The sequence below is a fragment of the Marinobacter sp. G11 genome (assembly GCF_021282325.1).
Classification (GTDB): Bacteria; Pseudomonadota; Gammaproteobacteria; order Pseudomonadales; family Oleiphilaceae; genus Marinobacter; species Marinobacter vinifirmus.
Genome location: NZ_JAJSPB010000023.1, coordinates 1 through 57,671, shown reverse-complemented (window position 1 = coordinate 57,671; position 57,671 = coordinate 1). Strand labels below are relative to the sequence as shown.

The 57,671-nt window shown below is 55.8% G+C and carries 50 protein-coding genes and 2 pseudogenes (1 of these 52 running past the window's edge); 26 read left to right on the top strand and 26 right to left on the bottom strand.

Annotated elements, in window-relative coordinates; translation table 11 throughout:
• Together LWH94_RS14030 and LWH94_RS14025 are read right to left on the bottom strand one after the other, a co-directional pair.
• Window positions 1-240: the start of a Tn3 family transposase gene (locus tag LWH94_RS14030; protein ID WP_092034118.1), read on the bottom strand. 2,790 nt of this gene lie to the left of the window's left edge; only the first 240 of its 3,030 coding nucleotides appear in the window; it begins with the start codon at window positions 238-240; its stop codon lies beyond the left edge, outside the window.
• A gap of 7 nt (window positions 241-247) precedes the next feature.
• Complete coding sequence (locus tag LWH94_RS14025; RefSeq protein WP_232902600.1) at window positions 248-1,507, bottom strand: site-specific integrase; 1,260 nt, start codon at window positions 1,505-1,507, stop codon at window positions 248-250.
• A 225-nt stretch (window positions 1,508-1,732) separates the two neighbouring features.
• On the opposite strand from LWH94_RS14025, the gene LWH94_RS14020 reads away from it, so the two are divergent.
• Window positions 1,733-2,818, top strand: coding sequence for a DNA-binding protein (locus LWH94_RS14020; protein WP_092034123.1), 1,086 nt, complete (start codon window positions 1,733-1,735; stop codon window positions 2,816-2,818).
• 209 nt (window positions 2,819-3,027) lie between these two features.
• On the opposite strand, the gene LWH94_RS19640 is transcribed toward LWH94_RS14020, so the two are convergent.
• From LWH94_RS19640 to LWH94_RS14010, 3 genes and pseudogenes are all read right to left on the bottom strand, one after another.
• Window positions 3,028-3,243, bottom strand: coding sequence for a diguanylate cyclase domain-containing protein (locus LWH94_RS19640; protein ID WP_367187246.1), 216 nt, complete (start codon window positions 3,241-3,243; stop codon window positions 3,028-3,030).
• Window positions 3,244-3,279: 36 nt separating this feature from the next.
• Window positions 3,280-4,095: a DODA-type extradiol aromatic ring-opening family dioxygenase gene (locus LWH94_RS14015; RefSeq protein ID WP_092034130.1), complete on the bottom strand. Its 816-nt coding sequence runs from the start codon at window positions 4,093-4,095 to the stop codon at window positions 3,280-3,282.
• A gap of 372 nt (window positions 4,096-4,467) precedes the next feature.
• Window positions 4,468-5,030, bottom strand: a pseudogene (locus LWH94_RS14010) (Tn3 family transposase); the annotation flags it as partial.
• Window positions 5,031-5,032: 2 nt separating this feature from the next.
• Between LWH94_RS14010 and LWH94_RS14005 the strand changes: the two are divergent.
• From LWH94_RS14005 to LWH94_RS13995, 3 genes are all read left to right on the top strand, one after another.
• The gene (locus LWH94_RS14005; RefSeq protein ID WP_442914995.1) at window positions 5,033-5,377 is read left to right on the top strand and encodes a helix-turn-helix domain-containing protein; all 345 of its coding nucleotides are present in this window, start codon (window positions 5,033-5,035) and stop codon (window positions 5,375-5,377) included.
• Between the two features lie 79 nt (window positions 5,378-5,456).
• Window positions 5,457-5,750 (top strand): type II toxin-antitoxin system RelB/DinJ family antitoxin, encoded by a 294-nt coding sequence (locus LWH94_RS14000; RefSeq protein WP_011784162.1) that lies wholly within the window; start codon window positions 5,457-5,459, stop codon window positions 5,748-5,750.
• Window positions 5,743-6,027, top strand: coding sequence for a type II toxin-antitoxin system RelE/ParE family toxin (locus LWH94_RS13995; protein WP_011784161.1), 285 nt, complete (start codon window positions 5,743-5,745; stop codon window positions 6,025-6,027). The genes LWH94_RS14000 and LWH94_RS13995 overlap by 8 nt, the downstream gene beginning before the upstream one ends.
• Window positions 6,028-6,104: 77 nt before the next feature.
• On the opposite strand, the gene LWH94_RS13990 is transcribed toward LWH94_RS13995, so the two are convergent.
• Entirely contained in the window at window positions 6,105-6,539 is a 435-nt protein-coding gene (locus tag LWH94_RS13990) for a universal stress protein (RefSeq protein ID WP_011784160.1), read from the bottom strand.
• A 147-nt stretch (window positions 6,540-6,686) separates the two neighbouring features.
• On the opposite strand from LWH94_RS13990, the gene slyA reads away from it, so the two are divergent.
• The 4 genes from slyA to LWH94_RS13970 all read left to right on the top strand — a co-directional run bounded on the left by slyA (window position 6,687) and on the right by LWH94_RS13970 (window position 10,600).
• Window positions 6,687-7,157 carry a transcriptional regulator SlyA gene (slyA, locus tag LWH94_RS13985; protein WP_011784159.1) on the top strand — a complete coding sequence of 157 codons (471 nt, stop codon included), beginning with the start codon at window positions 6,687-6,689 and terminating at the stop codon, window positions 7,155-7,157.
• A 13-nt stretch (window positions 7,158-7,170) separates the two neighbouring features.
• The gene (locus LWH94_RS13980) at window positions 7,171-8,361 is read left to right on the top strand and encodes an HlyD family secretion protein (protein ID WP_198324799.1); all 1,191 of its coding nucleotides are present in this window, start codon (window positions 7,171-7,173) and stop codon (window positions 8,359-8,361) included.
• Window positions 8,354-9,985: a DHA2 family efflux MFS transporter permease subunit gene (locus LWH94_RS13975; protein WP_011784157.1), complete on the top strand. Its 1,632-nt coding sequence runs from the start codon at window positions 8,354-8,356 to the stop codon at window positions 9,983-9,985. The genes LWH94_RS13980 and LWH94_RS13975 overlap by 8 nt, the downstream gene beginning before the upstream one ends.
• Window positions 9,986-10,204: 219 nt before the next feature.
• Window positions 10,205-10,600, top strand: coding sequence for an ectoine synthase (locus tag LWH94_RS13970; protein WP_091703156.1), 396 nt, complete (start codon window positions 10,205-10,207; stop codon window positions 10,598-10,600).
• A 107-nt stretch (window positions 10,601-10,707) separates the two neighbouring features.
• Here the strand turns inward: LWH94_RS13970 and LWH94_RS13965 are convergent, their stop codons facing one another.
• Window positions 10,708-11,130 carry a TetR/AcrR family transcriptional regulator C-terminal domain-containing protein gene (locus LWH94_RS13965; protein ID WP_232902599.1) on the bottom strand — a complete coding sequence of 141 codons (423 nt, stop codon included), beginning with the start codon at window positions 11,128-11,130 and terminating at the stop codon, window positions 10,708-10,710.
• A 221-nt stretch (window positions 11,131-11,351) separates the two neighbouring features.
• Between LWH94_RS13965 and aupA the strand changes: the two genes are divergently transcribed.
• Window positions 11,352-12,692, top strand: coding sequence for an alkane uptake protein AupA (gene aupA / locus LWH94_RS13960; RefSeq protein WP_232902598.1), 1,341 nt, complete (start codon window positions 11,352-11,354; stop codon window positions 12,690-12,692).
• An 11-nt stretch (window positions 12,693-12,703) separates the two neighbouring features.
• Complete coding sequence (locus LWH94_RS13955; protein WP_232902597.1) at window positions 12,704-15,919, top strand: Ig-like domain-containing protein; 3,216 nt, start codon at window positions 12,704-12,706, stop codon at window positions 15,917-15,919.
• Window positions 15,920-16,084: 165 nt separating this feature from the next.
• Here the strand turns inward: LWH94_RS13955 and LWH94_RS13950 are convergent, their stop codons facing one another.
• Complete coding sequence (locus tag LWH94_RS13950; protein WP_232902596.1) at window positions 16,085-18,712, bottom strand: helix-turn-helix transcriptional regulator; 2,628 nt, start codon at window positions 18,710-18,712, stop codon at window positions 16,085-16,087.
• Window positions 18,713-18,941: 229 nt separating this feature from the next.
• Here LWH94_RS13950 and LWH94_RS13945 point away from each other — a divergent pair, with 229 nt between their 5' ends.
• From LWH94_RS13945 to LWH94_RS13895, 10 genes are all read left to right on the top strand, one after another.
• Window positions 18,942-20,162 (top strand): alkane 1-monooxygenase, encoded by a 1,221-nt coding sequence (locus tag LWH94_RS13945; RefSeq protein ID WP_011784150.1) that lies wholly within the window; start codon window positions 18,942-18,944, stop codon window positions 20,160-20,162.
• Window positions 20,163-20,299: 137 nt separating this feature from the next.
• Complete coding sequence (locus tag LWH94_RS19635) at window positions 20,300-20,818, top strand: rubredoxin (RefSeq protein WP_011784149.1); 519 nt, start codon at window positions 20,300-20,302, stop codon at window positions 20,816-20,818.
• Between the two features lie 51 nt (window positions 20,819-20,869).
• On the top strand, window positions 20,870-22,324 hold the full coding sequence (locus LWH94_RS13930; protein WP_232902595.1) for an aldehyde dehydrogenase family protein: 1,455 nt from the start codon (window positions 20,870-20,872) through the stop codon (window positions 22,322-22,324).
• Window positions 22,325-22,351: 27 nt separating this feature from the next.
• A complete protein-coding gene (locus tag LWH94_RS13925) occupies window positions 22,352-23,950 on the top strand; it encodes a GMC family oxidoreductase (protein ID WP_232902594.1) in 1,599 nt (532 codons plus the stop codon).
• Between the two features lie 100 nt (window positions 23,951-24,050).
• A complete protein-coding gene (locus LWH94_RS13920; RefSeq protein ID WP_269802602.1) occupies window positions 24,051-25,673 on the top strand; it encodes a long-chain fatty acid--CoA ligase in 1,623 nt (540 codons plus the stop codon).
• An 85-nt stretch (window positions 25,674-25,758) separates the two neighbouring features.
• Window positions 25,759-26,430 carry an OmpW/AlkL family protein gene (locus LWH94_RS13915; protein ID WP_023008031.1) on the top strand — a complete coding sequence of 224 codons (672 nt, stop codon included), beginning with the start codon at window positions 25,759-25,761 and terminating at the stop codon, window positions 26,428-26,430.
• Between the two features lie 136 nt (window positions 26,431-26,566).
• Window positions 26,567-28,276, top strand: coding sequence for a methyl-accepting chemotaxis protein (locus LWH94_RS13910; protein ID WP_023008032.1), 1,710 nt, complete (start codon window positions 26,567-26,569; stop codon window positions 28,274-28,276).
• Between the two features lie 176 nt (window positions 28,277-28,452).
• Complete coding sequence (locus LWH94_RS13905; protein WP_023008033.1) at window positions 28,453-28,803, top strand: aldehyde dehydrogenase family protein; 351 nt, start codon at window positions 28,453-28,455, stop codon at window positions 28,801-28,803.
• A gap of 264 nt (window positions 28,804-29,067) precedes the next feature.
• Window positions 29,068-29,874, top strand: coding sequence for a hypothetical protein (locus tag LWH94_RS13900; RefSeq protein WP_023008034.1), 807 nt, complete (start codon window positions 29,068-29,070; stop codon window positions 29,872-29,874).
• A 111-nt stretch (window positions 29,875-29,985) separates the two neighbouring features.
• Entirely contained in the window at window positions 29,986-30,129 is a 144-nt protein-coding gene (locus LWH94_RS13895; RefSeq protein ID WP_023008035.1) for a hypothetical protein, read from the top strand.
• On the opposite strand, the pseudogene LWH94_RS13890 reads toward LWH94_RS13895, so the two are convergent.
• The 8 genes and pseudogenes from LWH94_RS13890 to LWH94_RS13855 all read right to left on the bottom strand — a co-directional run bounded on the left by LWH94_RS13890 (window position 30,102) and on the right by LWH94_RS13855 (window position 38,765).
• Window positions 30,102-31,187, bottom strand: a pseudogene (locus tag LWH94_RS13890) (IS3 family transposase). The gene LWH94_RS13895 and the pseudogene LWH94_RS13890 sit on opposite strands and share 28 nt — an antisense overlap.
• Window positions 31,188-31,231: 44 nt before the next feature.
• Complete coding sequence (locus LWH94_RS13885; RefSeq protein ID WP_023008039.1) at window positions 31,232-32,455, bottom strand: GGDEF domain-containing protein; 1,224 nt, start codon at window positions 32,453-32,455, stop codon at window positions 31,232-31,234.
• 179 nt (window positions 32,456-32,634) lie between these two features.
• Window positions 32,635-33,579, bottom strand: a complete 945-nt coding sequence (locus LWH94_RS13880) for an IS5 family transposase (RefSeq protein WP_011784145.1) — start codon at window positions 33,577-33,579, stop codon at window positions 32,635-32,637.
• A 454-nt stretch (window positions 33,580-34,033) separates the two neighbouring features.
• On the bottom strand, window positions 34,034-34,978 hold the full coding sequence (locus LWH94_RS13875; protein WP_011784144.1) for an IS5 family transposase: 945 nt from the start codon (window positions 34,976-34,978) through the stop codon (window positions 34,034-34,036).
• Between the two features lie 185 nt (window positions 34,979-35,163).
• Entirely contained in the window at window positions 35,164-35,601 is a 438-nt protein-coding gene (locus LWH94_RS13870) for a hypothetical protein (RefSeq protein WP_232902592.1), read from the bottom strand.
• Between the two features lie 14 nt (window positions 35,602-35,615).
• Window positions 35,616-36,866: an NAD(P)/FAD-dependent oxidoreductase gene (locus tag LWH94_RS13865; RefSeq protein ID WP_011784143.1), complete on the bottom strand. Its 1,251-nt coding sequence runs from the start codon at window positions 36,864-36,866 to the stop codon at window positions 35,616-35,618.
• A 73-nt stretch (window positions 36,867-36,939) separates the two neighbouring features.
• Window positions 36,940-38,352, bottom strand: a complete 1,413-nt coding sequence (locus tag LWH94_RS13860) for a cytochrome P450 (protein WP_011784142.1) — start codon at window positions 38,350-38,352, stop codon at window positions 36,940-36,942.
• 14 nt (window positions 38,353-38,366) lie between these two features.
• Entirely contained in the window at window positions 38,367-38,765 is a 399-nt protein-coding gene (locus LWH94_RS13855; RefSeq protein WP_319802629.1) for a 2Fe-2S iron-sulfur cluster-binding protein, read from the bottom strand.
• A 51-nt stretch (window positions 38,766-38,816) separates the two neighbouring features.
• Between LWH94_RS13855 and LWH94_RS13850 the strand changes: the two genes are divergently transcribed.
• The gene (locus LWH94_RS13850; RefSeq protein ID WP_232902591.1) at window positions 38,817-39,887 is read left to right on the top strand and encodes an AraC family transcriptional regulator; all 1,071 of its coding nucleotides are present in this window, start codon (window positions 38,817-38,819) and stop codon (window positions 39,885-39,887) included.
• Window positions 39,888-39,928: 41 nt separating this feature from the next.
• Here LWH94_RS13850 and LWH94_RS13845 read toward each other — a convergent pair whose 3' ends face one another.
• Window positions 39,929-40,543, bottom strand: a complete 615-nt coding sequence (locus LWH94_RS13845; protein WP_011784139.1) for a TetR/AcrR family transcriptional regulator — start codon at window positions 40,541-40,543, stop codon at window positions 39,929-39,931.
• A gap of 258 nt (window positions 40,544-40,801) precedes the next feature.
• Here LWH94_RS13845 and LWH94_RS13840 point away from each other — a divergent pair, with 258 nt between their 5' ends.
• The 5 genes from LWH94_RS13840 to LWH94_RS13820 are packed head-to-tail and all read left to right on the top strand — an operon-like array spanning window position 40,802 to window position 46,789.
• Window positions 40,802-41,287 carry a PaaI family thioesterase gene (locus tag LWH94_RS13840; protein ID WP_031209883.1) on the top strand — a complete coding sequence of 162 codons (486 nt, stop codon included), beginning with the start codon at window positions 40,802-40,804 and terminating at the stop codon, window positions 41,285-41,287.
• Window positions 41,284-41,775 carry a PaaI family thioesterase gene (locus tag LWH94_RS13835; protein ID WP_011784137.1) on the top strand — a complete coding sequence of 164 codons (492 nt, stop codon included), beginning with the start codon at window positions 41,284-41,286 and terminating at the stop codon, window positions 41,773-41,775. Before LWH94_RS13840 ends, LWH94_RS13835 begins: the two co-directional genes overlap by 4 nt.
• Window positions 41,765-42,667 carry an alpha/beta fold hydrolase gene (locus LWH94_RS13830; RefSeq protein ID WP_011784136.1) on the top strand — a complete coding sequence of 301 codons (903 nt, stop codon included), beginning with the start codon at window positions 41,765-41,767 and terminating at the stop codon, window positions 42,665-42,667. Before LWH94_RS13835 ends, LWH94_RS13830 begins: the two co-directional genes overlap by 11 nt.
• Before the next feature lie 37 nt (window positions 42,668-42,704).
• Window positions 42,705-43,757 carry an efflux RND transporter periplasmic adaptor subunit gene (locus LWH94_RS13825; protein WP_011784135.1) on the top strand — a complete coding sequence of 351 codons (1,053 nt, stop codon included), beginning with the start codon at window positions 42,705-42,707 and terminating at the stop codon, window positions 43,755-43,757.
• Window positions 43,754-46,789 carry an efflux RND transporter permease subunit gene (locus tag LWH94_RS13820; RefSeq protein ID WP_011784134.1) on the top strand — a complete coding sequence of 1,012 codons (3,036 nt, stop codon included), beginning with the start codon at window positions 43,754-43,756 and terminating at the stop codon, window positions 46,787-46,789. Before LWH94_RS13825 ends, LWH94_RS13820 begins: the two co-directional genes overlap by 4 nt.
• 115 nt (window positions 46,790-46,904) lie before the next feature.
• Here LWH94_RS13820 and LWH94_RS13815 read toward each other — a convergent pair whose 3' ends face one another.
• The 9 genes from LWH94_RS13815 to LWH94_RS13775 form a co-directional block, all read right to left on the bottom strand.
• Entirely contained in the window at window positions 46,905-47,672 is a 768-nt protein-coding gene (locus LWH94_RS13815) for a MipA/OmpV family protein (RefSeq protein ID WP_011784133.1), read from the bottom strand.
• 71 nt (window positions 47,673-47,743) lie between these two features.
• The gene (locus LWH94_RS13810) at window positions 47,744-48,826 is read right to left on the bottom strand and encodes an aldo/keto reductase (RefSeq protein WP_011784132.1); all 1,083 of its coding nucleotides are present in this window, start codon (window positions 48,824-48,826) and stop codon (window positions 47,744-47,746) included.
• A 61-nt stretch (window positions 48,827-48,887) separates the two neighbouring features.
• The gene (locus LWH94_RS13805) at window positions 48,888-49,484 is read right to left on the bottom strand and encodes a TetR/AcrR family transcriptional regulator (protein ID WP_011784131.1); all 597 of its coding nucleotides are present in this window, start codon (window positions 49,482-49,484) and stop codon (window positions 48,888-48,890) included.
• 138 nt (window positions 49,485-49,622) lie between these two features.
• Window positions 49,623-50,291, bottom strand: coding sequence for a cupin domain-containing protein (locus LWH94_RS13800; protein ID WP_011784130.1), 669 nt, complete (start codon window positions 50,289-50,291; stop codon window positions 49,623-49,625).
• Between the two features lie 47 nt (window positions 50,292-50,338).
• The gene (locus LWH94_RS13795) at window positions 50,339-50,959 is read right to left on the bottom strand and encodes a glutathione S-transferase family protein (protein WP_011784129.1); all 621 of its coding nucleotides are present in this window, start codon (window positions 50,957-50,959) and stop codon (window positions 50,339-50,341) included.
• A gap of 228 nt (window positions 50,960-51,187) precedes the next feature.
• Entirely contained in the window at window positions 51,188-51,655 is a 468-nt protein-coding gene (locus LWH94_RS13790; RefSeq protein WP_232902590.1) for a GbsR/MarR family transcriptional regulator, read from the bottom strand.
• Window positions 51,639-53,072 carry an efflux transporter outer membrane subunit gene (locus LWH94_RS13785; RefSeq protein ID WP_011784127.1) on the bottom strand — a complete coding sequence of 478 codons (1,434 nt, stop codon included), beginning with the start codon at window positions 53,070-53,072 and terminating at the stop codon, window positions 51,639-51,641. The genes LWH94_RS13790 and LWH94_RS13785 overlap by 17 nt, the downstream gene beginning before the upstream one ends.
• Window positions 53,062-56,229: an efflux RND transporter permease subunit gene (locus LWH94_RS13780; protein ID WP_011784126.1), complete on the bottom strand. Its 3,168-nt coding sequence runs from the start codon at window positions 56,227-56,229 to the stop codon at window positions 53,062-53,064. Before LWH94_RS13780 ends, LWH94_RS13785 begins: the two co-directional genes overlap by 11 nt.
• Window positions 56,226-57,479 carry an efflux RND transporter periplasmic adaptor subunit gene (locus LWH94_RS13775; RefSeq protein WP_011784125.1) on the bottom strand — a complete coding sequence of 418 codons (1,254 nt, stop codon included), beginning with the start codon at window positions 57,477-57,479 and terminating at the stop codon, window positions 56,226-56,228. Before LWH94_RS13775 ends, LWH94_RS13780 begins: the two co-directional genes overlap by 4 nt.
• Between the last annotated feature and the right edge of the window lie 192 nt (window positions 57,480-57,671).

Here is a 57,671-nt window from a genome sequence, read left to right as displayed (position 1 = left end):
ACCAAGGCACTGCGCAATGTGACGACGCAAATCGCCAGGCAAATCGACCGACGAGGAAAAGAACCCCTGTTTCTGATACGCCTTCAGGTGAAGCAGTAAAAAGAAGCGCTCCAGGATCGGCCGGGTGCGCCGACGAGCCCAGCGCTGTTCGCCGGACGTGGGCGTGTATACTGCATCAAGTTCCTGTTGCGGGATATCCGACCGAAACCGTGGATAGGCTGTTTCCTGAATAGCACTCATAACCGGCTCAATCCCATGCTTGCCCGGTGGCCGGGTCCTTGATCCGTGTCTCCACCCAGCAGGCTTTATCGGACGCAATGCGGTGTATCTCATCGATCAAGTCGTCCATCATTTCGTCCAGCTGCTCATCCGACGTTGCAGGCACCTCAATGCGGTAGTCCCCATTGTTCTGCTGTTCCATCTCGAACGGTTTCAGGCAGTGGGCTTCGATTACCGTGCGGGCCTGATGGTGTTTCCGGCTGCGAGGACGTTGCGGCTCCAGGGTGAGCTGAACGGTTAATGCCCGGTAACTTGGCTCGGATACGCTCGCCAGGCGTGGCTGACCGACAGACGACGCCACTTCGGTTGGGATTTGCATCAGGGCAAGCTCGAACGGCGATTTAGCTTCAATGTATCGCAAGGCGGTCTGGGTATCCCGCCAACCGACGTACTCCATCAGCGCTTTGAGTTCCCAGCCGGAAGCACTGGCCCAGGTGGCAAAACCGCGTCGCAGCGAGTGGCTGCTGAACGCTTCCACAGCGTCAATGTCTGCGTCGGCCAGAAGCTGGCGCAGCAGCGGCACGATGCTGTTCGGGTGCAATGAAGTATTGGAAATATTTCCCCAGCGATCAATCGCCCTGAATAGCGCACCGCTGGGCTGGTTCAAAAAGTCCAGCCAATCCTGACAGGCCTCCACGGGACAGCACTGCCTCAGAGCTGGCACCTTGTACAGGCGACCTTCGGCCTGACGATCCCCCTTGCTCCTCCGCAAGTACAAGGACATACCGGCAGCGGGGGCCAGCGTGACATCGTCAATGGTTAATCGACAGAGTTCGTCACTGCGAAAGGCTCGCCAGAATCCGAGCAAGACCATGGCCCGGTTGCGTAACCAGACCCCGAGGCGCCTTGAATCCTGCTGACGCGCCTGCGCGATCTTTCCGGCCAGCCACTGATCCAGTTGCTGTAGCTGGGTGATGGCCAGTGGCTTGGCTTGTTTTTGCCGGTACGGATGCTCTTCGCGTATGCCCTTGAGAACCGTGCGTACTAAAGGAGCTTTTGTTGGGTCTGGAAACCCCTGGTCCCGGTGCCAGCGTGCCAGTGCCGCCAGGCGCTGCTTCAGGGTGGCGGCAGAAAGCCTCTCGGCATGATCGGCGAGATAGCGAGCAACGCTGTCGGCGGTTGCGGGCAGAAACCCGCCCCAGGTCACCTCAAAATGCTCGACTGCGGATCGGTAGCTCCGTCGGGTATTGTCGCGGGTAGCAGCCTGAACGTACCGATCAACCGTCATTGGGCGCACCGACGTCGTCCGATTTCGGCAATGCTCTTGTCGCTTCCCTTATCCAACGTTCGGCTGCTTCGCACACGTGTTGATCGAGTGGTTCGGCTTGTTTGTGCATTTTTGATCTCCTGGTGCGGCCTTGGTCCGGGGCGGCAAATCGAGTCATATCGTACCGAGCATCGGTCAGTATAGCCGTCGAAATGAGCATCACAATGGATAACTCTGGATTATCACATGTCTGTAAAGCTGTACTTTCCAACGATCTTTCTGGTGTATATAGTACGTATTTACATAATACGTAACACAGTACGAAATAAACATGAGGACACGATCATGGCCCGAGGCGGCATCACCCAACCCCTGGTCGAGGACGCCCGTAAACGTCTTCTGGCTCGCAATGTTTACCCCTCCATCGACGCCATACGAGCCGAGCTGGGCAACACCGGCTCAAAGACCACCATCAGCAACCACCTGAAAGCGATCGAGGCGCGTGAAAGCGCTCGTCTGGACGATGAAGCGCTTCTGAGCAGCCACGTTACCGACTTGGTAGGCCAACTGGCTCGGCAATTACGTCAGGACGCACAGGAGACCATCGAGCAGGCCGAACAGCGCCAACAGGCCGAGGTGGCCGGCCTGCAGGAAGCTTTAACAGCACAGACCGCTGAAACCAGGCAACACCAGGCGCAAAATGCAGTGTTGGCTCAGGCGCGGGATGATTTACAGGCGGAGGTCCTTGGGTTACGTGAGGCGCTCTCGAAACTCGAAGGCGATAACCGCGCACAGGCCCAGCGCATTGAAAGTTTGACTGAGCAGGTTCAGGGCAAGCAACGCCAGGTGAATTCACTCGAAGAAAAGCACAACCATGCCCGGCAGGCGCTGGAGCATTATCGCGGTTCCGTGAAAGAGCAGCGCGAGCAGGATCAGCGGCGGCATGAGCAGCAGGTCCAGCAAGTCCAGGAAGAGCAACGCCACTTGCAACAAGCCCTAGTCGTGAAACGCGACGAGCAGACCCAGGCCACCCGGGAGATCAGCCGGCTGTTCACAGAGGTGACTGAAGTTCGAAAGCAGTCGGATGGGTTGACCCAGCAACTGGGCGAGCGGGAGCGCGAAAATCGTCGTCTGGCCGACAAAACAGTGCGGCTAGAGCAGCAAGTCGTGGCGTTACGCCAACGAAAGGCTGCCTTTGAAAAGCAGCAGCGCGTGAACGACCAACTGAAAGCGAAGGTGCAGCAGCTTGAAACCGAGCTGAGCGTGAAGAGTGAGCTGTTGGATCGCTTGAGCGCTGGCAACAATTCCCACGAGGTGAACAGAGTTTCTTGAAATTCCTCCAGACTATGTTTTAAAGCCTACTGCAAGGCTATTGTCGCTCAAGTCTCAGATGTTTTTCATTGGGGGAGCCCGAGTGGTTTGGATGACGGGTTTAGGGCGACGTGTTGTCCGATCTTTTGTTGTCCATCATGCCTAGCTGTAAAAATAAAAGTCGTTTTTTTTCCTCTGTTTCACGGCATACATGGCCACGTCTGCCCGCTCTACCAGCGTTTCCGCCCCCGCCCGTCTTCAGGGTACATTGCAATCCCGATGCTGGTTCCGATAGAGACACGAAGATCGGTGCCCTCAAACTGAAAAGGGGTTTCGAGCGAGTTCAGAAGTTTGCGTGCGACCGTTGCGGCGTCCTTTTTTTCGTCAAGCGAGGGCAACAGGACGGTAAATTCATCGCCACCATAGCGGGCAAGGGTATTTTTGATACCTGAAAGTTTGTGGAGATTGATGCCTTCGGCAGGTCAATCCAGCCTTTCCACTCTCCAATAAAACATCCCCGATTTTTTCCCGAGGATGGTTGCCGATATATGCGTGTCACTGGGCTTGTCCGCAAGCCCGTAGCACACATGCAAAGGCAGAAGGTGTTCTTCCCGGGGGTGGCAGAAGCGGGCGTGGGGCGCTCGCTCCCAGTGAGCCAGGCGCTCACCACGTTCCGATTCCTGCAGGGCGGTATCACCACACGTCTCTTCCAGCCAGTCCTCGAAAGCCTGATTACGAGCCCGAATCTCCGGCGTATCTGTCGCGAAAAACGCCCGCATGTTATGGAACGAGAACCCAGAGCCGATCACGAGCAGGTTGGCGTAGTCCAGCCCCTGCAAAGCACGACCAATCGCCAAGTGGGTGCTGGCATCCAGACTGTCTACCAGGGACAGCTGCACGCATGGGATATCCGCATCCGGATACATCAGCTTGAGCGGCACGAACAGGCCGTGATCAAAGCCCCTTCGATCATCAAGTTGCGCTGGGACTCCGGACTGTTCCAACGCCTGGTAAACCTGCCGCGCCAGCCCCGGCTCTCCCAGGCAGGGATACTCGATACTGTAGGCCTCCGGCGGGAAGTCATAGTAATCGTAGATAAGCTGCGGACTGGCCCCCGAGGTGATCATCGGCACTGACTCCTCCCAGTGGGCGCTGATAACCAGTATAGCCGACGGTTTGTGTAGCCTGTTGGCAAGCTCCGTGAGCCGCTCCACCATTTCACGGTGACCGGGATCCCCCAACAGCGGCATTGGCCCGCCGCCATGGGAAATGAACAGCACATCGGTTTCAGTTTTCATGGCGGTTGCTCCTGTGTTCAGAGTTGGCCCGGCCCTGCCGGCACAATACCCGTCGGGTTCAGCGCCTTGCTGGAGTAATATCCGGCCTTGATGCGATCAAGGTTGACCGTACTGCGTGAACGGTCTCAGTATAGGGGGCCTCAACTCCGTCGTCCGTGACAGGCGCCGGATCATCGGGTGCGAACTGATCAAACACGGATAAGTGGTGTTGATCGCGCGCCACCGCCAGTGAGGGCTGGATATTCTTATCCCTGCACGCCTGGACATTGGCTTTGCTGAAGTACCCTGTATCGGCCAGCAGATCCGTAACGGTGCCGAGGGCCGGGCTGCGGTGGTTTAGGGGTTTGAAGTCCAACGGTACGAAAACGTACGCTAAGGCCATTCGTCCAGCTCCGATGGCTGCTTCAACGGCCTGAGCTGTCCATTCAGCACCTGTTCAGCCAGGGTGAACGAGTAGTGACCCAGCATATTCACATGCTTGTGGCTGAGTGGCGACAATCTGGCTTCGTCCTCTTCTTTCGCGTTCTCGCCCTCGCCCTGTTGTCTCAGGTGATCCAGGGCGGCCTGCATGTATATCGTATTCCACAGTACCAGGCGTTGGTCACCAAGCCCAATGCACCAAGTTGGTCTTCCTGACCCTCCCGGTACCGTTTCCGGATTTCGCCACGTTGGCCGTGGCAGATGGCCCGTGCGACCGCGTGACGGCTTTCCCTGCGATTCAACTGGGTCAGAATCCGACGGCGGTAATCTTCATCATCCACGTAGTTCAGCAGGTAAAGGGTCTTATTGATCCGGCCCGCATCAATGATGGCTTGTGCCAGACTGGAAGGCCGATCACTTTTCAGTAGCGAGCGGACCAGCTCGGAGGCCTGCACGGTCCCCAGTTTGAGCGAACCGGCAATGTGCATCATGTCATCCCAGTGCTGTTCGATCTTGTATTGACGCAACTGCGGGCCAGCTCATCAAAGAGTTCGACAACATGGGTGTGGCTATCCGGTTCCTCGACGATGGGATCAGCACCGAGGGGACCATGGGCAAGATGGTAGTCACCATCCTGTCGGCCGTGGCCCAGGCCGAGCGTCAGCGCATACTGGAACGCACCAACGAGGACCGCCTGGAGGCCAAGGCCAAGGGGGTCAAGTTTGGCCGTAAACCCACGGTGGACAAGGATAAAGTCCGTGCCCTGCACAGCCAGGGAGTGGGGGCTACGGAGATCGCCAGGAGGTTAAAGATAGGCCGGTCAACAGTCTATAAAATACTGGCATCTGACCAAACGCGGTGATTTTGCTAATGTCCACAGCTTGACTGTATCGCATTTGAGATACAAAATAGAGTCACGTATGACAAACGGAGAATTCATCATGGCTCACACTTCAATGCTGCACGTTCGTGTGGACGACGAGCTGAAGGCTGATGCAGCGGAAAAGCTCGCCAGCTTCGGCTTGACGGTATCAGATGCCGTCCGCATCCTTCTAACCCGCGTAACCAAAGAGGGCGGATTGCCCGTTGGGTTAACGGCTGATCCGGAAGCCCATGACGCCTGGTTCCGCGATAAAGTGAAAGAGGCCCTGGCTGATGCCCGACCTACCGTTCCTCATCAACAGGTAATGGATGAGGCACAAGCGTTGATCGACAGAAAGCGTCGCCGTGCCTGAACTGGAATGGCTGGAACTGGCTCGTACCGATCTGCTAGGGATTGTCGATTACATCTCTGATGACAATCCCGATGCAGCACAGCGCGTAAAAGATGATATCGAGATGAAAGCTGAAAAGCTGCCGGAGTTCCCCACAATAGGCCGCCCTGGTCGGGTTGAAGGGACCCGGGAACTCGTCGCCTGGTCGAACTATATCCTCGTGTACCAGGAGGATGCCTTGACGGTACGAATACTGCGCGTGTTACATGCTGCGCAGCAGTGGCCGCCAACCGATTAACACCTGAATCAAGGGCTTTCTCCTCAGCCTAGCCGGCGAAGACCTTGATGAAGACCCTGCGACATATTCCTTGACAACTACCGGTCCGCAACGGCCACCAGCAGGCTGCATGGCGCGTGGGCGAGCAGCGAAGCGCCGACGGAGCCGTGCCACCACCGGGCCATCGCGCTCTGTTCACGGTGACCGACCACGACCAGATCCGCGCCGACCTCGTGCGCCATTCGGCCGATCTCCTCGGCGGGGTTGCCCGCAGCGAGGCGCGTGTCGACGGAAAGCCCCGCCCGCCGCAGCGCTTCCGCGCCCTCCGTCAGCACGCGGCGCACTTCCTGATATTCTCGCTCCGGCAGGTCTGAGGGTGCCGCCGCTTCAGCGAGCGCGACACCCAGTTCATGGGTGACGACGGCGAGGAGATAGACACGAGCCTGGCAAAGCGAAGCCAGCTCGGCCCCCTGGTCCAGCGCCTCACGGCCTTGCCGGCTGCCGTCATAGGCTAGGAGGATCGTCCTGTACATCGTGGTGCTCCTTTCTGTGATCGGGATGGAACGCCTTTCCCGGTCCTCTGCTCTAGACAGTGCTGCCTTCGGGGCTACATCCCTCGCCATTTGATACTTAGCTATCTATTGATTATAGTACAGCTACATAATGATGCAGGCAATGAGATGACGAAGCCACTTCACGATCAGGAACAATTCGGCCTTCGCCTCGGGCTGGTCGCCCGGCTGTGGCGCGCCGAAATCGACCGGCGGCTGGCCACCTTTGGCCTCACCGAGTCCCGCTGGTTGACCCTGTTACATCTCTCTCGCCTGCCCCAGGCGGCAACCCAGCGTGAATTGGCCGAGGCGGTCGGGGTGCGGGGGCCGACCCTGGTACGCGCGCTGGACCGGCTGGAAGCGGAGGGGCTGATCGAACGCCGCACGGAAGCCGCCGACCGGCGCACCAAATCGGTTCACCTGCGTGCGGAGGCTGCCCCTGTTCTGGAACGGATCGAAGCTACCACAGCGGCGGTGCGGGCGGAAATCTTATCCGACCTGTCCCATGCCGAGGTGGCGACCTGTCTGAAGGTCTTCGAGAAGATCGCCGACAAGCTGGGCGGCACCCCAAGGGCGATGCAGCCTGTGGACAAAAACTGATGAGAGCTAGAGCGTGAACCAGCATATGACCCACCGGGAACACCAGGACGACGATCAGGAAACCGATCTACGCACCGCCCCCGACAAGAAGAGGGAGGCTGAGTCAGAGACGGCTTTACCTCCTGCCCGCCCTCGGCCATGGCGATGGTATGGCGCGATCCTGGCGACGCTGATCGTTCTCGGAGGTGGCGGCTGGTGGCTGTATCAGCAGCTCACCCATGTCGTTGTGACGGATGCCCGTGTCGCCGCCGACATTGTTGCCATGAGCAGCCGGGTTCCCGGTTGGGTGACGGTACTTGAAGTGACCGATGGCGATGCCGCGCAGAGAGGCAGGGTTTTGATCCGGATCGACGACCGGGAAAGCCGTCTCCGTGTCGAGGCGCTTGACGCGCAACTCGCCGGGATTGCCCGCCGCCGCGAGGAGATCGAAGCGCGCATCGCACTCACCGACCGTCAGACACAGAGCCGCATTACCGCCAAACAGGCAGCGGTGAGGGCGGCAGAGGCCAGGTTGGCAGCAGCGGCAGCGCAACTCGATCTTGCCAGACAGGAGAATGACCGGGCGGAGAAGCTGGCGCCGAGCGGTGCCATCAACCGTGCGCGCCTGGACCAGACGCGGGCGGCGCTGGAGACGGCAAAGCAGCAGACATTGAGCGCCCAGGCGGACCTGGAAAATGCCCGCGCCGCCCTGGCCGAGGCTGAAGCCGCGCGCGGGGAACTCACGGTGCTGCGCACCCAGCTCGCCGAACTCGGCCCGGAGGAGCAGCGGCTACGTGCACAAAAAGCCCAGGCCGAACTCGACCTGGAAGATCGCACCATCGTCATGCCATTCGACGGCGTGGTGGACCGGGTATTTGTGGACAAGGGCGAATATGTCACCCCCGGCCAACGCCTGCTGATGGTGCATGATCCCGAGCGGGTGCGTGTCGAAGCGAACGTCAAGGAGACCGACATCCGCTTCTTCCGGCCGGGAAAGAGCGTGATGATCACTGTCGATGCCCTGCCGGGGCGGCGCTTTGAGGGCAGGGTCACGCGCGTCGGGCAGTCCGCCACCAGCGAGTTCGCCCTGCTGCCCAACCCCAACCCGAGCGGCAATTTCACCAAGATCACCCAGCGCCTGCCAGTGCGCATCGCGGTGCAGCAGGACGGCGGCGAACTCAAGCCGGGTATGATGGTGGAGCTGGAGGCGAGAGCCGATGACTAGCGCGCCCCGGCCGGACAGTATCGAGGGGCTATTCGCCCGTTTCGGCCCGTCCTATCGCTGGCTGGTCACAGCGACGGTCATGATGGGCACGATCGCCACTATCCTGACCGCCACCATCGTCAATGTAGCCCTGCCGGATATCATGGGCGCTTTCGGCATGGGCCAGGACAAGGCGCAACTTCTCTCCACCGGCTTCCTCGCCGCGATGACCGGGACCATGCTGCTCAATGCCTGGATGGTCGATACCCTCGGCCAGCGCGCGACCTTTATGTTGGCGATAACCATCTTTATCGCCGCCTCCATCATGGGTGGGCTCGCCCCCGCCGAGGGCGTGCTGATCCTGGCCCGTGTTTTACAAGGCGGCGCGGCCGGCATCCTCCAGCCGCTCGCCATGCAGACGATCTTCCAGGTCTTTCCGCCGGAGAAACGCGGGTCGGCCATGGGAATTTACGGCATCGGCGTGGTGCTGGCCCCGGCGCTTGGCCCGACGCTTGGCGGCATCATGGTCGACAGCTTCAGCTGGCGCTATGTCTTCTTCATGGCCGTGCCCTTCTGCTTCATCGGCCTGTTTATGGCCGCGATCTTGATGCCGGGGCGCGCAACCTCCGGTCCGCCGCGCAAATTCGACTGGATCGGCTTTGGACTGATGACGGTGTTTCTCGTGACCCTGCTCAACGGGTTGTCGAACGGGCAGCGTGACGGCTGGATCTCCGACCCCATCCTGCGCGACTTCGCCATCGCCCTGGTCGCGGGCATCGGCTTCATCGTCTGGGAGCTGCGCACGTCCGCACCCATGCTCAATCTCAAGCTCTTCACGAACCGGGTCTATGCGGGCGCCTCCGTCGTGGCCTTCATTTTCGGAGCAGGCATCTTCGGTTCGACCTTCCTGATCCCGCTGTTCGTCCAGACGATCCAGGGCTACACGCCGACCCGCTCGGGCCTGCTGCTAATGCCGGCGGGGCTGATTCTGGCCCTGGTCTTCCCCATCGCGGGGCGGCTGACTGACAGGACACCCGCCTATGCCACGGTCATGTTTGGGCTTGTGATTTTCGCGTTGTCATCGTTTCTTATGAGCAACGTGGATACCAATACCTCGTTCTGGCTGTTCGCCTGGTGGATCATGCTGGGGCGTATCGGCCTTGGTTTCATCATGCCGAGCCTGAACGCCGGCGCCCTCAAGGCGCTCCCCATGACGCTACTCAGTCAGGGCTCCGGCGCCATCAACTTCGTGCGCCAACTCGGCGGGGCGTTTGGTGTCAACCTGCTCTCCATCGCTCTGGAGCGGCGATCTCAGCTCTACGTAGACAGCTTCACGGCGGCACAGCATGCAGGCAACAGTGCAACGACCGCTATGCTGCACGAAGTAACCGGCTTGTTTGCACAGGCTGGCGTGCCGGAGGCGATACGCCAGGCCGGGGCGATGAACTATCTTGGCCGCGTGATCTACAGCCAGGGCAACATGCTGGGGTACCGGGACAGCTTCTTTATCGTCGGCGCGATCTTCCTGGCCGCCCTTGTTCCGGCGCTGATGATGCGCCGGAGGTCCACGCCTCCGGCGCTGCCGGCCAGCGAGGCCATGCGTCACCCGCCATCGTCGCAGAACGCGATTCAGCAGAGTCGGTGACGCACGTGTCAAGGGGCCACCTCACGAAACGGAAAATAGCGTACGTTAAGCCTCTCGCGGCGTGCGGAGCGGGCCACACCGGGCAATGACAGCCGGGAAGCGCTAGAGGGGTATGACCAGTGGCAGGAGGAAAGGGCCACTTGAAATATATAGATGCCTAATGTTTATACTATAAAGTTGTTTCACCCGATTCTGACCAACCAACCATGAGATACGCCCATGAAAATCGTTAAAGTTCAGGACATCATTGGTACCGAGCGTGAAGTCAGCGACAAGCAGTGGACCAGCCGCCGCCTGCTGCTCAAGAAGGACGGAATGGGATTTTCCTTCCACGAAACCATCATCAAGGCAGGCTCCGAGCACACTTTCTGGTACAAGCACCACCTGGAAGCCGTTTACTGCGTTGCCGGTAACGGGCGCATCAAGGACCTCGCCACGGGTGAAGTTCACGAGATTACCGACGGTACCCTCTACGCCCTGGACAACCACGACAAGCACACCCTGTACGGTGGCACCGAGGACATGCGCCTGATCTGCGCCTTCAACCCGCCGGTGACCGGCCAGGAAGTTCATGACGAGGACGGCGCCTACCTGCCGGACAGCAGCGATAACTGATCCGCCCTAATAGAGGGCGACTGATCTGACCGCTGGCACACCGCCAGCGCGACTGCTGGCGGTAGCGCTGTTGCTTTGGCTGGTACGTCCATGCCGGAGAATCCCGATTATGCCTGGACACCTTTATTGATCACACCGTCCATAGCGATCTGCCAGACCAAATCACCAATGGCGTCGAGTGACTGGGCCCCGTTCGGGTCGAACCACGTTGCAACCCAGTTAAGCGCCCCAAGGCCGATCAGGCGAAGCAAACGGCCGTCAACATTCTTCCGGACCACGCCCTGCGCAATCATTGTTTCGAGGATACCGGCCCACAGGGACTCGTACTGGTCACGCAGTTCGATGATTTCCTTACTAGCCTCCGGGCCCAGCGCCCGCCATTCAAACAACAGCACGTAAACCGCATCCGAATCTAACAACAGGGCTCGCAGATGTGCGTTGATACAAAGACGCAAACGCTCAACCGGGTCGTCCGAGCTGGCGTAAGCCGACTCGACCTCTGCGGTAACCAGGTCGACTCCCCGGCGCATCAGCTCGACAAGCAGCGCTTCGGCAATCTACTTGAGCGACGTCCTTTCAAAACCTTTCTCACGAAAAAGCCTGGCTGCGTTAAAGACGATCTGTGGCGTCAAGAGGGCCAATGTTCCGAAAAAACAGTTTAAGTAAGCTTTTTTGCTGAACAGCATCTGACCGCCTCAACAAGCGCTGTATAGATGTACTGACAACAATAACGAGAAAACGGAGCATATTAATGCCTAAGACTCCCCTTTTTACTAAGGGCCCTACCTCTTGCCTTGCAATCGCAATTCTGTCCGCTGGGGGTTCTTTTCCCACTCAGGCCAGCATGGGCAACATCGGCACCACCTACGGGGTAATGGCAGCCGACGTGGCTACAGCGCAATCCCTGTCTATGTTCAACGATCAGGTGTCTGCCACTTACTATAACCCGGCTTATCTGACAAAAGATCCCCGGGGAGAGCTGACCCTAGGCCTGCTTCATGCAGAACAGGAACTGAGAGCGGATGGCCCCCTGCGGGATGGCGACGTACTCGCCGACTCACCGAGTCAGCATGTGCTCATCGGCATGAAAACAAATCTTTCTTCCTTGACCCGTTTTAAGCACCCCATTTACTTTGGCTTCATCGCGGGAGTAGAGAAGTATGGCAAGGAACTGCTGGCCTTCAGTTCAAACACATCAGAAAGCGGCCAGTTCATGGAGTATGGCAGGGAACCCCTGTTCCTCAATATCGGTGGTGCCACCAACATCTGGCGAGGTATTGACGCCGGAATCTCGGCAAGAGTCACCCTCGAAGCCACAGCCAAGCTGGATACGTTATCGAACCTGGCCGGTGAGACACGACGTGAGCGCCTGTCAGTCAATGCCGAACCCTCTGTAAAGTCGATTCTCAGTACCTCCATCGACTGGGGCAAAACTTTCTGCCCTGAAAGCGGCTGTTGGTTGAGCGGCTGGGAAACGGCCCTTGCTTACCGGGCAGAATCATCGGCTTCCACCAGTATCGACGCAAACGTCATTGTCGACCAGACGATTCCCGATCCGGGGCTTGCGCTTGCGGTTACCACGATAGACTCCTTTCAGCCGGAAATCTGGGTCGTCGGCACCCAGTATAAAGGTGACGGCTGGCGTATTGGCGGCAGTGTAGAACAACAGAACTGGTCAGGCCTGGAAGATAAATTTACCAGCGACACCATCAAGGATCAGAACAGCCTTTCCCCCGCTGCCCGCATGCAGTTTGACGACACCCTGGTTCCCCGCCTCGGTGGTGAATACATGCTGAACGATAATTTTGCCTTCCGTGCCGGCGTCGCCTATGAAGAATCCCCTCTGAAAACCACCCGAAACCCGGAAATCAACTACCTGGACACAGACAAGATTTCTTTCGGGCTTGGCTTAAGTGCCACCTACAACCGCACCCGTCTTCTGGCCTACCCCGTTCGCGTGGACTTCGCTTACCAGTACCAGATGCTGCAAGAGCGTGACTTCACCATTGTCGACTTCAATGGCAACGAAGAAGACGTTACTGCAGACGGCGATATTCACGTGTTCAGCGGTTCGGTCACGCTGAAATTCTGAAGAGGTGCGGCATGAAAAAAACTACTATTGCATTGATTGTCACCACAGCGCTCGCAGGCTGCGGGGGTAGCGGCGACAAGCAGACCGTTACCCGGGCTCCGACTCCCGGATCGCTGACATTTACCTATCCCGCTGACAGTACGCCCTCCGGCGGCGAACAGCCCGGTGTCACGTCCACCGTTCCCACAACAGCACCTGTCTTCCTGCGTTTCAACAAGTCCATCGACACACCGCTGACAGACATTCCCGATGCTCTGAGCCTCAAGGATGCCACCGGGAACGAGGTTACCCTCACCGACGTGATGTTCACTGATGAAGACAAGACGGGGCTTGCGGCAAAACCGGACAAGGCGCTTGCGCCGGGAACCAGCTACACCCTGACCGCAGAGGGACTTCAGGTTGGCGGCGCACCAGTGTCCCTGACCGCGGACGGAATCAAATTCAAGACAGCACCGGCAACATCCGGCCCCCTTCTGAGCCAGACCGAAGGTACCGGATTTGAACTGGCGCGAACCATTCCGGACGGAGGGAACGACTACCCCGTCACGGACTTTACGACATTCCGGCTTCAGTTTACCGAGCCCGTCGACCCGCAATCGGTGGTATACGGCCAGACCATTCGCCTGACGGACCAGGCCGGTGAACCGGTGAATGCCGAAGTATACGTCAAGGACCACCGGGTTACGGTGGATCCGGAAGGCTACCTGGATCCGGCCCGAACCTATAACCTGACCGTGACCAGCGGCATAAAAAGCGCTCTGCTGGGTGATGCCCTGTCCGAAGATCACACGCTGACCTTCAACCCGACCGACTCCCGCTCTCCGACTGGCAAGCGCCAGATCATGGCTCAGGTAGCTGAAAGCATACAGGGCCAATTGCCACTGACCGGTGCCGATTACAACTCGGTAAACCTGAGCTCCCTTCTTCTGGGCGAAGAAAACCCGACCAGTGTCGCCGGCACTGTGTTCGCGGAGCTGGGTTTTATCCCCAAATTTGAAGCGGCCGGCCAGAGCATTCCCCTGAGGATCGACCGGGGCACCTTGCTGACCGGGAGTTCCGTAGTGGTCAAGGTCGCCGGCGCCGTGCCGGCCGGGTTCGAATCCGAAGCCGTCGAGGTTCGCTTTCTCTCGGACGCCAATGGTTTCCTGATGCCCAATCCCTATACCGATGCAGTGGATGCACCCCGGGTGCTCGAGCTCTACATCGATATGGCCCTGAATACCGGGAACACCATTGCCAACGGTGCCCTTGGCCAACAGCTCATGCACGTGCAGCTGGTGGGTACCGCCATCGTCGAGGACGGCAAGCTGAGTATCGAAGCCGTTGGCGTTATCGAACCGGACGTGATGGGCATTGACACGGCCTCAGGCCTGATCTCCTTCAAGCTGAACGGCTTCCGCAACGTCGAAGACGCCCCGGTACAGGCCGACTTTGCGGATACCGAAGCTCCGACGATCAAGAGCTGGGTGCCTGGCGCCGACAATCAGGACAAGCTTCGCCCGGGCGATAATCTGGTGGTCTACTTCAACGAACCGCTGCTCCCCTCATCCATCCATTCAGACAACATTCAGTTGGAAAAGGATGAGGTACCGGTTGATGCGAACCTGAAAGCCAATGGCGGCAGTGTTGTCATTGATCCCGTGGAACCATTGGAGCATGGCGCAAACTACGTTCTCAGGCTCAATCCCAATGGTGCCTCGTCGCAAAACGGGTCCGGTTTGCGGGACCTGGCCGGCAACACCTTTGCCAGCCAGGTTGCCCTGCCGTTTAAACTCAGCCCGACCGAACCGGGCACGCCAACGGACCAGTCACCGCTTGCCCTGATAACCCGCCCGGGTTATCCCTGCGCAAAAACGGGTATTGATATCAACGCCGGCAACCAGGGACGTTGTACCGGGGGCAAAGACGATGACGACCTGCTACCCATTGGTCAACTCGAAACCGACAAACCTATCGTCATCCGTTTCTCCCAGAACATGAACCCGGAAACCATCATCCCCGGCGACAGTCTGACCGTTGAAAGGCAAACGGATACTGGCCAATGGGAAGAACTTGGTACCTCCGAATACACCCTCACCACCGAGCCACGGTCCCTGACCATTACGCCCCTGGTTCCATGGGAGACAGGCAGGCTCTATCGCTATACGCTGAATGCCGCCAATGATGACAACTCAGTGATAAAGTCAACTGAGGGGCTGCCACTGCAAACCGTCCTGCTCACCCAGGGCAAATGGGATGCAGCCCACAGAACCGAGGGCGGCACGGCGCTGGTGAACTACTTCACCGGTATCGAGAAAAAGAATGCCACCTACCTGCCGCTGAGAAACCTGCCGGCGGCCGATGCCAATGCGGATCTGGACTATACAAAAGATCTTGAGGCCGGCTCTCAAGCAGGAGAAAGCGTTGCCAACGCGGTAGGCCTGGCATCCAATGGGGTCAGCTCACTGGATCCTCCTCAACAGGATTCTCTTGTTGTTGACGCTAACATTGGATGTGGATTCGCCACAGAGCAAGAAGGAGGAGATGGATCCCCCGACATCTGCCCCGAAGACAAGTTCATTTATCTGACAGCCATGCTCGATACCATCGTAGCAGGACAGCCGGACGACCAGGGCCGGGTACCGGTGGAAATTCTGCCCTCTGTGTTAGCCACCACATCCAGCGATGTGTGGGTCAAAATAGATACTCAACTGCTGGATGCGTTTGCAAGAATTGGGCTTGCAGACACCGGCATTGAGGCCGAAGAACTCATCCCGACCGGCCCGCTCATGATGCGCATGAGGTACCCAAGGGATGCCAGTGGCAATGTCGAACCGCTGAATGGCTTTCTCTATACCAATGATCAGGGTCAGTTTACCTTCGAGCTTAATCTGGACGTATACCTGGATGCCCCTTACCTCAATCCAAGCATTGGGCCGGCCTATCTTGACCATAACCTATACAGCTATCCTCTTGATTCCTTGACGGTAAGAGGGCCGGTGATATTTCTCCAGGATGGCCGTATACAGATCAAACTGGCCAATGTCGAGGCAGTCCCGATTGACGTTGAAGTGCGAGGAGATATTACGCTCACATCGGACAACGTCGATGGCCTCTGCAGCTTGGTTCCTGACCTTTGTAACCCGATCATCGATCTTCTGGGACTGAACGCAGACACCGTCATCCATCTTGAAATCCCGCAAGAGATGCTTTCTCTCACCTATCTCTCACCAACGACACAGCAGTAACCCCAAAAAGCCCTGGCTTACCAGCCAGGGCTTTTTGTTTGCCCGGCGAAGCCGGGCCGCCTGCCAGCGCCGCGAAAAGGTGGCACTCTCTGCCCATACACCCCTGCCCATACACCCCTGCCCATACCCCGGCTCCGCAACCAGCAGAGCACCGGTTACGTCTCACTATAAGAGTCCGCGCAGTCGCGCTTCAGTGACCGCCTGAACCCGGTTGGTTACTCCAAGTTCGCTGAAAATCTTCTTCAGATGCCATTTGACAGCATCCTCGGTCACAAGAAGCCGCTCAGCGATCGCTTTGTTGGTCATTCCATTACTTATGCACTTCAGTATGGAAATCTGCCTGACCGTGATAACGGAGTCGGTATGTCCCGGTACCGGTGCAGCGCTGAGGTCGCCTGCCCGGACTTCCGGGTCCTTTGTAGTGGCTGCTTCAGCGGTGTCCGGCAGGTCATCAAAAAGATTCCGGGCAAGGGGACTCAGGGAAAGCAGCGCTTCTTTTATCCACAGCGGTGTAAAGTGGCAATTCAGATGCTCCGCATGCAGGTTGGCATCAAGCATCATGCGCTTCGCCGGTTTTGAGGAACCGAGGGCAAAGGCTGCCAGGGCCTGGCAATACTGAGCGGCGACCCTGGTTCTGGCATCTGAGATGGCACTGGCAGCCTGAAGCGCCTCTCTGGCATAGTTCCCGGCCACACCAAACTGCTTCCCAAGCCTTAGCCTGTACATTGAGCGCACTAAAGCAATGTGCGCCTGAATGGCCCGGTTTTGATTCGGCGTAAATGTCAGCTCGGATTCATCGGGAAGTATCGGTGGCTCCAATTCCTCGTTGTTCAGGAGAGTGAACTCAGCCAGCTGAACTTTCGTCAGGATATTGAGGCGCGGGAGCTCGCGCTCGCTGGCGGCCAGGCGGGCTTGCTCCAACAGGGCCATGGCTCTGTCCCGGAATCCCTGGTGGTACAGCAAACGGCTGCATGCCTGTGTGCATCCACACAGAATGTCGGTAACGCCATAATTCAAGGCGAAATCAAAGGATGCCTGTGCAGATTCCGGGGAAACCAGGTGATGATCCTGTTCGAGCAGGATTTGTAACTCAAGAACACCAAGCATCTTGCTTAAAAAGCTTTTTGGTACGCCAATCTTTTCTGCGGTTTTATTCGCCTGACGCAACAGGTGCATTGCCCGGACCATGTCGCCTTTGAACAATTCTGTCTGAATTTCCGCCGTTTTAAGCCAGATAAACGCGTAGAATTGATTGGATGACTGATTGACCACAGCCGCCTTGTGCAATAATTCTTCTAACTCTTCAAAGCGGCGGTCGCTGGAGGCAATGAATGCCTGGCATGTAAGGGCCGCGCCTTTACCCACCAGGTTGCGATCGCCAAAGGCGTCAATCCACTTTTCACAGAGCGCCTGACTCTCCGGCAATTCATCGTGTGTGGCTTTACCTATTGCCTTAACCAGTTCCCGCCACCCTTCCTCATCAAGGCTGCCCAGCCCCCTGGAAATCGGATGGCGGGAACTCGCCAGCATTTCCTCTGCCTGCCGCGCTTGCTGGCTGAAATACAGAGTCCAGGCATAGCCTATGCTTAAGGAAGCGATTTTTTTTATCGTGCGGGCCGGCACCTTTTCAAACCATGTGCGAAGCACTTCGATTTCACCTTGCCGGAGCGCCACGTCCAGAATAATGCTGTCACTGACCACGCGCGCCCAGCGATGGTCACTGGCTTCCAGGGCGACGTTGATTGAATGGAGGTACTCCCCCCTGCGCCAATGCCAGAAGGCGACGCGTTTCAGTACATACGAACGGCGCTCCCGTTGAGTGGCGCTAAACACACTGCGCAAATACTCTCTCAGCACAGGGTGCATGGTCAGGCGCTTGCCGGAGGAGGCGGTGGGGGCTAAAAGTGCAAATTTTTCGTTAAGAAACGAAATTTCCTGATCAGCCTGTTGCGTTTTATAGACATAGTCATAGCATTCAGCGCTGATCTCCTCGAGCATCGCTGCGTTGCAAACAAACCTTCGCGCATTATCGGGTAGCACGGACAAGAGATTGTCCCTGAAATACGAGCGGGTTTCCGGCCAGGATGCGGGCGGGAGGTCCGGGTTCGGGGTTTGGCACATCAGCCTGACGAGTGCGGGCCATCCGCCGGTGGCTTGTATCATGTTGCCTGCTTCGAGGCCATCTATACCCGTTACCTCACCAAGCTCCTCCAGCTCCTCTTCTGTAAAGGCAAGCTCATCAGCACCATAGGTCACAACACCCGTCATCAGCGACAAACGTGGCAACGCCCCGGTGCTGCCAGGCGCAATAAAAAATTTTACATTGCCCGGTGTTTCGCAGATCAGATCCTCAATCAGATCCCCGTTATCTGCCCCTTCACCGGGCCCGTCAAGGCAAATTCTTATGGTCTTTTTTGCATTGAATAAGGCATCCCGAAGCGCTTCGATGGTGTCGGTGTCGCTTTTCAGCGCTCCCCGGGATTCAGGTCCTTCAAGCTGATATAAAACCAACGCCGCAAACAGGCTGTCAGTGACATCCCGTGCGTCCGGGTACGATCGTCTATTGATATAGACGGCACTCTCGTGTTCCGGATCGCGGATGTTCGCTGCCAGGGCTACCTGTACAGATTTTCCGTAGCCCGGCGGAGCCCGGTACAGAACGACTTTTGCTCCAGGCACCGCGGAAGCACTCAGGCGCTGGCGGTCTGTACAGCCTTGAGTAATGAAACGCTGACGACCCCACATCCGGGCGGACATCTTTCTGCACCAATCTTCCAGGCTATGGCGTGTCATGACAGTCAAGTCTCCTGCTTTGCCACCCCGGAACGCGCCCGCGCCAGGGCATGACGCATATCGACAGATCTCTGACCCAAACCTACCCGTTCGGGTAGTTGTCTGACCTCAGTTTATAGCCAATCCTGTCACTGTGCACAACCGTCCCGCTCATCCTGGTGGTCCGGTGTACGCGATGCAGAACAAAACGTAAAAAGATGATGAATCTGAAAACAATAAGGTGATCCTGATGTCAATGTCAGAAAATGTATTAACAGAGTCTCTTCAGAGGGACCCTGGTGCCGAAAACTATGTGGACAGAAAGCGCCACCTGTGGATCCTTTCTGTGCTGTGGCCAGCAACACCTCTTATAGGCCTTTATCTGGTCGCCCAGACCGGATGGAGCATCTGGTACGGATTGGTGTTGATCCTTTGGTATGGCGCAGTTCCCTTGATTGATGCCATGTTTGGAGAGGATTTTTCCAACCCCCCCGAGTCGGCTGTGCCTCGGCTTGAACAGGATCGTTACTATCGGGTACTGACCTACTTGACGGTTCCTATTCACTATGCCGCCTTGATTGTCAGTGCCTGGTGGGTATCCACGCAACCAATGAGTGTTTTCGAGTTTCTGGCATTGGCCCTTTCCCTGGGAATCGTGAATGGCCTGGCTCTGAACACAGGCCACGAACTTGGCCATAAAAAAGAAACGTTTGACCGTTGGATGGCGAAGCTTGTCCTCGCCGTGGTCGGATATGGTCATTTCTTCATTGAGCACAATAAGGGGCATCACCGTGATGTGGCTACGCCGATGGACCCGGCGACATCCCGCATGGGCGAGTCCATTTACTCATTCTCACTGCGTGAAATTCCCGGTGCTTTCAAGCGGGCATGGGATTTAGAGGAACAGCGCCTCAGTCGTTGTGGAAAAAGTGTCTGGAGCCTGGAGAACGAAGTTCTTCAGCCTATGATTTTGACCGCTGTGCTTTATGCGGGATTGCTGGCGTTTTTTGGCCCGTTAATGCTGATCTTTTTGCCCATTCAAATGGCCTTTGGCTGGTGGCAGCTGACCAGCGCCAACTACATTGAGCATTACGGATTGCTGCGCGAGAAGATGTCGGATGGACGTTATGAGCGTCAACAACCGCACCACTCATGGAACTCAAACCATATTATGTCGAACCTGATTCTGTTTCATTTGCAACGACATTCCGACCATCACGCCCATCCTACAAGGTCCTATCAATCGCTTCGCGACTTCAAAGACCTGCCTTCCTTACCATCGGGATATCCCGGAATGTTCCTGGCCGCAATGTTTCCCTCATGGTTTCGGTCGATAATGGACCACCGGGTGCTGGATTGGGCTAAAGGAGATCTCGATAAGATTCAGATTCAACCCGGCAAGCGTGAATTCTATGTGCGTAAATTTGGTGGGACTGATTCTGAATCAGTCGATACCGCAGCGTCTAAATGATCGGCTAATTAGAACTTATATACGTCGTTTACTTTATTTACGTTGCAGAAAAAGAGCCTCTGACGTGCACCTGAAAGAGGGTGCGCGTCGGGCGCTACCAAAACAAAGACAATAATATCGTTTGAAAGGTGCTTTAAATGGCTAAACATCAATGCCCGGATTGTGGTTATGTATACGACGAAGTGGTTGGTGATCCGCACGAAGGCTTTCCTGCAGGAACGACCTGGGAAAAAATTCCTGAAGACTGGTCCTGTCCAGACTGTGCCGTCAGGGATAAGGTTGACTTCGTTGCGCTTCAAGAAGCGAACTCGGAACTTTCGGTGTCCGCAACCAATATAGCGGTCCGTACTGCCAGCCAAGCTAAGACCGAGGGAGCATCGCAGAAAGCAACGGACGCATCTACTCCTTCAGCTAAAAATAAAACAAAGCCCAAAGCGAAACCGAAGCCTACCTCTTCAAAATCGCCCAAAGACTCGACTCAAAAAGATACCTATCGGAAGTGGGTCTGCATCACTTGCGGCCATATCTACGATGAAGCTCTCGGAGATGAAGCCGAAGGCTTCCCTGCCGGCACTCGTTTTGAAGATATTCCAGACGATTGGTGCTGTCCGGACTGTGGTGCCACAAAAGAGGACTATGTCCTCTATGAAGACTAATAATCCGATTTAAAATAACAACAGTCTCGTTCGGAAAGAGGTGATTTTATAATGCAGATTGCTAGTCTGGCGGAGGTTGGGCTGCCCAATGTGTCAACCAGCGATACGATTGATTCAACGTTCGCGGCCCTAAAGCGGGCACAACTTGCGCGTCGCGGAAGTTTTACCTTAGAGGCTCGAATAGCGCAGCTCGACCAGCTGCGGGATTCAATTAAACGCTACGAATCAAACATCATTGCGGCTTGCGCGGCGGACTTTCGAAAACCCGCTCCAGAAGTCAAATTAACTGAACTCCTGCCGGTGCTTCAGGAAATTCGACACACTAAAAAACACTTGCGTAAATGGATGCGTCCGAAGCGGGTGGCTGCCTCCGTTGGCGTTCTGGGTACGAAATCTTATGTTCGGCCAGAACCAAAGGGGGTGTGCCTGATCATTGCACCGTGGAATTATCCGCTCAATCTCGCGCTGGGACCTCTGGTCTCGGCGTTGGCTGCAGGAAACGGTGCGATCATCAAACCCTCGGAAATGACACCCCATACCTCAAAGGTGATCGCTGATATTGTCGCCGAAACCTTCTCTCCTGACCTGGTTTCCGTGGTTGAGGGGGATGCTGCGGTAGCGCAGAAACTGTTGACCTTGCCCTTCGACCACATATTCTTCACTGGTAGCCCTGCGGTAGGCAAGCTGGTCATGGAGGCTGCTGCCAGGAACCTTTCCTCAGTGACACTGGAGCTGGGCGGGAAATCCCCGACCATCGTAGGCCCGGATGCCAACATAAAGAAGGCTGCCAGATATATTGTCTGGGGGAAGTTTGCCAATAACGGCCAGACCTGCATCGCTCCAGACCACGTTTTTGTACACAGAAGTATCGCAGACCAATTCAATGAAGCACTTAAAAAGCAAATCGGGCGCACCTACGGAAAAACACCGGAAGCTCAAAAATCGACGGCTGACTATTGCCGGATTGTAAATGCCCGTCATTTCCAGCGCGTGTCAAGCCTGATAGAAGATGCCAAAAGCAAAGGCGCAAACGTCTTTGAAGGCGGTATTACAGATGCTGAAGAAAATTTCATTGCGCCGACGTTGATTGCAAATGTATCCAGCGACATGGATATCTCACGTGAGGAGTTATTCGGCCCGATATTACCGGTTATTGAGTTCGATGATATTGATTCGGTTATCAATAAAATAAATGATAACCCCAAGCCGCTGGCGCTTTACGTATTCGACAAAAACAAGTCTTTTGCCAGGAGTATTATCGAACGAACAAGTTCCGGCGCTGTAGGGGTCAACCTTACAGTCGTGCATTTTCTACATCCGGACCTGCCTTTTGGTGGAGTGAATAATTCCGGGATAGGGGCGGCACACGGTGAATACGGTTTCCGCGCTTTTTCGCATGAAAAGGCGTTGATGGAGGATAAGCATTCTCTTATCCACCTTCTTTTTCCTCCCTATACACGCTGGGTCCGGCGGCTCATAGATGCTGCTGTTCGTATTCTGGGCTGAGCATAATCCAATAACAAGAGAGTCACTATGTACGATTACATTATTGTTGGCGCCGGGTCGGCTGGCTGTGTATTGGCTAACCGACTGACTGCCGATCCCTCGAAGCGAGTAGCGTTACTTGAAGCAGGGCCAAAGGATAAGAGCCCGCTCATACATATGCCTGTGGGTATTGCACTTCTTGCCAATAGCAAGCAGGTGAACTGGGCCTTCGAAACCGAGCCTCAGGAACATCTCAAGGGGCGCCGTCTGTTCTGGCCCCGGGGTAAAACTCTTGGCGGCTCCTCCTCCATCAACGCCATGGTCTACATCCGGGGCCACAAAGCCGATTATGAACACTGGGGTCAGGCTGCCGGAACCGACCTTTGGGGATGGGACCGCGCATTAACATTGTTTCGCCGACTGGAAGATAACGAACGTTTCGGACCGGATGCTTACCACGGCAAGGGCGGTGAACTCAGCGTAAGCGATCTGAGATCGGTCAATCCGTTAAGTCGGGATTTTGTTCGCGCCGCTTCCCATGTGGATGTCCCGGTGAACACGGATTTCAATGGCGAAACGCAAGAGGGACTGGGCCTCTACCAGGTGACACAAAAAAATGGTCGGCGCTGGAGTTCGGCGCAGGCGTTTCTGCGTGGCGCAGAGAAACGGCCTAACCTCGATGTGCTAACGGACGCTCGGGTAACCCGGGTGGTAATGGATGGCCAGCGGGCGGTTGGGGTGACACTGAACCAAGGGGGCGAATATCGCCAGCTCAGACTCAATAATGGCGGTGAAGTCATTTTGTCCGGCGGGGCGGTTAATTCACCACAGCTACTTTTGCTTTCCGGAATCGGTGATCGCGAAGAGCTTCGGAAACACGGAATCCCTCTGGTCCATCACCTTCCTGAGGTGGGCAAGAATCTGGTCGATCATTTGGATATTACGCTGATGCACGCGGCGAACTCACGTTTGCCTATTGGTGTTGCCCCCAGCTTCCTGCTTCGGGGAGTGAGCGCACTTTTTTCCTATATTTTTGCGCGACGCGGGTTTCTCACCAGTAATGTAGCCGAGGCAGGAGGCTTTGTTAAATCCAGCCCTTCGTGTGAACGACCGAATGTGCAATTCCATTTTTTGCCAACTTTTTTGAAGGATCATGGGCGAAAAGTGATGACCGGGTATGGCTACACCTTACACATTTGCGATCTGCTGCCCAAAAGCCGGGGTTTTATTGGACTGAAAAGCCCTGATCCATTAGCCGATCCGTTGATTCAGCCCAATTATCTGAGTGACCCCGAAGACATCAAGACAATGATTTCCGCCGTTAAATTCGGGCGACGAGTACTCGCGGCACCGACAATGGCTTTGCATAGTAAGCGAGAAGTCATGCCCGGAAACTCTGTGTCCTCGGACGATCAGATTGCGGACTTTATCCGGGAAAATGCAGAGACTATTTACCACCCCGTTGGCACTTGTCGTATGGGCGCGGATCCGGATTCAGTCGTTGATCCGGAATTAAAAGTCAGAGGGATTGAAGGGCTAAGAGTTGTCGATGCCTCGATAATGCCCAGTTTGGTTGCCGGTAACACCAACGCACCCACCATGATGATTGCCGAAAATGCAGCCGACATCCTCTTGGGAAATGTTTAGGTTCAAACCCGGATTATGCCTTCTACATTGGACCTTAATGACGCCAGATACTCGCGTCAACCAACTACAAAAACGACAGGAGATAAACGTGCTTGGCCAAATGATGAACATGGAGCTCACCGTGAATTCCTTGATCGACCATGCTGCTCGCTACCATGGAGACGCTGAGATTGTGTCGATAGGAACGGATGGAAATCCCAGTCGATCTGACTGGGCAACTGTTTCGGAGCGGTCGCGACAACTTGCGTCAGCGCTTCGAACGGCAGGCTATGTCCAGGGGGATCGGTGCGCGACCATTTGTTGGAATAACGTGGGGCACCTGGAATGTTATCTTGGCATCTCTGGTGGCGGGATGGTGTGTCACACCATTAACCCGCGACTGTTTCCAGAACAACTCGTTTACGTTATCAACAATGCTCAAGACAAAGTCATATTCTTTGACAAAACGTTCCTTACCATTGTTTCAAATATCCGAGACCGACTGGAGACGGTTGAGAAATTTGTATTGATGTCCGAACCGGACGAAGAAATTGCAGCGCAATTTCCAGGCTTGTTGTTTTATGAAGAGTTTCTCCAGCGAGGAACGCCTAACGCGAATTGGCCTGAAATCGCCGAAAACCAGGCCTCAAGCCTCTGCTATACATCGGGCACCACCGGAAATCCCAAAGGGGTGCTCTATTCACACCGCTCCACCGTTCTGCACGCGCTGGTAGCTGCTCAACCCGACGCACTGAATTTATCGGCACGGGACGTGGTGATGCCGGTTGTTCCTATGTTTCACGTAAATGCGTGGGGGGTACCCTACATTACGGCGATGGTTGGAGCCAAACTGGTGTTGCCTGGTCCTGGCCTGGATGGGCAAAGTTTGGTCAAGCTGATCGATTCAGAAAGCGTAACGATTGCGCTGGGTGTGCCTACGATTTGGCAGGGACTTCTCTCGGCTTTGGACGAGCTTGGCTCCTCGGCACAGTCGCTTAAACGGACGGTGATACGGGGTAGCGCTTGTCCGCCCTCAATGATGTCGGAGTTTCGTGGTAAGTATGGCGTAGAAGTTGTCCATGCATGGGGAATGACAGAAACATCACCGATCGGAACCGTCAACGCACTGCTGTCGAAACACAATACTCTTTCGGAGGAAGGAAGAAACAAAATCCGTGAAAGCCAGGGACGGCCTCCCTACGGGGTGCAGCTCAAAATTGTAGGAGAAGACGGTCATCAACTGCCCGAAGATGGCATTGCTCAGGGAAATCTCCGCATCCGTGGTCATTGGGTGGTAGCCGATTACTTCGGTGTTGAACCAAATCAGACTCTTGAGGAAGACGGTTGGTTCGAGACAGGTGATGTTGCTTCGATCAATGATGATGGATTTATGACAATACGTGACCGCTCAAAAGATATTATTAAATCTGGTGGTGAATGGATATCTACAGTCGAATTGGAGGGAATCGCAATGGGCCATTCTGCCATCAATGAAGCTGCCGTAGTGGCGGCCTCCCATGATAAATGGGACGAACGACCGATCCTGTTGGCAGTAAAAATACCCGACGCAAATATTACTGAGGAGGAACTTCTTGCTCATTATCAGGGGAAAGTCGCCAAGTGGCAGATCCCGGATCGCGCGATCTTTGTGGAAGGATTGCCACGCAATGCCACGGGGAAAGTATTAAAAAACAAGCTGCGTTCTGAGTATGGGGAAGTATTAGTCAATAAACCGGCAAGCTAGCATCAATGAGTGGCATTTGTGTTACGAAAAATTGCAGTTTTACCTAAAGCCAATTTGTTTTAATACCAAAAAGGATAATAAAAAAATGAAACCTAAAATAATTAGTAAAGTCTCGTTAGTGGCGTTCCTTTTACTTTCACTTGCTGCGAGCCTGGCCAACGCTCAATCTGAGCCGGTTTACAGTAGAGGCGACTGGGTGGTTGGACTGAATGCCACTAGAGTTTTAACCGATGAAGATTTGCGATCAGCCTCTGCGGGGGGTGCCCCCGTTCCAAATTCCAACCTGTCTATTAACAACGATACGACCGTTTCATTCGACGTGTCGTATTTTCTGAGTAATCAGCTGGCATTTAACATTTTTGGCGGCATTCCCGCTAGTGCGGACCTCCAGGGCGAAGAGTCTCTCTCCGGTCTTTTTCTTGGTCAAACAGATTATGGTCCGGTAATTCTTTCGCTTCAGTATCATGTCTTAACGGGTAGCAACTTCTCTCCGTACTTTGGAGCGGGTGTAGGACGGATTCTCTTTTTAGATGAGAAGGATCGCGCACTAACCGACTTTGATGTTGAAGATACTTGGGCCCCTGCCGTTCAAGCTGGTTTTCGCTGGAAGATGCATAATAACTGGTCGGCAAATTTTGATGTAAGATATGCGCCTTTTAAGGCAGATATCACCGGTAACTTGGGCCCTGCCCCTGTTCAGGCGAAAGTGAGAGTAAACCCCACTATCGTGGGTATCGGTGTCGCATACCACTTCTAAGTAAAGAATCTGGGGTGGGTCTTGCCGCTAAAGTTTCCCTGCGATCGGTCGATGCGAGCGAGAGGTTGATACGCATCAGGTGGTAACACCTCCGATTGCAGACGTTTTCTTTAATCAACTAACAGAACCGTTACCCATGATTGACTCTATAAAGCAATGGTTCGGACTGATACGGCACCGGGTCTATTTCCTTGTCGGACTGGGCGTCGTGGTGACCCTGTTGGCTGGCTCGGTGTCGTTCTTTGTGTTCAACACGCTCGATGTGGTGACTTTGATCTCGAGGGCTGAACGAACCCATACGGTTAACGTGTTCAGGGCGAGTTCCAGTCTGCACCAGTACGTCAATACCAACAATGAGAGTGACTACCAGAAATTCGAGGATCGTCTCAGACGCGCGCTGGCCTACAGCGCTTTGTTCTCGGCGACGCCGGAACTCCTTGAAACCAGCAGCACCTCGGAGTTCGCACGAAAGATACAACAAACGTTCCAGGAAGTGAGGTACCCTGACCAGGCCCGCGCCCTAATTCTGCGGCTCAGGATCCTGAAGAGTAACCCAATCGCCCAGCGTCTGGTTTCCCTGTCGGGCGAAGCCTCCGAGATATCGGAGCAGATACTCGCTCTGGCGGCCGAACTCAGGAACGCCGCCGATCCCTCGCAGCGGGAGGAGATCATCCAGGAAATCGATGCCAAAGAAAGACAGGTCAACGAAGTGGCGCATCAGTTCTCGGAACTTACGGGAAATCTCTCGCAGTTCGCGATTTCCCTGGCCACGACAGTTCTCTTTGCCGTATTGATCCTGGGGATGCTGGTACTCAGTATCGTGGCGTGGCTGGTTGTCCGTCCCATGAACCGCTCGGTAAATCAGGCGGTGGAGACGATTCAGAGCCTTGCCGAGGGTCATCTCGACTCGAGGCAGTACACTGCACCTGGAGAAATGGGGCAGATCCTAGAGGCGACCAACTGTCTCCAGCAACAGCTGAGCCGTGTGGTCAGCGAAAGCCATACCATCTCCCAGACCCTGGCCAGCAGTGCCGAAGAGCTGTCGGCAACGACAGACGGCCTGCTTCAGGGCGCCGAGGATCAGTCGCGGGGGATCGAAGCGGTCAACGGCTCCGTTCAGCAGATGTCGGACAGCGAAGCAACCGTCGCTGACAAAGCCAGGGAAACCCGAGACGTATCGATGCGGACTGAAACGCTGGCCAGAGCAGGCGGGGACAGCGTCAGCCGGGCGGTAGCGGGAATGAGCCGCATAGAACAGGCGGTGAGCCAGTCCTCGCAGACAACGGAAGCTCTCTCCCAGGCCAGCGCGCGTGTCCACGAAGTGGTCAACACAATCCAGGCCATTGCCGAACAGACCAATCTGCTGGCACTGAATGCGGCCATCGAGGCGGCCAGGGCCGGAGAGCACGGCCGGGGCTTCTCAGTGGTTGCCGATGAGGTGCGGGCGTTATCAACACGAACCCAGGAAGCCACGCAGGACGCCGCCAAAGCTCTGGAAACGATCGAGACGCAGGTTTCTCAGGCCACAACATCCATGGAACTCTGTCAATCGGAAGTCCGTGAGGCACTGGATGTCACTCAAGAGCTGGAACAGGCGTTTCAAGGTATCATTGCTTCATCCAGTGACGGTCGTTCACACAACGAAGACATCGCAAAAACTCTCCAGGAAAATGCCAAGCGGGCCCATCTGATACTGGACCAGGTCAGTCGTATAAGCCAGATTACCTCGAACACAGAGCAGTCCAGTCAGCAGATCAATACGGCGGCAGATCAGCTTGCAAGGACTGCCGCCGAGCTGAAGGATCTGCTCGAGTGGTTTAAGGCCAGTGGGGGCTCAAAGCAATAGCAAGAACCAGTTGCTCCGCCAGGGAATGTTGGCGAGTAAAAGTACGCATGAGTTGAGAGCACTGACTGGGTGAATAGGTGCGAAGTGCCATTATATCGCCCAAAGCTCCACCATTGCAGGCTTTTCACGTCTAGGATATAGATTGGACTGACCGGATAGTAATTCCCTGAGGCGTGATGCAGCGAGAAAGGAAAGAGGTCCATATTTGGGCTGGAAAAATATTTAGTTCTGGTTGGGTAGAGGCAGGGGGTGGCGTTTCCAATGTTATCGATCCGTCCAATGGCGATCGTCTTAGTGTTCCGGGCATCGCAAATGGCGAGGATGTTGTCGCTGCTGCGCAGGTGGCCGAGAGAGCACAAAAGAAGTGGGCTGCAATACCATTTAGTGAAAGAGCCGCGATTGTCCGAAAGGCTGCAAAGACACTAAAGAAGCGCGAAAAGGAGTTTGCCGATTGGAATGTGCGGAAAAGCAACCCGACCGTCAGAGCTTCGCCAGCGCTTCAATGTGCACTCGCTGATATCTGTTAGCTCTGCGACCTTGTATCGGGCTGCACCACCGGCAAAGGCTTCATCAAACAGCTCCAGGAGCCGTGCACGTTCGGTTCGTCCAGCGGCGTCAGTCGTCCTCGCGGCCGTCCGGGTCTTCACCGTACAAGGCTTCGAGCTTTTTGACAACATCAGAAGCGAGGTCGTCTCGGGAAGCGCAGATTCGCGAATCGGAATTTAGCGAGTCGCGCCAACGGACTGATCTGGATACAAAAATATAACTGTAATTAAGGAGATTTTCATCCGATGAAAGACGCTCGAACCCAAACCCGGTCGCTCACTGCCGGCCTTATTGCGCTGATTTTCGTCTCCCTGACAGTGAAGGCTGACGAAACTCGATTTCTGTCACAACTCCACGACTTCCGTATTATTAACTTTATTGCCCTTAGCGCCTATTATCAGTACAGCGCCAGCGGTGATAAAACCACTCTGAACGAAATAGTTGCAGCAATCAACAATGCCAACAGTGCGATGAATGCCATTGCTGAAGACAAGTCCAGCGCCTTGAGCGAGGAGCAGACCCAGCAACTCGTCACTGAATTCGACAAGTTCAAAGAACTCATGCGCCAGAACATCAATGATGTGCGCCAGCGTGGTTACCCGGACTTGAGACTCCTTTCGGAAATGGCCGACCAAACAGTCACTCTGAGCACGATTTCATCAGAACTGTACGATCTTGCTCGTGAGGGCGTGGGGGCCAACCCCGACGAAAGGGTCGAGATTGCACGTTCTGCAGCGGTCATGATGGCGCGGATGATGTCTAAATACTCCGCACGCTCAAACTCTTCCGTTGCCGAAAGCTTTCAGGGCGCCGATTCGGAGCTGGCCCTTGATCAACAGGCAAAACAATTTGATCAATTGGTTGAAAAGCTTGTGAAGACCCCCTCCAGTGGGGAACTGAAAAAGGCCATAGACAGTGTCCAGACCAAGTGGATGTTTATCCGCGGTTCTTATATCAACTTCAATGACAATAATGTGCCTTTTTTAATTGATCATTATTCCCGAGGTATTTTGAAGAGCCTGCATGAAGCCATCGCCTTATTAACCGCATAGTATCCCGTCCCGCCTGAGTTAAGGCCCGCTCCGTGACGTGAAGCAGGTCAACTTCGTCGTAGAATGACTGTTTGCGGCCTAACTGCTTAGCATCGAATACGGAGGTCATCCATGAAGCACTTTTTCGCCAACCTAACCATCCGCGCCCGGCTCATCGCCGGCTTTTCCGTGCTGGTGGCCATTGCCCTGGTAATCCCCCCATTTTTAACGGGGTTCAAAAGTAGACCTCAGGCCATCATGGCCAACTTCTGTTGAGGGGTAATCCCTCCAAGTCCCATATTGGGTCGTTCATGATTGTAGTGCCAGAGCCAACGAGTGGCATAATCCTGGACTTCTTCGGTGCTGTCGAACAGATACTGTGCCAGCCAGTCGTAACGCACGGTTCGGTTGTAACGTTCGATATAGGCATTCTGCTGGGGTTTGCCAGGCTGGATAAACGCCAGCTTGATCTCTCGGTTCTCGGCCCAGGCTGACAGCTTGCCGCTGATGTACTCTGGGCCGTTGTCACAGCGAATGGAGCGCGGCTTGCCTCGCCATTCGATGATCTGGTCGAGTGATCGGATAACACGCTCTGCCGGCAGCGAGAAGTCCACCTCGATGCCAAGGCCTTCGCGGTTGAAGTCATCAATTACATTCAGCAGCCGGTAACTGCGTCCGTCATTGAGCTGGTCGTGCATGAAGTCCATCGACCAACTGTCGTTGATCGTTTCCGGCACGGCCAAAGGCTCCGGCTTTTCACGGACCAGACGCTTCTTGGGCTTGATACGCAGGTTCAGTTCCAGCTCCCGGTAAATCCGGTACACCCTTTTGTGGTTCCAGCCAAAACCCTTAACGTTACGCAGATGCAAAAAACACAACCCGAAGCCCCAATTTTTCTGGTTATGGGTCAATCGGATCAGCCAGTCGGCAATCTCTGCGTTCTCGTCGCTGAGCTTAGCCTGGTAGCGGTAACAGGTTTCACTGATGCTGAACATCCAACACGCCAGGCGAATGCTAACACGCTTCTCATTGACGGCTTTCTGCGCCATCTCACGACGACGAGACGGCTTTACCACTTTTTTTCGATGGCTTCCTTGAGAATGTCCGACTTAAGCCGCTCCTCGGCGTACATTTTTTTGAGCCGACGGTTCTCGTCCTCCAGCTCCTTCAAGCGGGCCATCATGGACGCATCCATACCGCCGAATTTGGCGCGCCATTTAAAAGCTGGCGCTGCTCACGCCGTGCTCACGGCAAAGCTCCGGAACCGGTACGCCGTTCTCGGCTTGCTTGAGTATCGACAGGAACTGGCTGTCGGAAAAACGTGACTTCTTGATGCAGAATCTCCCTGCGTGTAGCTTACGGAAAAGTCTACTTTTGATCACCGCTGTTTTTCGGTGGGATTATCATAAAAGGCCCGTTTGTTCTCGTACATGCGTTTATCCGCCAAGCCTAACACGGAACGAGCATTCAGGATTTCCGAAGAAGAGGCCACGCCGATGCTGAACTGGATCGGGACGCGGCGAAAGTCCTCGTCCTCGTGATCGTCGAAATCCAGTATTTGTGCTTGGCTGCACCGACTGATCCGTTCCAGCAGGCATTGTGTCTGGTCCAGTCTGGTTCCTGGACAGATCACCGCGAATTCATCGCCGCCGATGCGCGCCACGCAGTCCTCTTCACGACAACTCGATAGCAGCAGGTCGGCAACGGCGCTGATCAGGCGATTCCCGGCCAAGTGTCCGAGGTTGTCATTCAGCCCCTTGAGTCCGTTGACGTCCACCACCAGAAGTGAGAAATCAATACCCTGATTGCCTTCCTTGAGTTCGATCTGGCGTTCCAGTTCTTTATTGAAATAGTTGTGGTTATAGACACCGGTAAGACTGTCGATGTTGGCAAGTTTTTCCAGTTCGATAGTCAGCAGCCTATTTTGGATGGCCGCCGCCGACTGATCCAGGAAGAGGGAGATGATTTCTTCGTCGGCTCGTGACAGGCACAGCCCCTTTACAGCCAGCGTGCCGATCACCAAGCCCTTGCGGCCATGCAGGGGCAAGAATTGCCAGTGCCGACCCTCGTTCCCACATACCCGCTTGAGCTGCACCACCACCTCGGCCTGGCCTGATTCTAGGAGTCGATGATTGTTGTGAATCAGGATGCGCTTTTCCTCTTTGGAAATGCCGTGAGAGGAAAAAAAACGCACCATAGTCGACCGGCCGCTGCCCCAAACGATGCTGAAATGATTGTCGGGCCACAGCTGATGCAGTCGCACCAACATGTCGTCCAGCAGTGCCGAAACTCGGTCGTTTTTCTGCATGACCGCACTACTCTCCAGCAGAGACTGAAAAATCTCGTTACGACGCGCAGCGACGCGCGTGGCCTCTTGGGCGATTTTCCCGACCATCACTAGGATGTACACCACCGGCGACGCGACCAAGACCGCGGTGATTAGGGCAGTGGCCAGGATTGACGGGCCCAAGGTGCCGCCAAATAACATGAACAATGGGGGGGCGATCATTCCGGCGGCGATCACGGACAGAGAAGTCACCACCAGGACACGGTGTGGCCACCGCAGGTTCATGAGGTGGCTGGTAAAATGGGGAAGCGCCATGGCGTGGGTTTCGGCAAAAATTTAACATTAAGAGGCTAGGGAAGGTCTGAATAACTGCTGATATTTGCCCATCTTGGGTTTAAACGGCAAAAAATCGAAGATTCAGACACTATTTTCCCTTTATTTGTGTGTTTTTTGCCCGTTTCCCGCCATTTTGGCGGAAAACAGGCGCACTGGCCCTACGCCAGCATGTATTTTTCACCGATCAGCAGGTTGCTAAACGCGGCCAGCAAATGCAACCGGTTGCTGTTCTTGGCAAGGCCGCGATAGCGGACCTTGCCATAACCAAAGACCCGCTTGATGTACCGGAAGGGATGCTCGACCTTGGCACGAACACTGGCTTTGATCTTCTCTGCTTTCAGTTTGTCGGCATCCAGCGTCTTCCGGGTGCCAGGCCGTTTGGCAATGAACCAGGAGACGTTTTTGCGGTGCTTATGCTCATCCCGCTTCTGAATGCCAAGGTAACCGGCGTCGCCGAAGACTCGTTGCTCTTCACCATGCAGCAGCTTGTCGGTGGGCACGATGTCGTGAACATTGGCAGCGGTGGTATCAATGCTATGAATCAGACCGAACGTGTCGTCGACACCAATGTGCATTTTCATGCCGAAGTGCCATTCGTTGCCCTTTCTGGTCTGGTGCATCTCCGGATCACGCTTGCCAGTTTGGTTCTTGGTGGAGCTGGGAGCAGAGATGATGGTGGCATCTACGATGCTTCCTTCACGCAACATCAAGCCGTTTTTCTCCAGGTGTTTGTTCACCTCTTTAAACAGCGCCTTGCCAAGACCGTGCTGCTCCAGGAAATGCCGGAAGTTGAGAATCGTCGTCTCATCTGGCAAACGGTCCAGCTTCAGACCCGCGAAGTGCCGCATGGATTCGATCTCGTACAGCGCGTCTTCCATGGCCGGATCGCTCAAGTTATAGAACAACTGCATGCAGTGAACCCGCAGCATGGCAGGCAGCGGATAAGGGGGCCGTCCGTTCCGGCCCTTCGGGTAATAACGGGCTACCTTCTTCTCCAACTGCTTCCACGGAATCAGCTTGTCCATCCGTTCCAGAAAGATCTCGCGACGGGTCTTGCGCTTCTTGGTCTGGTATTCGGCTTCGGAGAAGGTGATCTGATCCATGCTGGCAACGATCCTATGCGATTGACGATGGCCGTATTATCGCTGATTTTGGAGACTTATTCAGAGCCTCCTTAGAAAAGCAGTACTTCACAAAGCTGTCAGGTGTCTAGGATATTGGGGCTTGCCACACTGCGAAATCGAAGGGGGTATCGATGAAGCAGGTTATCAAGAATCTCCATCGGCAAATCGGTCTTCCAGTACGTTAATAAAACGTTGGTCTCAGTTAGCCACAAAAACGTGTTCGATGCCATGACGAACAAAGACTGATCATGTTCGCGGCGCATACATTGTACTCGCCAATTACAGAAAGCTAAGGAAGGTCTGAATAACCGTCGATTTTCACCAGCATCCGTTTGAGCCAGCAGAAAACGGAAAATTCAGACGCAACTCTCCATTTATTTGTATGTTTTCTGCCCGTTTCCCGCCATTTTGGCGGAAAATAGGCACACTGCCCCTATGCCAGCAGGTATTTTTCACCGATTAACAGATTACTGAACGCGGCCAACAAGTGCAGCCGGTTGGTGTTTTTCGACAGGCCGCGATAGCGAACCTTGTTGTAGCCGAACACCTGCTTGATGTACCGGAACGGATGTTCCACTTTTGAGGGGATGCTGGCTTTGATTTTCTCGGCTTTCAGCTTGTCAGCATTCAGGGCCTTCCGTGAACCCGGGCGCTTGGCGATGAACCAAGACACATTTTTACGGTGCTTGTGCTCGCCTCGCTTTTGTATGCCGAGGTAGCCGGCATCACCAAAGACTCGGCGCTCTTCACCGTGCAGCAGTTTGCCGGAAGGCACAATGTCATGGACATTGGCAGCAGTGGTGTCGATGCTATGGATAAGGCCCAGTGTGTCGTCGACGCCAATGTGCATCTTCATGCCGAACTGCCATTCGTTGCCCTTTCGGGTTTGGTGCATCTCCGGATCGCGCTTGCCAGAACTGTTCTTTGTGGAGCTGGACGCAGAGATGATGGTGGCATCAACAATGCTGCCTTCACGCAGCATCAGGCCGTTTTTCTCCAGGTGCTTGTTCACCTCTTTGAACAGCACCTTGCCGAGACCATGCTGCTCCAGAAAATGACGGAACTTAAGGATCGTTGTTTCGTCTGGCAGACGATCGAGCTTCAGGCCAGCGAACTGGCGCATGGATTCGATCTCGTACAATGCATCTTCCATGGCCGGATCGCTGAGGTTATAGAACAACTGCATGCAGTGAACGCGCAGCATGGCAGACAAAGGATAGGGAGGCCGTCCGTTCTGGCCCTTGGGGTAATAACGGGCTACCTTCTTTTCCAGCTGCTTCCACGGAATCAGCTTGTCCATCCGTTCCAGAAAGATCTCGCGGCGGGTTTTGCGCTTTTTGGTCTGGTACTCGGCTTCGGAGAAGGTGATCTGATCCATGGTGGCAACGATCCTATGCGGTTGACGACGGCCGTATTATCGCTGATTTTGGGGACTTATTCAGAGTCTCCCTAAGTGACCCAAATCATTTCTTTCATCATATGTTCGAGAATTCCCAAACTTGAGGCCTACGCCAGCAGATATTTTTCACCGATCAAAAGGTTGCTGAATGCAGCCAGCAAACGTTATTTAAAAACCTCTAACCGTTTAGTTGAGTAATAGATTGCCATCAGCACTGGTACGTCCTTGCTATAAAAAACTGTTTCATTAGCGCCATACCTTTGATTCAATTGGTCAAGTGTCCTGATATCAATACCGGATGTCAGAACCCGCCTCCCATTTACATCTCCAACAAGCCTGAATCTCACTCTGTTTGATTTACAGACTGCCTGCAGTTTGAACTCTGAGTAGCCCGTTCTTGGATGCCACTTTCCAACGGCTTCAACAGTGACACTTCCAACAGAAGAGGCCGAAAACATTAAGTGCTTGGTGTGATTTAACCAAGATTCAGTGATATACACCTCAACCCATAGCGGTCGCGCAAAGTCACAATCTTTTATTGTTAAGAGGATCAAGTTCATATTTATTGGCTCACTCCGGTGACTGGCTGCTTCGGTTGCCACGCAACATATTGCCTTCAACTCTGGAGCCTTCCGTTCACCAAAGATTTCAGTTCAGTATCCGGATCCTCTATTAGTTCCGGGTTGATCGTTCTGCGTTGTTGAACGAGTGTCTTGCCTACCAAAAAAGCAAGGGGCAGGTTGACCGCGTCAACAGCAATAACACAGCCTTCGCGGAGATAGAACACGGCAAATCCTTTATCCTCGGGGGTGCCTCGAACCACTCGCTGATCATGATTTTGCGACAATCCTACCATCTGCAGACGAACATCGTACTGGTTTGACCAGAACCATGGAACGCTATCATAGGGTTTCTCCTCACCCATCAGGGTTGCCGCGGCTGTACGAGCCTGATCGACAGCATTGGCGACAGACTCGAGTCGTTGCATCTTCTCGAAGAAAAGATTCCGGTGCCGGGTGCAGTCACCGATCGCCAAGATGGCGGGGTCCTCGGTACGGGTAAATTCGTCAACAATAATACCGTTATCACAGGGCAGGCCGGCGTCCTTAGCCAGAGCGGTTTCCGGGATAATGCCGATCGACACAAGGACGATGTCGGCCGGTACGGTGCTTCCGTCCGCCAACGTCACGCCAGCCACATGCCCCTGATCGCCCGCTTCGAAGCCGGTTACCGCTGTGTTCAGACGTACGTCCACGCCGGCGCCACGGTGTTTGTCGTAAAGGAACGCTGATATTTCCGGGCCCGTAACGCGCTGCATAAGACGTTCGGCGGCTTCTAGCACCGTGACATTAACACCTTTTTTGTTGGCACTGGCCGCCACCTCAAGGCCGATGTAACCACCACCCACGACGACCAGGCGCTTTCCAGCAACTAACTGTTCACGCAGTACCTCTGAATCAGCTATGTCGTGCAGGTAATGAATGCCATTTAAGTCAGCCCCGGGCGCGTTCAGGTGTCGAAGGTGTGACCCGGTGGCCAGGACCAGTCGATCGTATTGCAGCCTGCTCTGATCCGACAAGCTGATGGTGCTACTGTCCCGATCAATTTGTTCGACGCGCACACCGAGCCGCAACTGATGGCCTGCGTTCTCGTATACCGAGCGCGGTTTCAGGTACAGCGACTCCTGATCAACGTCTCCTGTCAGGTAATTCTTGGACAGCGGCGGTCGATGGTAGGGCGGATGAGGTTCATTCCCCACCAGAACGACCTCATGTTGATATTTTTTTTGGAGTAAGGCTGTCAGGAGGGCACCTGCTGCGTGCCCACCGCCAACAATGACCGTCCTCTCTTTACGTTTGCTTACCATAGGCTATCTCTTTCGCTGTGCCCTGGGATTGGACTCTCCACACGTTCGGATGCCATCCTGGTCAATCGGTTAATTAACTGTTCGGTGTCAGTTTGACCATCAACCTGGAATAGCCCCGCACGAAGTTGGACTGCACCCGCTCGGGCTCTTCGACGACTTCGATGTTGTCAAAACGCTTGAGTATTTCTTCCCAGAGGATGCGCAGTTGCAGTTCAGCCAGACGGTTGCCCATGCAACGGTGAACCCCATAGCCGAACGACATGTGGTTTCGTGCGTCCTTGCGATCAATGATGAACTGATCGGGGTTGTCAAATTTGCGCTCGTCCCGGTTACCCGACGCGTACCACATGACAACTCGATCACCCTTCTTGATGGTCTGGCCGCCCAGTTCGACATCCTGCTTGGCGATTCGGCGCATATAGGCCAGCGGCGTTTGCCAGCGGATGATTTCCGACACCATGTTCGGAATCAACTCCGGTTTTGCCTTCAATTTTTCAAATTCCCTGGGGAATTCGTTCATGGCCACCAGGCCACCACTCATCGAGTTGCGCGTCGTATCGTTGCCGCCGACTATGAGCAGCGTCAAATTACCGATAAACTCCATCGGCCGATTGATCAGGTCTTTCGTTTCTTTGTTGCTCTGCAACAGGCTGATCAAATCGAAACCGGGCTCCTCGCCTGCTGCGCGGCGCGCCTCCTTGTCCCGCCAAAGCCTGGAGAAAGACCGGGCCATGTCTGCCGCGTCGTCAAACATGGCATTTTCATCGGCAAACTCCCCGCCGGTGGCCGATGCTGCACCTGCCATTCTGTCCGACCACTCAACCAGCTTGTGGCGTTCCTCGTAAGGAAAATCCAGAAGCGTCGCCAGCATGCGGCCTGTGAGTTCCTTGGAAACAGCAGGTACCCAGTTAAAGGGTTTGTCTGTAGGCAGGCTGTCAAGCACATCGCCGGTGCGTGATCGGATCAGCCCCTCCATCTCCTTCAGGTTTTTCGGTGCCACTACTCCCTGCACCGAGCTGCGCTGCACATCGTGTTTCGGCGGATCCATCGCTATGAACATTTCCACCGACAGCCCCTCCGGAGGGTCACCGAGAATGATTTGCGGCTCGGCGGAAAACAGGTCGTGACTCTTATCCACGAACAGGATGTCTTCAAACCGAGTTACCGACCAGAAGGGGCCGAAAGGGCTGTTCTTCTGGTAATGGACCGGCGCCTCATCACGCAACCGTTTGAAATAGGCGCGCCACTGACCCTGCCGGTATAAAAACGGATTGCTGACATCGATGTCCTCAAGGGCCAGCGTGTTAACGTCCGGGATGGGTGTTTCAACGAATTCGGGCATCGGTCGGCGTGGGCCGAAGGTCTTCCTCTTGGCGCTCATTAAGAATTTCAGTCCCTGAATTTGCCTCTGCATCGGCACCACCCTGGAGGTGGCGTTAATCAGTCGGGACTGAATGTCGTCAAATGTTCTGGGCAGTGTTGGCATGCGTCCTCCTGTGTTCACATCTGGAACTCGGGTAAATGCACGGTCATGCCGTCCATTTCATCAGTCAGTACCACCTGGCAGCCCAGGCGCGAAGTGCTCGCCCGCTCCGGTGTCATTGACAGCATTTGTTCTTCCTCATTGCCAGGCGTGCCTGTCTTGCTGAACCATTCGTTCGTGACGATAACGTGGCAGGTACCGCAGGCGCACTCCCCCCCACAATCCCCGTCGATACCGGGAATGGCGCTATCAACAGCGATTTGCATTACCGAGGAACCAGCTTTGAATTCTGCGACATGTTCAGTTTGATCATGTTCGATAAACGTAACTTTGCCCAATGTTGTTCTCCTACCAGCATTGATGATTGACAGATATTGCCTGTCTGCCAGCATATTTTTCAGGTCATTTCTTGACAAGCAGGGGTCATTTGAAGACAAAATGGCGAAACTTTAGGAAGGGGGGTATCAATGATGGCGGCGCGGAAGAAAATGGAGGAGTTGCAAAGTCCCGGTCCGGATATTCCATCGAATTACTCACGGCTAGTTGCACGTGAGCTGAATCTGACAGCCAGACAACTTCCGCGTCTGCTGCGGGGCACTGGACTTGGGGTGACGCAATTTTTGAGCGAGGACGGACTGCTTACTGTGGCTCAGCAGATACAGATCCTGCGTAATGCAATGGATCTGTCCGGCCAGCCAGAATTTGGGTTAAGGCTGGGTAAACGAATGACTCCGGCAACCCACGGAGCAATGGGGTTCGTGGCTTACAGCAGCCCCGACCTCCTCACTGCTCTACACGCGATTCGGACATTCCTGCCCACGCGCGCGAGCTTCATCCAGTTGCACTTGCAGCAAGTCGGTGAGCGTTTGGAATGTATTCTGCAGTACCTGGGGCCATTAGACGATGACATACAGCGTTGCCTGTCGGATGCGATGGTCAAGGCACTTTTCGAATTCGGCGAGTTCATGGTTGGCCGCCCTTTGCGCGAGGCTGAAGTATGCTTTGCCCATCCGAAACCCGAGTATCACGCAACGTATTCGGACTTTTTGTCCGGGCAGATTCACTTTGATTGCAGCCAATTAAAACTCAGCTTGCCGATGGCCTTGTGTCGGGAACCAAACGCCTCTGCCAATCATGAAAACTATCATCTGGCCATGCGACAGTGTGAAGCCATGCTTGCGCAACTTCAGTCCGATAAGCCAAGCTACCAGAGCCGGCTGAAGAAGATGATGTTGTCCCGGCCGCCGGGAACGCTCAGTGAAGAGGAAGCGGCTGCTTCTCTGTTCATCAGCAAACGCACCCTGGCGCGTAAACTCAACCATGAAGGCAGCAGTTTTCGAAAAATCCGTGACGAGATTCTGTCTCAGCAGGCAGCGCTATACCTGCGTGACAGCGAACTGTCAATCGAGGCCATTGCCGCGTTGATGAATTATCACGACAGTGCCAATTTCAGACGCGCCTTCAAACGCTGGTTTGGCCAGCCACCTGAGCAATTCAGGCTAAACGTCAGATCACACACCATCTATACACGTGATTAACAAACATAAACCGGCGCTAATTACGCTTGGGGAGCCAGTGCCTATGTTCGTACACTTTTCCTGATTACACCATCCATGATGACGTTCCAGACAAAATCACCAATGCCGTCGAGTGTATAGACACCTTTCGGATCAAACCAGGTTGCGACCCAGTTGAGCGCCCCGAGGCCGATTAGGCGAAGCAGGCGAGCATTGACATCCTTCCGAATCACGCCTTGCTCAATCATCGTTTCGATGATCTCGGCCCAAAGGGATTCATACTGGTCACGCAAAGCGATGATGTCCCCGCGGGCCTCCGCGCTCAGTGAACGCCACTCAAACAAAAGTACGTAAACCGTATCCGAATCAACCAGCAGGGCGTGCAAATGTGCGTTGATACAAAGACGCAATCGTTCCACGGGATCGTCCGAGCTGGCGTACGCGGTTTCAACCTCTGTTGTAACCAGGTCTACTCCCCGACGCATCAGCTCAACGAGCAGCGCTTCCTTGCTGCTGTAACGATAATACAGACTTCCGGGCAGCATATTGCAGGCTTCGGCAATCTCCTTTAGAGACGTCCTTTCAAAACCTTTCTCTCGAAAGAGCCGGGCGGCGTTAGACAAAACGTTACCCTGATCGCCTAATTTGCTTGCAGGGGTAATCTGTCTGTCAACCATGGCTTAACCATCTCCTGAGCAATCCCGTTTATTAATCATCAGAGCAGCCATCATTCGATTCGTTTCACTGATCGCACGCCATTACACCGGTGCCGTGCCATTTGGATTAACAAAGTGTTGACTTTTGGTTGGTTGACCAACCAAACTTTGGAAACAATGCTACTCACAAGAGAACGCCATGGCAATGACCTATGACAATCCACTGGTCCTCTACACTTCCGCCCCTGCGCGAAATGCATGTCAGACTGGGCGGATCTGATGAACGATCTGAACAAACTTCAGCACAGTGACGCTGTGACGACGGCGTGGCAGTTCACCGAACAGGTTCCTCACGGCAGGGATCTGGGCATGCAAGTTGTCTCGGTAGACCAGGGCCAGGTCTGTATGCGGCTAACCCCGCAGTCATGGATGTTCGCCCATAAGGATACAAAAGAAATCTGCACCAGCGTACTTTACTCGCTGGCAGACTCCGCCGGAGGCTTGGCGGTATTCGCGGGTGCCCTGGAGTTGATGCCCATTGCCACTCTGGATCTGCGCATGGATTATTTGCGGCCTGCCATCGGCGACCGGGCCCTGTCAGCGGTGGCCACCTGTCGTCATTTATCGGACGATGTCGCGTTTATTCATTGTGACATCCTTAGCGAGGGAAATCGCGAGTTACTAGCGACGGCAAACGCCACCTTCATGCGTAACACCCAGGGACAGCAATTGCATGCAGGTGGACCAGGAAAGGAGAGCGCATGAGCACGACTGGCGATTCGGCCCCACAAATCTCAGGCACTGCGGAAAGTGCGAAAGAATGTGCTGACTGGCAGGCTCTTCTGGAGCGCATTCCCTATGCACAGCACCTCGGGCTTGAGGTTCAGCGCGGTGATGTAGGCGTATTGGTTCATTTGCCGTGTCGTGAAGCGCTGATTGGCAACTTCATGCTACCAGCCCTCCATGGCGGCGTGCTTGGAGCCCTGATCGAACTCACCGCGCGGGTGGCTGCGCAAAGCCAGGATGCAGAGACACGTTGCCCGCGCATTCTCGACAGCCACATCAATTACCTCCGCTCCGCGAAGGCCCGATCGACGTTCGCCAGGGCCGACATTATTCGGCAAGGCAGGCGCACCAGCCTGGTCCAGGTGACCTGCTGGCAAGGCGATGATAAAAAACCGATCGCCACTGGTCAGGTTCAGTTATTGCTCCCGACAATGGCCGCCCAACAAGAAGACCGTCATGGACATTAAGCACAACACACCTGAACGCGACGAATTCCGGGCGACGGATGGCGCCGATATCGCACTGTGGCGCTGGCCGCAATCCAAAGCGCGACCCACACTGCACTGGGCCCATGCCACGGGTTTCCATGGCCGCCTGTACCATCCACTGCTTGACGAGCTCGCCACGGACGTCAATGTCCTGGCCTGGGACATGCGAGGACACGGGGCCAGCGTTGGTGCAGCCAACCTGTCGACATTCCGGGGCTGGGAAACCTATTATCGCGACCTGATCGCTCTGCTGGAATGCCTGGACGAACCGGTCTGGCTTGCCGGCCATTCCATCGGTGCCACCACCAGCATCATGGCCGCTGCCCGGCGGCCTGACAAAGTGCTGGGTCTGATTCTGGCGGAACCGGTGATCATGGATCCGGTGCAGGGCCTGAAGTTGGGGCTGGCCAAGCTGCTGCGTCAGTCACATCGGTTGTCGCTGGCCGCCGGAGCGGCACGTCGGCGCAGGGTATTTGATTCGCACGCTGCTGCGCTGGACAACTATCGTGGCCGCGGTGGCTTCAAGACCTGGCCCGAAGCATGGCTGAACGCCTACGTCCAACACGCCTTCGTGCCGCAGGGTGACCAAGTTCAATTGGCGTGTGCGCCCGAATGGGAGAGCACCACCTTTGCCCATACCGAACACAACCCCTGGCCCGGTATTCGTCAGTTGCGGTGCCCGGTTATAGCACTGGCCGCGGAACGCGGGTCAACCTTCTCACCAAAGGCACAAAAACGCCTGAAGGCCCTGCTGCCTTCGGCTGACGTCAGGGTTCTTGAGGGCACGACCCATTTTCTGCCTATGGAGCAGAAGGACATCGTTCGCGATGCTATCCTGCAACTAGCTTTATCTGGATGCCGCGAGAACTGATATCCACACCTTAATCTTGCCGATCGAGACATCTGCCATGCGCTTTCTGCTGACCCTGTTTATCTCGCTGCTCATTCTGTCAGGTTGTCAGCAGTCCGCGGAAACGCCTCCAGAGGCCCGCCCCCCTGTTCCCTGGGTAAAAACAGTGGAATTGAAGGAGGCAGGTCCAACATCTCAGAGGTTTTCAGGAACCCTGCGAGGCCGCCACGAAGTTCCCCAGGCCTTTCAGATCGCCGGCCGGATTCAACAACGTTTCATCGATCCCGGTCAGCGCGTGGAAAAAGGCGACTTACTGTTCAAACTCGATTCACGAGACCTTATCGCAACCGCGGAGGGGGCCGCCGCAGATCTGAGGCGTGCAGAAGCGGCCCTGGCCATTGCCACTAATGAGCTCCAGCGACAGCAGGAACTGGTAGGACGTCAGTTTGTCAGCGAACAAACCCTGCAACGCCTTGAACTGGCGGAGCGTGAAGCACGCAGCCAGGTGGAAACGGCTTCTGCACGAAATCAGCAGGCTCAGAATGCTCTGGGATATGCGGAACTAAAAGCCGCCAATGCAGGCGTGATCACCGAGGTCATCGTTGAGCCCGGCCAGGTTGTGGGTGTCGGTCAAACCCTTGCCGTTCTGGCTGAAGATCAATCCCTGGAAGTCGAGGTCTTTTTACCTCAGGGCAGCAACCCGCCCCGGCAAGGTTATGTTCCTTTACCCAATGGCGAACAGCTTGCGGTGAATCTGAGAGAGATTGCCGGGGCTGCCGACGCCAGAAGCCGGAGCTGGCGTGCCCGATACAGCCTGGAGGGGCCCTACCCTTCGTCTTTAACGCTTGGTTCAGTGGTGAGTGTCCGGCTGATGCAGAAACAAACCACGGCCAGCCATCGTGTACCGCTGGGTGCCCTTGATGAGAGAGGAGAAACGCCGCAGGTCTGGTTGGTCTCCGACGGCATGGTGACCCCCCTTGCGGTCGAGGTTATCGATTTGGGTGAGGAGTATGCGCAGATCCGGGCCAACATCAACGCGACTACGCCGATCGTCGCATTAGGGACACACCTGCTCACGCCTGGCATGGCGGTGCGGGAGCTGGCTCAATGAGCCTGCCTAATCTTTCCGCACTGGCAGTGCGCGAGCGTTCGGTCACCCTCTTTTTTCTTTTGATGTCCGTTGTTGCGGGCTTCTACGCGTTCTCATCCCTTGGTCGGGCGGAAGACCCTGCGTTCACTGTCCGGGCAATGGTGGTTTCTGTGGTTTGGCCAGGAGCAACCCCTGAGGTGCTACGGAATCAGGTGGTGGACCGCCTGGAAAAACGAATACAGGAAGTGGCGTATTTCGACACTGTTGAAACCACCATTCGGCCCGGACAGGCCACCATGCTTATCCGGTTCCAGGATTATACGCCTAGTGAAAAAATGCCCGATCTCTTCTATCAAGTTCGCAAGCGCATGTCCGATGAAAGCCCCAATCTCCCCCGTGGTGTCATCGGCCCCATCGTTAACGATGATTTCTCAGACGTGTATTTCTCCCTGATGGCCCTCACAGCACCGGGAATGCCAATGCGTGAACTGACCCGCGAGGCAGAAGCGATACGAGATCGCCTGCAACGGCTACCCGGCTTGCAAAAGGCACAGATCCTGGCCGAGCGTCCTGAGCGGGTGTATCTCGAGTTTGATCAGGACCGGCTCAACAATCTCGGCTTGTCGGCAGAAGAAGTGTTGCAGGCGATAGAGGCCAACAATCGCCTTGAGCCTCTGGGCTTTGTTGATCTTGCCGGCCCGCGGGTTTATGTCCGCAGCAACATTGACCTGTCTGACCTTGAGCGCCTCGCCTCAGTACCTCTGCGTATCGGAGACCAAGTTATCACCGTGTCTGATCTGGCCGAGGTGCGTTTGGGCTATGAAGATCCGTTGAACTACATCGTCCGTTCCAGCGGTGAGGATGCGATCCTCCTGGGCGTCGTCATGGAGGCGGGCGAAAATGGCCTGGAGTTTGGTGAACGGCTCAGTAAGTTTGTCAGCACTGAACAGGCCAGGCTGCCCCTGGGGATGTCAATACAGACCCTGACCAACCAGGCTGAGGCCATCACTCAGGCCGTTGATCTTTTTCAGGTCAAGTTTCTGGTGGCATTGGTCGTCGTAATGGGCGTCAGTATTCTGGCGATCGGCCTGCGTGCGGGTTTAGTGGTGGGCATTGCGATTCCCGTTACTCTCGGGCTGACCTTTTTATTGATGAAAATAGCGGGCATTAACCTGGACCGCATCACCCTGGGCGCGTTGATTATCGCACTGGGCCTGTTAGTGGACGATGCGATCATCGCCATTGAAATGATGATTGTGAAGATGGAGAGTGGCTGGGACCGGGTACGGGCAGCCAGTCATGCCTGGAGCGTCACAGCCGCGCCCATGCTGTCTGGAACGCTAGTAACAGTGGCCGGTTTTGTCCCCATCGGCTTTGCTCAGTCGGGTGTCGGGGAATACACCGGTAACATCTTCTGGGTGCTGGCTTTTGCGTTGCTGATTTCCTGGGGGGTGGCGGTCACCTTTACGCCTTATCTGGGCGTCAAGCTATTGCCCGATTACATCGGGCATACTGGCCAGGACCTTTATCAAAGCGCTTTTTATCAGCGGTTGCGTGGGGTGATTGCAGCGTGTGTAAGGTACCGGAAAACCGTCGTTTTTCTCACAGTGGGTTTACTGGCTCTCAGTGCTTTCGGTATGGCAGCCCAGGTACAGAAGCAGTTTTTTCCCAGTTCTGATCGCCCCGAGGTTCTGATCAGTGTCTATGCTCCGCAGGGGAGCGCTATTGCCACCACGGATCAAAGCGTCAGACGCCTCGAAGCGATATTGATGGACATGCCGGAGGTTAAAAGCCTGTCCGCTTACATCGGTGCCGGTGCACCCAGATTCTTCGTATCGGCAAACCCCGAGCAGCCGGACCCGGCGTTTGCCAAGTTGATTGCCATCGGGCAGGACGTTGAAGGGCGCGATCACATCATCTCGACGCTGGAGGCCAAAATCGCGGCGGGTGAGTTTCCTGAGGCGAGAGTGCGTGTAACGCGTTTGCTGTACGGCCCGCCGGTGGCCTGGCCGGTCAGTTTTCGAGTGTTGGGTCCGGAACCCGATCAACTCAGAGAGATCGCGCACCAGATTCGGACTCTCATGACCGGGCATCCGAACATCGTCATGCCGCACCTCGAATGGGATGAGCGTGTGCCCACGCTCTATCTTGAGTTGGACCCGGAAAACCTGGGCTGGATGGGCCTGACCCCGGCAGAGGTTGCACGGCAACTCCAGTTCCAGCTTCGCGGCGTGGCCGTTACCGAGTTACGCCAGGGCATAAGGAGCGTTCAACTGGTGGCGCGTAATGCCCGCGGTGAAATCATGATGCCCGAAGATCTTGAAATCAAAACCCGCGACGGCCGCAAACTCTCCGTAAAACAACTGGGGCAGTGGCAGGTTCGTTATGAGGAACCGGTTATAAAGCGTTACAACCGCGCCCCCTTCCTGGCCGTTCAGGCGGATGTGGAAGGCGCCCAGCCACCGGATGTCACCAAAGAGATCTGGAGTACGATGGCAGGCCTGCGTGAACGGTTACCGGACGGTTATCGTATTGAAATTGGCGGTACGGTGGAGCAATCCGCCAAAGCCAACGCCTCCATTCAGACTTTACAACCGGTGATGTTGGCGTTGATGCTGATTTTCATCATGCTTCAGATGCGTTCATTTATCGGCACCTTGACCGTTCTGGCCACCGCGCCATTGGGACTCATTGGCGCTGTGCTGGCTTTGCTGTTGTTTAATCAACCTTTTGGCTTTACCGCGTTGTTGGGGCTCATTGGCCTGGGCGGTATCCTGATGCGAAACACCATGATTCTGACGCAGCAGGTGCAGGACAACTTCACAACTGGGATGGCTGCTCGGGAAGCCGTGGTCGAGGCAGCCGTCCAACGCGCTCGCCCCGTGGTACTCACTGCCCTGGCGGCCGTTCTGGCGTTTGTACCTCTGACCTTTGACCTGTTCTGGGGGCCGCTCGCTTATGTACTTATAGGGGGCGTAGCAGTCGGCACTCTGATCACCCTACTGTTTGTTCCGGCGCTTTACGCACTCTGGTTTCGGTTAAAGGAAAAGTGAGCCAGGTGTTTGAGCTCCGAAGTAATCCTTACATAGCCGACGAAGCCAGAACCGGGAGATTCAGGGGTTACTTGCCCATTCCCGTGACAAGAATTGCCCCGGTCCCCGAAGACATTCAGAATCGGTAACTCATAAAAACACCGGTGTAGGCTTGGGTAGCCTCCCCGATATCACTGACAATCGGGCTATCCTCGGCATCGCCGGTTAATTGTGACACCCCAGCGGTCGCGGTGACCGACCATTGCGCAGACAACGAGTAGGTTAAACTGCCTGTCAGGCCATACCGGGCATAGCCATCAGGGCTATAAGAGGCCAAGCCGGAGCGGGCACTTTCCGTATCGGAAATACCAAACCTATCGTCTGTCCAGTCATCACTGCTGTAGGTCAGGTTCGGCCCCAGGGAGGCAAACCATTGATCGCTGAACTGGTTCCGCCATCGTGCCTTAAGCACCACCTGATAGCCATCGACATCGCCGGTGAAGGGAGATTGGACGGCTGCGCTGTACGACCATGCGTCGTGGTTGTAAGCAACGCGCAAGCCGGCGATCGCGCCGCCATCAATCTTGTCCAGGCGTTCAAGATCCTCGTCATTGTCGCGCCCCGGAATGTAACCAATAAAGGGCGACAGCTTCCAGTTGCCGTGGCGAATCAGGTTCCAGCCAAGACCATCGCGAATGTTAAAGTAGAAACGGTCACCATAGCTCACATTGATCGTCGGCCAGACCCTGGTTTCATAATCGTCGCTGCCAAGGTAGTCCGGAGTATAGAGTACACCCGCACCCAGGCTGGCGTCCCACGCCGAGTTTGCCAGGCCCGGGGTTGAAACAACCAACAGCGTCGTCGATGTGGCCAGTAGCCACGGACGTTTAACTTTTGACAGCATAGACGAGTTTTCCCGTTGTTTGGCTGCGCAGCCAAGGCGCAGCGAAATGTGTGCAGTGGGTCGCTATCGGATTAAGGCTCGGAAGGATTTCGGTACCCGGCCATCATTGCCATCATCCAGCCCGGGTACTCCTCCGGGATACGACTCACCTCGTCCAGAGCTTTACGCTCGTCATCAGACAATCGGATCTGTGCGGCCCGGATATTGGCTTTCAACTGATCTGGTCGCTTGGCACCAACAATAACACTGGATACAGGTTCCTGGTGCAGTAGCCACGCAAGAGCGATCTGGGCCACGGTGACGGGTTCGCCGTCAATCTGCTTTCCGTCAGCCACCTCACGCATGACCTTGATAACCTCTTTGCCCCGCTCGCGGTTAACCGGAGGGAAGTCGAACTTAGTGCGCCGGTTCTCCTCGGATACGTCCGGATCCTCGTATTTGCCGGAAAGGTAACCGCCGGCCAGCGGGCTCCACACCATCAACCCGACCTTTTCCGACGCCAGCATGGGGATCACCTCCCGTTCCAGGTCGCGCCCCACCAGGGTGTAGTACGCCTGCAGAGACGTTACCGGGCACAGGTTGCGGGCCCGGGTGATACCGATGGCCTTCATGACCTGCCAGGCGGCCCAGTTAGACAAGCCCACATAACGCACATGGCCCTGTTGCACCAGGGTGTTCAGTGCCTCCAGGGTTTCTTCGATCGGGGTGGCCGGATCAAAGCCATGGATCTGGTACAGATCAATGTAATCGGTCTGCAATCGCGCCAGGCTCGCCTTGCATTCGCTCATGATGTGGCCACGGGAAGCACCACGGGCATTGGGGCCCTCGCCCATGGGGCCGAGCACCTTGGTGGCCAGCACGACATCTTCCCGGCGAACGCCGAGGTTCTTCAGGGACTGGCCGACGATGCGCTCGCTGGCCCCGAAGCCATAGATGTTGGCGGTATCGATAAAGTTGATTCCCGCCTCCAGAGCGATCTTCACCAGTTCGTCGGCCTGTTCCTGCTGCAACTGGCCGATCAGGCCCCAGATGTCTTCATCACCGCCGAAGGTCATGGTTCCCAGGCAGAGTTCGGAGACGAACAAGCCCGAGTTTCCGAGTGCTGTGTAGCGTAACGGATTGTGATCAAATCTTGGCAGGTTGTGAGGGGTCATGTTGCACCTCCTGATAACAGGTTAATGTCACGACTTTCTGTCGCGTCTCATTCACTGCCATTCAAGCGCCAGTGTTGTTCCCTTCCGAAGCACTTTGGCAGCGAGCCCTTAAAAGTTGTGTAGCCGCATCAAATGGAGCTGGGTCTTGTGCTGTGCGTGCCGCCAGGTGGGCGCCTTCCAGCGTGGCCAGGGTTGCGCAGGCTTCTTGTGAGGGATCAGAAATGGACGAAATTGACCCATCCCTCAGGCCCAGTTCAAAGGTTGCCCTGGTCCAGTCCAGCACCATTGCCCGAACGCTACCCACCCGGTTGACAACCGCCTCGGGCAGGCTTTCGCGACAGATTGAAAAGGCAACGCACAGGCAGACGGTCTGGCCGTCATGCAGGGCACTTCGGTACACAGCGATGAGAGCACTCAGGCGTTCGCCGGCGCTGGAACAGGCCGCCTCTATTTCAACCAGCCGCTCTTTCAGGCTGGTGTGATACCGCTCGATCAAACGCTCCGACAAGTCCGCCTTGGTCGGAAAATGATAATGAATGGAAGCCTTTCTGATGCCAATGGCCTTCGCGAGATCCGCATAGCTGAATCCGTCAAACCCTCTTGATCGGGCGGTGCGCTCTGCGAAGTCTAACAGGGCGGTTCTTGTGTCACGGTTCATAATTAGTCAATGGTTAACGTCGTTCACTCAGGCAGTTGCCGTGTATGGCACCTTGATCAGGGGAAGGTTACGATTCCTTCCCCTGATCAAGCCCTTTTTGGCTCTTTGGCAGCCCAGAAATGTTCAGGCTCCTGCTGGTTACACTTCAGGGGTCCTGACAAACCGAAGGTGCCCTGTCTTCATCCAGATTTTCGCCCCACGGGCTCCGGCCGTTGCGGACAATGCTTCTCCTTCGGGCAGACGCAGCCAAGCATTCCTGCCCAGCACTTCATCGTTTACCGTGACATCGCCGTCCAGGACCAACACCTCGATCCCGCCGGCCGCCTCTGATGTCAAGTTAGCACCGGGCTCAAGCTTGCGGTGAGTGACCGTTTCACGCTCGTCCTCATGCAGGAGCGAGGTGGAAATGCCCTCCACCGGAGCACCCAGTTCCGCTTCCATGTTTTTGCTGAACTGGGTGCGGTCCGCCGGGTCGAACTGCCAGAGCTTGACAAAAATCGTACAGCCCTCGGCAGAGCCTGGTACATGAGAGGTGGTTGGCGGATTCCGCACATAGGTTCCCGCAGGATAATCCCCATGTTCGTCCTGAAACACACCGTCAAGTACGATGAATTCCTCACCACCGTCATGAGTGTGCGCCGAGAACCGGCTGCCTGGCGCATACCGCACAATACTGGTGGCACGGGCCACTTCGCCACCGATACGATCCAGCATTCGCCGCTCCACCCCTTTCATGGGTGAAGGGCGCCACTCAAGCTGGTCAGTATCAATGACCACGGGCTTTGTGAAATCTGCATTGATTTCCATGCTCTGTCCTCCGGTTAATCAGTCCGCCAAGCCAAAAGGCCCGGGCATCAGCCGGTAATCGACGGACGGGCCGCGACCCGGGCACGCCAGGCCAGGAGATGATCCAGGTGACCGGGAATGTCAACCTTGGCGAACTCTGCAAACACCAGTCCGGCATAAGCCGTGATATCCGCAACAGTGAAACGGTCACCAGCAAGAAACTCGTTTTCCGCAAGCACCTCGTTGAGATAGGCCATCGTGGACTGAGCGACCTCTTTCTGCTTATTACCCCAGTCAGGACATTGCCATGTCTCAAGGTCGGGCCCCAGTCCCCGGGTTGCGTGGTGGAAATACGCGCCCACCGCATTCATCAAACCGGATTCGGCACGAATATTCATCATCGCGATAACCGCACGCTCTTTAGGCGAGGCGCCCGTCAGGGAGGGCCCGTCAAACACACCGTCAAGGTACTCAGTGATGGCGTTGCACTGTGCAATGCAGGTGCCGTCATCAAGCTCCAGTACCGGCACGGTGGCATCGGGGTTCTTTGCCCTGAAATCAGTGGTACGGTGTTCACCACCCATGACATCCACCGGGACAAACACCACTTTATCGGTGGCACCTTTCTCGGCAAGGGCAATGCGAACGCGCAGCGGGTTGGGAAAGCCTTCAGTGTCGTAAATTTTCATTGGTTACCTCTGTTGGTCATTAAGCATACGACGTTTAATTTACCTATCAGTAGATAGGTGCGCAAGAGGCAATTTAATTAGTCTGCTTTGCTTTGAGCCGCTGACCAGACATTCCAGATGGCAAAAACCATTCAGGCCTCCTCGCAGTAACACCAGCCAGGGTTGCTCTGACATAGCCCGCGTTTCCTTCAGGCCCGGATTAAATCCAAGGTTAAACCTTTGATGTTATTATTTTTTATGTCCATGGATTTGAGATTTCAGCTGCTTTAGAAGGTCTTTGGAGCTCTCATAATACAGGGTGTAGAACTGATCCAGATCAGCCAGCTTGGCAAGCGTTTGTTCATTGGTAATGGTTGCCTTGGCTTCGGCGATCACCTCCTTTCTGGCCTCGAGCCGTTTTATCTGCCCTTCCACCAAGGCAGCGTAGGGATGGGGACGAATCGCGAAGAAGTCCTGGCGCTCACCCGGCATTGTTCGACGCGCAACAATGCCGAGTCTTTCAAGAAAGCACGTATTCGTACTGACGCTCGCCTTACTGACACGCAACGTATCCACAAGCTGCGATGAGCTGACGGGACCATCCGACACGATCAGTGTCGCCCAAAGTTGCCCAGCGATGCGGGAAAAGCCTTCAGATTGAGCCTGAAGACCGAGGCGCTCAATAAAACGCCTGTCTGATTCAGTCAGTGTTTTCATAATCAGAAGATTGCAATGAATTCTGCCAACCCCCGCCCAGCGCGCGATACAAATTAACCGTCGACTGCAAGTGATCGCGCCGCGTTTCCACGAGATCAAGTTCGGTTGTAAACAGGCTTCGTTCAGCGTCCAGCACCTCCAGGTAACTGGACGCGCCACCCTCAAAGCGCAATCGCGCAAGTTTAGCCGTGCTTCGCAGTGCTGCTACCTGCCGGGCCTGCGCTTCCAGGCGATCTTCGGTACCACGCACCCCGGCCATCGCGTCGAGCACCTCCCGAAACGCCACCTGAATGGCCTGACGATACGCAATCAGGGCCTGGCGTTGACGCGCCTCCGCCTGATTGACTAGTGCCTCGGAACGCCCGAAGTCCAGCAACGGGCCGACTAACGAGCCGCCCAACTGCCACGTGGATGCCGAACCCTGGAACAAGTCGCCACCGGACGCACTTCGCAGGCCCAGCAGCCCCTCGAATGAAATCCTGGGCAGAAACGCCGCCCGGGCAACACCGATTTCGGCGTTGGCCGCGATCAATTCCTGTTCGGCTGCGGCAATGTCGGGTCGCCGAACCATCAGATCTGCTGGTCGGCCTGCAGGGATACTGGCCGGAACATCCATCTCACCAATGGTATTCGCTACGGAAATATCACTACGTACAATCCGTTGTGGATCTCGCCCCAGAAGCACTGCCAAGGCGTTTCGCTGAAGGGAGCGCTGTTGGCGAAGCCTCGGAAGTTCGGATTCAGCGGCCGCAAGCTCGGATTCTGCCTGCCGCAGGGCCAATTCATTAATCTCGCCTCCTTCAAACCGGGCCCGTTGCAGGGCGACCGATTCGCGGCGGGACGACACGGTGCGTTCCGCGATGTCGATCTGACGATCAAGCGCACGCAAATTGAAGTAACCATTGGCCACCTCACCAATCACGGCCAGTCGCACGGCCTCGCGATTCGCTGCACTGGCCAGAAGCCGTGCCCGGGCTGCTTCGCTGGCATTGGCAAGCCGCCCCCAGAGATCCAGCTCGTACGATAGAACACCGCCAACCTGGATATCATTGAAGGGTTGACCACCAGTACTGTTGACGGACTCCTCACTCGGGCCCTGGCGCACCGCGGAGCCCTCCACCTCCAGAAGTGGGTATCGTTCTGCCTGCTGTCCGGTAAGGAGCGCCCTTGCTTCGGCAACCCGGGCAGCGGCGAGCTGCAGATCGTTGTTGGCATCAAGTGCCTCCTCAACAAGCGTGACAAGTGCCGGATCGCCATAGCCACGCCACCAGTCCAGAGGGAGTTTCTCGTCCGCCGAAAGTCGTGCGGACGTCCAGTTTTCCGGCATCGACGGCTCGGGCTTCTTAACAGTCGGCGCGAGTGAGCAGCCACCAAGTGACAACACCATCAAAGTGGTCAGCAATACCTTAACGGTCATCAGCCACACCTCCATTTGCCCGTCCGGGAGCGGCCGCAGCCGAGTCATCCTGGTCTCTGGAGCCACTCAGAAAATCCGTGATACGGCGGACGACCACATAGAACAGTGGAATAAAGAACGTCGCCAGTATCGTTGCCGAAATCATGCCGCCAAGAACCGCCGTTCCTATCGCAATACGGGTGGTTGCACCGGCACCACTGGCGAAAGCAAGCGGCAACACACCCATGCCGAAAGCAACCGATGTCATCAGAATCGGCCTCAAGCGCACTCGCGCCGCTTCCTTGGTTGCCTCGATCAATTTCATTCCCTGATCCTCTAACGAGCGGGCGAACTCCACCAGAAGTATAGCGTTGCGCGCAGTCACACCAACGGTGGTCAGAATGCCAACCTGGAAGAAGACGTCGTTAGGAAGCCCGCGAACCATCGCTGCAAGTACCGCCCCGAGTACGCCCAAGGGCACCGCCAGCATCACGGAAATGGGTATGGTCCAACTTTCGTAGAGCGCGGCGAGCGCCAGAAACACCACCAGTGCCGACAGCGCGTAAAGCAGGGATGCCTGGGCACCGGCCTGGCGCTCCTGATAGGACAGGCCGCTCCAGGCGCCGGCCACACCGTCCGGGAGTTGAGCGATCAAACGTTCGACCTCCGCCATGGCCTCACCGGTACTGTAGCCCGGTGCCGGCTCACCCTGAATCTGACGGGACGGAACACCGTTGAAACGCTCAAGGCGCGGTGAGCCATACTCCCAGCGTCCGTTCGTCACTTCGCTCAACGGGGTCATCTCTCCGTTAGCGGCTCGCAGATACCACGCCTCAAAATCCTCAGGCAGCATCCGGAAAGGGGCATCACCCTGAACATAGACTCGCTTGACCCGCCCCTCATGGAGAAAATCGTTAACGTATTGCGAGCCCCAGGTCACCGACAGAAGTCGACTGATCTCGGACGGCTCTATGCCAAGGGCCTGCGCCTTTTCGTAATCAATGTCCACTTTGTAGCGGGGATTGTCCGCCAAACCGTTGGGGCGCACACTCGTCAGCACGGGGCTTTCGGCCGCCAACTGCAGCAATTGACCTTGCGCTGCCATGAGCGCTTCATGCCCGATGGCACCCCGATCCTGTAAACGCAATTCAAAGCCCAGGGCCTGCCCCAATTCCGGTATCGGTGGCAAATTGAAAGCAAAAGCCCGCCCATCACGCACCAGCCCGGCAAGCGCCCGGTTCGCCCGCTGAATGATCGCGTCGGCGCTTTGCGTCTCGGGATCGCGCTCACTCCATGGCTTGAGATTGACGAACGCCAGTCCCGCGTTCTGCGCCCGGCCAGCGAAGCTGAAACCAGCGATTGTGAAGAGGCCCTGCACCTCATCCTGGTCCATGAAGTAATCTTCGATAACCTGAATCGTATCGATTGTGCGCTGCTGGGTCGCACCGGCGGGCAACTGATACTGCACCACGGCGAACCCCTGGTCTTCCGCGGGCAGGAACCCGCCGGGCAACCGCACAAAGAGAACGGCCACCAGGCCGACGATGCCCAGGAACGCCAGTGTGTAGAGCCAGGCGTGGCGCGCCGTATGGCCAACCAGGCGGACATAGCCCCGGGTCAGTCGCCCCAGGCCTGCCTCAAACCAGCCGAACAGTTTTTGCAGCAAGGTTCTTTCATGCGTGGGCTTGAGGATCCGACCACACAGCATGGGGCTCAGAATCAGAGCCACCAGCACCGAAAGCACCATGGCACCAGCAATACTCAGGGAAAACTGCCGATAGATTGCCCCGGTGGAGCCCGGAAAGAAGGCCATCGGGATAAACACCGCAGACAACACCACGCCGATGCCAATCAGCGCGCTGGCTATCTGCCCCATGGACTTGCGCGTCGCCTCCATCGGGCTCAGGCCGTCCTCATGCATCACACGCTCGACGTTCTCAACCACCACGATGGCGTCATCCACCAGAAGGCCGATCGCCAATACGAGACCGAAGAGAGTGAGCATGTTGATGGAAAAGCCGAAGGCCGCCATGATCGCAAAGGTGCCCAGCAGCACCACCGGGATTGCGATCGCTGGTATCAGGGTAGCCCGCCAACTCTGGAGAAATACCAGCATGACCAGGACCACCAGGGCGATTGCCTCGATGATGGTTGTGACCACCGCGTCGATGGAGGCCTCCACGAAGGGGGCCGTCTGGTAGGGATACCGAATCTCCACCCCTTCCGGAAAATACGGCTCGAGCTCCTGGAGCCGCGCTTTAACAGCCTCTGTGACCGCAAGCGAGTTGGCACCCGGCGCCAGATTGATGCCAAGGCCGGCTGCCGGCTCGCCATCGTAGAAAGTGTCAATCTGGACTGCACCGCCGCCCAGCTCAACGCGGGCAACATCCCCCAGGCGCACCCGGGACCCGTCGGGCATACTCTTGAGCAGGATGTTGCGGAACTCTTCGGTTGAGGTGAGCAAGGTCTGGGCGGTGACCGTGGCATTGAGCTGCTGACCCTCGACCGCGGGCAGCCCGCCGAGCTGGCCGGCGGTGACCTGGGCGTTTTGCGCCTCGATGGCGGCGCTCACGTCGGCGACGGTCAGGCCGTAATTGGTCAACGCCGAAGGGTCCAGCCAAATCCGCATCGCATATTCAGAGCCGAAAACCTGCACGCTGCCGATACCAGTCACCCGTCCAATGGGTTCGGCTAACTCGGAGCTGATAAAATCGGCGATATCCAGCTTGCTGAGGCGACCGTCGGTAGAGACGAATGCCATTACCATCAGAAAACTGGTGCTGGATTTCTCGACGCTGATCCCCTGCTGGCGCACCACTTCCGGGAGTCGGGGTTCCGCCAGTTTGAGCTTGTTCTGCACCTGGACCTGGGCAATGTCCGGATCGGTGCCCGCCGCAAAGGTGAGAGTAACCGTAGCGTGGCCTGAGGAATCCGCTGTCGACCCCATATAGAGCAGATTGTCGAGGCCGGTCATCTCTTGTTCGATGACCTGAACCACAGTATTGGACACGGTGTCCGCCGAGGCGCCAGGATAATCGGCCTGAATCTCCACCGCCGGCGGCGCCACCGACGGGTATCGCTGGACCGGCAAAACGAAGATCGCCATGATGCCCGCCAACATGGCGACAATGGCCAGAACCCAGGAAAAAACGGGCCTGGAAATGAAGAAATTAATCATTGTGCGGGGCCCTCGTCGTCGGAGGCGCTTTTCTGTGAACTATCCTTGCCACTGGCTTGCTGGTTTTGGGTGGGATGTAATGGAACATCTGCCTCAACCGGCTTCACCTTGGCCCCTGGCCGAACCTTTTGCAGACCGGAGACGATAAGGCGATCCCCCGGCTCTAACCCGTTCTCCACCAGCCAGAAAGCGCCAATGGCCCGCTCTGCCTCTAACTGGCGGGCAACAACTTCTCCCTGCGGGTTGACCAGCAACGCCGTGGCCTCGCCTTGCGGATTACGGCTCACGCCCTGCTGCGGCGCCAGAAGGGCGTTCTCCCGCACCCCCTCGCTCAGGCGAACGCGCACGTACATTCCAGGCAGAAGGTCTTCGTCAGGATTGGGGAAAACCGCCCGCACAGTGACCGAACTGGTGCTTTGGTTGACGGTAACATCCGCAACGTCAACGCGTCCCTTATGCGGATAGAGAGTACCGTCATCGCGCAACAAAACAGTCTCGGCTTCATTTAGGCCGGGCTTAGAAGCCGCGCCCTCATTCAGAGACGACCGAATTCGAGCCAGTTTTTCGACCGGTAGCTGAATATCGACATACATGGGATCAAGCTGAACCACGCGCGCCAGGACCTGGGGCTGATTGGCGGTTACCAGTGCACCCTCCGTGTACAGTGTCGGGCCAATGCGCCCGGCGATGGGAGCCTTGACCTCGGTATACGCCAGCTCGATACCCGCCGTTTCGACCATCGCCTCGGATCGGGAGACATCCGCCCGGGCTGCCTCCAAGGCCGATAGCGCTTCATCACGCTGACGCTTGCTGACCGCATTCTTCTCAAACAAGTCTGACGTACGTGCCCACTCCCGCTGAGCCTGTCGCAATTCGGCCTGTGCGCGCTCCAGTTCTGCCTGGGCCCGTTGATGGGCAGCACGGTATCGGTTGGGGTCGATCTGGTAGAGGACCTCACCTGCTTTGACCTGGGCGCCTTGTTCAAACAAGCGCTCCTGCAAAATGCCCGTGACTTGCGGCCTCACTTCCGAGATACGGTAAGCGGCGGTCCTGCCCGGCAGTTCCATTGAAAGGTTCACACGCTGCGGCTGCATTTCAACAACCCCGACTTCCGGAGGCGGCGGCGCTGACCGTTCAGCCTTTGCCTGACCGGAGGAATTGTCACAACCAGCCAGCAAAAGAACCGCCAACCACATTGGCAACATGCGGACCCCAAATAGCCGCACCATCAAACTCTTCTCTGTCTGCATATAACTAACCTCTGAATGGGCAAAAGACTCAAAAACCGTTCAATTCATGCCTTCACTTATAACCACCTGAATCCGTGAGTTCAACCGGCTGAAACTGTATCCAAAGCCTGCAATAACAAAGCCTTGGGCGATATAATAGCACCTGACATCCATTCACCCAGTCAGTGCATTTAGTTCATGCGTACTTTCACT

Excerpts from the sequence above, each read along its gene's own strand:
- LWH94_RS14025 (WP_232902600.1), bottom strand. The coding sequence starts at position 1,507 with ATGACGGTTGATCGGTACGTTCAGGCTGCTACCCGCGACAATACCCGA.
- LWH94_RS14020 (WP_092034123.1), top strand. The coding sequence starts at position 1,733 with ATGTCTGTAAAGCTGTACTTTCCAACGATCTTTCTGGTGTATATAGTA.
- LWH94_RS14015 (WP_092034130.1), bottom strand. The coding sequence starts at position 4,095 with ATGAAAACTGAAACCGATGTGCTGTTCATTTCCCATGGCGGCGGGCCA.
- LWH94_RS14000 (WP_011784162.1), top strand. The coding sequence starts at position 5,457 with ATGGCTCACACTTCAATGCTGCACGTTCGTGTGGACGACGAGCTGAAG.
- LWH94_RS13990 (WP_011784160.1), bottom strand. The coding sequence starts at position 6,539 with ATGTACAGGACGATCCTCCTAGCCTATGACGGCAGCCGGCAAGGCCGT.
- slyA (WP_011784159.1), top strand. The coding sequence starts at position 6,687 with ATGACGAAGCCACTTCACGATCAGGAACAATTCGGCCTTCGCCTCGGG.
- LWH94_RS13975 (WP_011784157.1), top strand. The coding sequence starts at position 8,354 with ATGACTAGCGCGCCCCGGCCGGACAGTATCGAGGGGCTATTCGCCCGT.
- LWH94_RS13970 (WP_091703156.1), top strand. The coding sequence starts at position 10,205 with ATGAAAATCGTTAAAGTTCAGGACATCATTGGTACCGAGCGTGAAGTC.
- LWH94_RS13965 (WP_232902599.1), bottom strand. The coding sequence starts at position 11,130 with ATGCGCCGGGGAGTCGACCTGGTTACCGCAGAGGTCGAGTCGGCTTAC.
- aupA (WP_232902598.1), top strand. The coding sequence starts at position 11,352 with ATGCCTAAGACTCCCCTTTTTACTAAGGGCCCTACCTCTTGCCTTGCA.
- LWH94_RS13955 (WP_232902597.1), top strand. The coding sequence starts at position 12,704 with ATGAAAAAAACTACTATTGCATTGATTGTCACCACAGCGCTCGCAGGC.
- LWH94_RS13950 (WP_232902596.1), bottom strand. The coding sequence starts at position 18,712 with ATGACACGCCATAGCCTGGAAGATTGGTGCAGAAAGATGTCCGCCCGG.
- LWH94_RS13945 (WP_011784150.1), top strand. The coding sequence starts at position 18,942 with ATGTCAATGTCAGAAAATGTATTAACAGAGTCTCTTCAGAGGGACCCT.
- LWH94_RS19635 (WP_011784149.1), top strand. The coding sequence starts at position 20,300 with ATGGCTAAACATCAATGCCCGGATTGTGGTTATGTATACGACGAAGTG.
- LWH94_RS13930 (WP_232902595.1), top strand. The coding sequence starts at position 20,870 with ATGCAGATTGCTAGTCTGGCGGAGGTTGGGCTGCCCAATGTGTCAACC.
- LWH94_RS13925 (WP_232902594.1), top strand. The coding sequence starts at position 22,352 with ATGTACGATTACATTATTGTTGGCGCCGGGTCGGCTGGCTGTGTATTG.
- LWH94_RS13920 (WP_269802602.1), top strand. The coding sequence starts at position 24,051 with ATGATGAACATGGAGCTCACCGTGAATTCCTTGATCGACCATGCTGCT.
- LWH94_RS13915 (WP_023008031.1), top strand. The coding sequence starts at position 25,759 with ATGAAACCTAAAATAATTAGTAAAGTCTCGTTAGTGGCGTTCCTTTTA.
- LWH94_RS13910 (WP_023008032.1), top strand. The coding sequence starts at position 26,567 with ATGATTGACTCTATAAAGCAATGGTTCGGACTGATACGGCACCGGGTC.
- LWH94_RS13905 (WP_023008033.1), top strand. The coding sequence starts at position 28,453 with ATGCAGCGAGAAAGGAAAGAGGTCCATATTTGGGCTGGAAAAATATTT.
- LWH94_RS13900 (WP_023008034.1), top strand. The coding sequence starts at position 29,068 with ATGAAAGACGCTCGAACCCAAACCCGGTCGCTCACTGCCGGCCTTATT.
- LWH94_RS13895 (WP_023008035.1), top strand. The coding sequence starts at position 29,986 with ATGAAGCACTTTTTCGCCAACCTAACCATCCGCGCCCGGCTCATCGCC.
- LWH94_RS13885 (WP_023008039.1), bottom strand. The coding sequence starts at position 32,455 with ATGGCGCTTCCCCATTTTACCAGCCACCTCATGAACCTGCGGTGGCCA.
- LWH94_RS13880 (WP_011784145.1), bottom strand. The coding sequence starts at position 33,579 with ATGGATCAGATCACCTTCTCCGAAGCCGAATACCAGACCAAGAAGCGC.
- LWH94_RS13875 (WP_011784144.1), bottom strand. The coding sequence starts at position 34,978 with ATGGATCAGATCACCTTCTCCGAAGCCGAGTACCAGACCAAAAAGCGC.
- LWH94_RS13865 (WP_011784143.1), bottom strand. The coding sequence starts at position 36,866 with ATGGTAAGCAAACGTAAAGAGAGGACGGTCATTGTTGGCGGTGGGCAC.
- LWH94_RS13860 (WP_011784142.1), bottom strand. The coding sequence starts at position 38,352 with ATGCCAACACTGCCCAGAACATTTGACGACATTCAGTCCCGACTGATT.
- LWH94_RS13850 (WP_232902591.1), top strand. The coding sequence starts at position 38,817 with ATGATGGCGGCGCGGAAGAAAATGGAGGAGTTGCAAAGTCCCGGTCCG.
- LWH94_RS13845 (WP_011784139.1), bottom strand. The coding sequence starts at position 40,543 with ATGGTTGACAGACAGATTACCCCTGCAAGCAAATTAGGCGATCAGGGT.
- LWH94_RS13840 (WP_031209883.1), top strand. The coding sequence starts at position 40,802 with ATGAACGATCTGAACAAACTTCAGCACAGTGACGCTGTGACGACGGCG.
- LWH94_RS13835 (WP_011784137.1), top strand. The coding sequence starts at position 41,284 with ATGAGCACGACTGGCGATTCGGCCCCACAAATCTCAGGCACTGCGGAA.
- LWH94_RS13830 (WP_011784136.1), top strand. The coding sequence starts at position 41,765 with ATGGACATTAAGCACAACACACCTGAACGCGACGAATTCCGGGCGACG.
- LWH94_RS13825 (WP_011784135.1), top strand. The coding sequence starts at position 42,705 with ATGCGCTTTCTGCTGACCCTGTTTATCTCGCTGCTCATTCTGTCAGGT.
- LWH94_RS13820 (WP_011784134.1), top strand. The coding sequence starts at position 43,754 with ATGAGCCTGCCTAATCTTTCCGCACTGGCAGTGCGCGAGCGTTCGGTC.
- LWH94_RS13815 (WP_011784133.1), bottom strand. The coding sequence starts at position 47,672 with ATGCTGTCAAAAGTTAAACGTCCGTGGCTACTGGCCACATCGACGACG.
- LWH94_RS13810 (WP_011784132.1), bottom strand. The coding sequence starts at position 48,826 with ATGACCCCTCACAACCTGCCAAGATTTGATCACAATCCGTTACGCTAC.
- LWH94_RS13805 (WP_011784131.1), bottom strand. The coding sequence starts at position 49,484 with ATGAACCGTGACACAAGAACCGCCCTGTTAGACTTCGCAGAGCGCACC.
- LWH94_RS13800 (WP_011784130.1), bottom strand. The coding sequence starts at position 50,291 with ATGGAAATCAATGCAGATTTCACAAAGCCCGTGGTCATTGATACTGAC.
- LWH94_RS13795 (WP_011784129.1), bottom strand. The coding sequence starts at position 50,959 with ATGAAAATTTACGACACTGAAGGCTTTCCCAACCCGCTGCGCGTTCGC.
- LWH94_RS13790 (WP_232902590.1), bottom strand. The coding sequence starts at position 51,655 with ATGAAAACACTGACTGAATCAGACAGGCGTTTTATTGAGCGCCTCGGT.
- LWH94_RS13785 (WP_011784127.1), bottom strand. The coding sequence starts at position 53,072 with ATGACCGTTAAGGTATTGCTGACCACTTTGATGGTGTTGTCACTTGGT.
- LWH94_RS13780 (WP_011784126.1), bottom strand. The coding sequence starts at position 56,229 with ATGATTAATTTCTTCATTTCCAGGCCCGTTTTTTCCTGGGTTCTGGCC.
- LWH94_RS13775 (WP_011784125.1), bottom strand. The coding sequence starts at position 57,479 with ATGCAGACAGAGAAGAGTTTGATGGTGCGGCTATTTGGGGTCCGCATG.